The following is a 57671-nucleotide window of genomic DNA, read 5'->3' as shown; positions in this document are numbered from 1 at the left end:
GCTTGCGAAGTTGCGGGCGCGTTTGGCGTAACGGGTGGCGATGACGCGGTAGTGCTTGAGCTTACTGAAGAAGCACTCGATACGGTCGCGTTCGGCATACAAGGCGAAGTCGGGTTCGCGCGGGTCTTTGACGCAGGAGCGCGGCGGGATGACGGCTTTCGCGCCGGTCAGTTCAACAGTGTCGACGATCTTTTTACTGTCGTATCCCTTGTCTGCGATGATGTTCTGCAAGGGAAAGCCTGCCGGCAACGGCTCGACCTGCGTATAGTCCGATGCCTGTCCCGGCGTCAGAATGAAGCGCAGGGGATTGTCCGGGCCGTCGACGGCAGCATGTAGTTTCGTGGTCAGGCCGCCTTTCGAGCGGCGATGAACTTCCGTCTCTTGAGTCCCCCTGTTGCACCAGCGGAGTGCTGGTGCGCGGACGATGGTGGAGTCGATCATTACGTATTCAAAGTCCTGGTCGCCGGACAAGGCATGGAACACTCGTTCCCACACGCCTGCCTTTGACCAGCGGTTGTATCGCTGGAACACACTGTTCCATTCACTGAACGTCTCCGGAATCTCCCGCCAGTGCTCCCCTGTCCGCCCAATCGACAGCACGGCATTCACGAACAGCCGGTTGTCCTTACCTGTCCGTCCCGATCGCTCTTTTTCTCAGGCAGCAAGTCCTTGCTTTGATCTCATTGATCGTTTCGAAGCTCGCGTCTCGCCACTTAAAACTCTCTCCCCTGGGCTTTGAACAGTGAATCACAGATCGCGGACGGGGGGGAAAGCCCCAACGTCAACAGAGCCTAGTCATGTTGCCGAAAGATGAATCGAGGAGGGACAGACCCATGTCGGACCCATTGCACGAGATGCCCTATCAAACCGTTTCAGAGCCTGCCATCGATCGCACGATGCTGGATCGAACTATCCTCTGGCCCAGCCCCGATGTACAAACCGCAAGTATGGCGGACGAGACGGTGCTGTTGAATCTCAGCAGCGGACGCTACTACACATTGAACCGATTGGGCAGTGTCATTTGGGAGCACTGTACCGGTCACAACACCATCAGCGACATTCATGCGAGCCTGTGCAACCGCTTTGAGGTTGCATCCGAGCAGGCGCTGTACGATCTTATTGCCCTGATCGATCAACTAGTTCAGGAGGGGCTTCTTCAACAAGGAAGGAAGTAAATAAACCCGGATTCCGCAGTTGAAATCGAAGGTATGTTCATAAACGACGATCAACCCGAATGAATTTCCGTACAACCACTGAGACCGTTTTCACCAAGTTCAACCGCATCGCAGTTCAAAATTGACAACTTAAGACATTGACTATCAAGATGTTTTGGGAAGGGGTTTTTAGCCTGCATCGTCTACTGCAGAATCCGGGATAAATATGAATGAAAGGAATGAGGGGCGTGTCCAGTCAGCGCTCGTTAGACACGAGTTGCTGCCGGATATCCCCTCATGTCGTTCCTGGTTTCGACGCAACGAGCTGACCAGGGCGAGGACGAGCAGTAGGGCTCCTCAGGATCAGCCTGCCTTCTCTGCCTGTGTTAGGAGGGGTAATGAATACCGACGAGGGTGAGGCTGCAGACGAGGACCGGGATGGAATCGCCTAGGACAACGTATCTGTTTTCCCTCTACGGCACGCCAATGAGATATGTTACGGAGTCGCCTCAGTTGGCTGCACCAGTGAATGAATTACTGAGGCATTTCCGGCAGGACTCGATCGAGGAGTCAGCCGCGCTCAGCTTGTATTTCCACGCAGTGCAGGCTCGATCGGAGATTCTGCTGGCACTGTCTTCATCTGCGCGTCAATTGTCCGCCGGAACGGGTGCAGGGGATGAGGATCGGTGGAAGACCGGGTTGCCCTACGAGGTCATTCAGGACGAGGGGCGCTTGATTGCAGACTTTCCTGACGTCGGGGTGCTGGTGATGGATGGTGTGCAGGGCCGGACTGACGGTTATCTGATCAAGCCTGAAACCATGCATACGAACTTGATCGAATATCTGTTTCACCGCGCCTTGAGCGAACTCCTACGATACCGGGGACTCTATACGATCCATGCGACTGCAGTGGAGAAACATGGCCATGGGGTCTTGATCCCAGGGAATAGCGGCCGCGGTAAGACGACGTGTTCTATCTCTCTGCTCCGCTCGGGCTACCGGTATCTGTCGGATGATCATCCGTGGATTCGAGATGCCGGGACGCATGTGGAAGTACTCCCGTTTCCCATCGAGATTAGCGTGACCGAAACGACGATCGCTTTTTTCCAGGAACTCCTCGATGCTCCTGATCATGTCCTTCAGTCCGGTTCGCCAAAGCGGTCTTTTCATGCCGAGAATCTGTATCCGAACTCGTTGGGCGACTGCTGTCAGCCTGCCGTGGTGCTGTTCCCCCATATGGTCGATGCCCCGCACAGTCACCTCGAGCTTCTTCCTAAGAGTCGAGCCATGGAACTTCTCCTTCCACAGGCGCTATTGGTTTATGATCCGGAGGTCGCCAGGCGGGAGTTTAAAGTCTTAGCGAAGTTGGTTCAGCAGGTGGACTGCTACCGGTTGCATTTCGGCCAGGATATCCTCGACTTGCCGAAGCTGATCACGCCGCTGCTTGTGCAAAAAGGATCATGACGAACAGGCAGTTCTCATTACGGCAGGAATCCGAGCTCCTGGTCTGGTGCGCCCGTACGGTCGTGACAGACGAGCTCAAGACACGTATCAGGCAAAGAGTGCAAGGGCCGCTTGACTGGTCGGTTGTCCTTGATCTGGCTTGGTATCATGGCGTCGGTCCTCTGTTGCATCGAAATCTATCCGAGCTTTGTTCTGACCTCGTGCCCGCCGAATCGTTGACCGAGCTACGTCAGAGGACGCAAGCCGGTGCATTGCGCAACCGGATGCTTGCGCAGGAGCTCGTCGTCTTGTGCGAAGCGCTGGAGGCGCATGGAGTGCCGGTTATACCTATCAAAGGGGCGACTCTGGCAGCTTCGGTCTATGGTGATCTGACCCTTCGAGAGTTTAGCGACACGGATCTGCTTGTTCCAGAAGGCGCCATTACAGAAGCGCAGGCTATGTTGCTGACATTGGGTTATGAAAGGGAAGGTCCTTCATCTGATTCTGGCGAGGCGGACCACAGGGGAGGGCCTCACCATGTGTTCATCAAACAGCGGACGCACTTTCGCGTTGATCTCCAGTGGGTAATGGCACAGCAATACTTTATGTTTCGGTTGGATCGGTCAGAGTTCTGGCAGCGTCGAACAGCTGTATCGCTTGCGAACAAGACGGTACCAGGACTGGCGCCGGAAGCTCTGTTGATAATTCTGTGTGTCCATGGGTCGAAGCATGGGTGGGAAGCGCTCAAATGGGTGTGTGATGTCGCCCAGTTACTTCGAGCGCACAACCGACTGGACTGGGATTGGATTTTCTCGATTTCATCGATGTGGCGTTGCCGACGTCTGGTGTGTATGGGGTTGTCACTCGCGCACCTGTTGTTGGATGCCCCCCTGCCTAAGGCGGTTCTCGCACGGCTCTCGGCCGATTCAGCCGTGCGGATGTTGTCCGACCGCATGCCATCCACTCTGGTGGCAGATTATTATGCCGGAGTGGATGAGGGCCAGGTCGTTGCACTCTACTTCTCCTTAAAAGATTCCTGGTGGGACCGCTGGCGGTTTGGTCTGATGTTGTGTCGTGATCACCATCCTCTGGTCACCACTCCTCCACCCTGGTTTCCCTGGAGCACTTCCCTTCCACGTCTCGCTCGGATCGTTCTCCCTCTTCACCGAACTATAAGGAGTGTGTTTCCCTTCAAGATTTGGGGAGCTATCAATCGCTGGGTTGAGCATGATGGTTAGGCATCAAGATCACCGGGCCAGGTGTTCTTCGGGTTTGAGAACACAGATGCTGAATTGTCCGTGAGGTTTGCTCCACGGAAGCGACCATGATTCGACTCGTGAAAAAATATGAGATCGTGTTTCGCACAGGCTTGGTAGTGTTGTGGGTTCGTTTCTTGTTGCGGGTCAAGAGTTTGCCGCTGGTGCTAGATCGATTGACTCCTCGTTCGATGACGTGGAGGCCTGCTGCGGCCGAGATGGAGGATCTGGTCTATTACGTAGATCGCTGGCTTCAGTTGTTTCCCTATAGCAGAAAAGGGAATTGCTTCCCACGGTCCTTGGCTCTCTATTGGTTCGCCAGGCGATTGGGGTATTCAGTTCTCTTTCAATGTGGTGTGAGGAAGGACGGTTCACATCTCGATGGCCATGCGTGGCTCATGTTAAATCTCCGGCCCTTTTACGAAACAGGCCAGCATTGGCAACGTTACACGATCACCTTTTCGTATCCTCCGGATCATGTAGGCGGTGGAGAGCGGGACTCTACCATTCGGTGTCAGAGCAAGAGGACGGCAGTGTCCTGATGTGATCTTCATCACTTGCTCTGGTTGACCATGAATCTTATTCTGGATCGCATACGCCCCTTTCTCCTGACGCTTCGCCATGCCCTCCTGTTCGTTTGGCAGAGCAGTCCGAGTCTGGCTATCGGCAGTATCGTCGTACGGGTAGTCCAAGGCCTCCTCCCACTGGCGGTGCTGTATCTCACGAAACTGTTGATCGATGTCGTGACCGAAGGGAGTAAGATTCCGTCTGCCGAGGAATCGTTGAATCGGATGATCATGATTCTTATGGGGCTGGCGGGTGTTGCGATGGCCAATGCCATGCTCACCAGCATGGCCTCTCTGATTTCAACGATTCATGCGCAAGTCGTCACCGACCACATGCATGCGCTCCTTCAGGCAAAGTCCATCGAGGTCGATCTGGAGTACTATGAGGATGCGCGGTATCACGATACGCTCCATCGCGCACAGCAAGAAGCGCCTTATCAACCGACGGGGATTCTCAACGCCTTGCTTCAATTTGGACAAGACGCCATTTCATTGCTTGCCATGGCAGCCATACTCTGGTGGCTGCATTGGGCGGTGATTCCGGTCTTGCTGCTGGCAGCTTTCCCCTACTTCTTCGTCCGACTGCAACAATCTCACAGTCTGTTTGTCTGGGACTGCGAACGGACGCCGCTTGAACGGAAGGCCTGGTATGTCAATATGCTGCTGACACAAGCCACTGCAGCGAAAGAAATCCGGCTGTTCGACCTCGGTCCTCGGCTGCGGCAGTGGTTCCAGGAGGCACGATCGGTGCTGCGCCAGGAACGGATTGCGTTAGAGCGTCGCTGGGCCCTCGCGGGACTTGCCGCCCAGGTCATCGGCGTAGTTGGAGTGTTCGGGGTCTACAGTTTTGTGGCGTTCCGAACATTTCAGGGGCTGCTTACGGTGGGCGACCTCGTCATGTTTTTCCAGGCGGTGCAGCGAGCCTCCGGATTCCTGGAGAGTTTGGGATGGAGTGTGTCGAATCTCTACGAGAGCAATCTGTTCCTGACCACATTAAATGAGTTCTTGGGCATTCAGTCTCGTTTGCAGAATTCGGCATATCCCAAGCGGTTTCCCCAACCAATCACGCAGGGAATTGTGTTCGATCATGTGTCATTCCAATACTCACATGAAGAACGTGTGGCAATCCGGGACGTCACCTTTACGATCAGCCCAGGTGAGCATGTCGCATTCGTCGGAGCGAACGGGGCAGGGAAGACGACACTGGTGAAGATGCTATGTCGACTCTATGATCCATCGAGCGGTCGCATTACGATCGATGGTGAAGATCTTCGAGACTACCCGATTGCCGATGTCCGAGGCGCTGTCAGCGGGATCTTCCAGGACTTCATGAAGTTTCAGTTTTCGGTAAAAGAGAACATCGCTTTGGGGGTGAGATCTTCCGATGTCGATCTTTTCGCCGTCGTCCAGGCGGCCAAACAGGCTGGTGTTCATAAGGCCATTGAGCGCTTGCCCAAGGGGTACGAGTCAGTGCTCGGCAAGTTGTTCGACGGCGGGCATGAACTGAGCATCGGTGAATGGCAAAAGGTGGCGCTCGCGCGAGCCTTCCTCCGCGACTCGCAGATCCTCATTCTTGATGAGCCGACCAGCGCGATGGATGCCAAGGCTGAGGCGGAGCTGTTTAGCCGGTTTCATGAGTTGGCCAAAGGTCGCATCGCGATTTTGATCAGTCATCGCTTGTCCACCGTGAAAATGGTTGATCGAATTTGTGTGGTGGATGAAGGGCGGATTCTGGAAAGTGGCTCACATGAGGAGCTGATGCGTTGCCATGGCATCTATGCCGAGCTGTTCCGGATCCAATCACAGTACTACAAATAGTCGAGCGGCTCTATGTACGGCAGAGCCTTCGTCGCTAACGCGATGGTTGCATTGATTTCGGTTTGTGGTTGATTCGATTTATTTTGCAAGTGGTTACGGCGTCTCTGGGAGGGCTGGTTTTCGGATACTTTTCCGTACCTGAGATGTAATCCCAACATGATAATGTCCGCTTTGGCCAAGATAGCAATGTCCTCTTCGTTGCTAGACTGGCCGCTCTCACAAGGAGGGCGGGATGGTCGGAGAGGACAGGGTACTCATGAGTGGGAAGGAACTGCGGCGGGTCCATGTGATCCGCCAGGTGGTGGGGAAACAGATCACGCAGGTCAACGCGGGGGCGTTGTTGGGCCTGACGGCGCGGCAGGTGCGGCGCCTCCTGCGGCGGGTCGAGCAGGAGGGGGACGAGGGGCTGGTGCATCGGGTACGGGGCAAACCGTCGAACCGGCGGATTCCCGAGCAGAGAAAGGCGAAGGCATTGCAGCTGTACGAGGAGCGGTATGGCGATTTTGGGCCGACGTTGGCGGCGGAGAAACTGGCCGAGCACCACGGGATCACGCTCAGCGACGAGACCCTACGGCTGTGGCTACGGGCGCGCGGGATCGAGCATTTCCGGCGGCGGAAGCGCCCACACCGGGCCTGGCGGGCGCGGAAGACGCATGTCGGGGAGTTGGTGCAGCTGGATGGCTCCCATCATGATTGGTTGGAGGAGCGCGGCCCGCAGTGTGTCCTGATGGCGTACATCGATGATGCGAGCAGTCGCGTGTTTGCCCGGTTCTATGAGTACGAGGGTACGATCCCGGCGATGGACAGCTTTCAACGCTACGTGCGGCGCTATGGGTTGCCACTGGCACTCTATGCGGACAAGCATACGACGTATCAGTCGCCCGCCGAGCCGACGGTGAAGGAGCAACTGGCCGGCGTGGAACCGGCGAGTCAGTTTGGCCGAGCGTTGCGCGAGTTGGGCGTGGAGCTGATCGCGGCCCACTCCCCGCAAGCCAAGGGGCGAATGGAGCGGCTGTTTCAGACGTTTCAAGATCGACTGGTCAAAGAGCTGCGTTTGGCCGGGATCGCGACCGTGGAGGACACGAACCGCTTTGTGGAGCACTATCTGCCGGTCTACAACCGGCGGTTTGCCGTGCCGCCGGCTCAGGCGGCGGATCTGCATCGACCGACGCCACCGAATCGGACCTTGGACGGGAGCTTGTGCCTCAAGACCACCCGCTGCCTACGGAAGGACTTCACCATTGTGCATCAGGGGCAGCTCTATCAAATGCACGACACGGTCCGGGCTGCCCACGTCCTGGTGGAACACCGGCTCGATGGCACCCTGCGGCTCACGCACCAGGGGCGGGCGCTCGGCTTCCACGCGATCGCGGCGCGACCGGTGACGGTGGCGGAGGCCAAATCCCTGCCCCGCTCCCACCGCCCGGTCACGCCCAAACCGAACCATCCATGGCGCAAGCGGTGGCGGCAGGAACGAGGACCACACCCGGCAGCGGCCGGAACATAAACCGGACATTTCTATTTGGGCTTGACACTTTTCCGTACCTGAGATTGATATTCGAGCAAGATCAAGAGTACACTCCCCACTTAAGAGGTATGGCAATAAACGATAGTAATGATCTATAGAAGACTCTGTTTCTCATACTTGGATGGAGGGTAAAAATGAGACCTGTCAAAGAAGTGTATGTCCAGCCAGCCCTTACGAAGCATGGCCTGTTGCTTGATATCACCGCGGCCTTTTCTGGTAGGGGCGGTAGAAGAGAGCAGCGTATTATTAATCGCATCTGCCAAAGGCATCCCCATCTCCCGTTCTGCAGCTAGGGCGTGTCATCAATTAATTTTCTCGATTCACAGAGCCATCGTGTTGTGATTTACTCCGTCCCAGACCAAAGGAGGGGTCTGCGGATGGTGAGACGGTATGGATTGCGTGATGACCAATGGGAGAAGATCGAGCATCTGCTGCCTGGTCGTGAAGAGACGGTGGGCGTGACGGCGAAGGACAACCGGCTGTTTGTGGAAGCGGTGTTGTACCGGTATCGCGCGGGGATCCCGTGGCGGGATCTGCCGGAGCGGTTCGGAGATTTCCGAGTGATCCACACACGCCATACGCGCTGGAGTCGACGCGGCGTCTGGAAGCGGGTGTTTGAACGTCTTGCTGACGATCCTGACAACGAATACGCGATGATCGATTCCACCATCGTTCGTGCCCACCAGCACAGCGCTGGTGCAAAAGGGGGCACCACGCGCAGGAAGCCATCGGACGCAGCAAGGGTGGCCTGACCACCAAAATCCACGCCACCTGTGATGCGTTGGGTAACCCAACGGGGTTTCATCTCACCCCAGGGCAGGCGCATGACCTGGAGGGCGCCGATGTCTTGCTACCCGGCATTGACGCGGATACCATCATTGCCGATAAGGCCTTTGATGCCGATGAACGGGTGATCCAGCCGCTGCAACGAGCGGGCAAGGTCGTGGTCATTCCCCCCAAAGCCAACAGAACCACCCCCCGCGAATACGATCAAGACCTCTACCGAGCCCGGCATCTGATTGAGAACTTCTTCGCCAGACTCAAGCAATTCCGCGCCATCGCCACCCGCTACGACAAACGCGCCGCCAATTTCCTCGGTGCCATCTATCTCGCTGCTTCAATGACATGGCTTAATTGATGACACGCCCTAGTGCTTAATTGCGTAAGTTCACGATAGTGTTTCTGAGTTGAGAGCCTTGGACTTCTCTCGTGCGCCACACAAACGGTTTGGCGGTTGGTCCATAGGCGGCCACAAACGCTTCGATGGCCTGACGCAATTCCTCGATGTTCCGAAAGCTGGCCCCCCTGAGCGCCTTTCGCGCAAAGATCCCAACCCAGATTTCAACCTGGTTGAGCCAACTGGCTGACGTCGGTGTGAAATGGAACACGACATTGGGGTGTGCGGCCAACCACGGATCATTCCGTTTGTGAATGCAGTAATTGTCCAGGAGTACATGAATGTCTTTGCCCTCGGGCATCTCCGCCATCAGATGATCCATGAAGTCCAGAAACTCCAGGCGGCGCTTGTGCCGAGTGAGTTGCGTGTGGATCGCACCGGTCGCGACTTCCAGGGCAGCAACCAGATTCAACGTCCCGTGACGCGTGTAGGTGCGCTTGAACCCGCAGACGATTTTGCCATTGTCGGTCTCCACGTACCCGGTCGCCCGCTCCAACGCGTGGATGCTGGGCTTCTCATCGACGGATATGACCAGCGCCTTTCCCGGCGGATTCAAGTACAGCCCCACGATAGCGGCGGCCTTGGTGGAAAATTCCGGATCGGTGCTCACGCACCAACTCCGCTGCCGGCCTAGGCAGACGCCTTCCTTGCGCAGCACACGCCAGACCGCGTGCACGGAGGTTTTGAGATGCCGGGCCACTGCTGGACCGTCCCAGGCGGCTTGTCCCTTCGGCGGGGGTGCTTCCATCACCGCCAGCACCTGCTTGCGAAAGTCCGCGCCATACTGCCGCGGCTTACCCGAGCGCGGACGATCCGCCAGACCGGGCAATCCTTCGAGGTCGAACCGCCGCCGCCAATCGATCACCGTATTGGGGCGCACGCGCAAACTTCGCGCAATGTCGCTGACCGAGTGTCCTTGCACGCATTGCAGGTTGATCTTGGCTCGCTCCACCAGGCGGGCTTCCTGGGTGCGGCTCCGCGCCCACTCCTCCAACATCTTCCGGTCTGGCTCGGAACAATGCAACCTGGGTGGCGACTTGGGCATGGTCGGCCTCCTTGCCCAAGACGGTACGCCTTATCGATTACTTATGCAACTAAGCACTAGAACTGCGTAGTCGCTGGTCAGTTCAGTATGAATAGATCAGCGCAACACTATTCGGATGGCCACCGTGGCCCGGTCAACGGCGGGTACCCTTGATACCGTGGGTCCGCCAGCAGTCTGCCGCGGGGGCTTTCGGCACTGTGCTAGGCTCGGAAAAGTGGACGCCTTCAACCTACAATGAGAGGTCTGGAGGTGTGAGATGGAACAGGTGCCGCGACAGCAGTATACAAAGGAATTCAGGGAGCAGGCAGTGCGGCTGGTCCTGGAACAGCCGTTGACGATTCCGGAGGCCGCCAGACGCCTGAGCATGTCGGGCAGGACGCTCGAGGGCTGGGTGTGTCGAGCTCGGCAGGGCCAGCTCGCGACGCTGGGCGAGAGCCGACGGCCCGTGACGGAGCTGGAGGCCGAGGTGTCTCGGCTCAAGCGCGATCTCGCTGAAGCGCGGATGGAGCGGGACATCCTAAAAAAAGCCACCGCGTACGTTGCGAAGGCGCAGCTGCCCGGTACGCGCTCATGAGGACGCTGCGTCTCCACTACCCGCTGAGTCTGTTGTGTCGAGTGCTGGAGGTATCCCGAAGCGGCTACTATGCCTGGCAGCATCGGCGGCCGTCGAAACGCGCCCAGGAGAATGTGCGGCTAGAAGTGGCGATCCAAGCTGCCCATGTGCGCACCCGGCACACGTATGGCCCGGAGCGCCTCCAGGCGGAATTGCGTGCGGACGGCTTCCCCGCCGGGATTGGGCGCATCAAGCGGCTACGCAAGAAACTGAGCCTCCGTTGCAAGCAGGTGCGCCGGTTCACGACCACGACGGATTCGAAGCACGCGCTGCCGGTGGCGGAGAATGTCTTGGCCCAAACGTTTGTCGCCACGCGCCCGAACGAGACCTGGGTCACCGATATCACATATATCCCCACGGCAGAAGGGTGGTTGTATGTGGCGGGGATCAAAGATCTGTATACCTGTGAGGTAGTCGGGCATGCGATGGAGGGCCGCATGACGACGGACTTGGTAAGGCAGGCGCTGGTCATGGCACTGGGGGCGAAACGTCCGCGCCCGGGACTGATCCACCACTCCGATCGTGGCTCGCAGTATTGTGCCCAGGACTATCAGGATCAGCTGCGGCAGTTCGGCCTGATCCCGTCCATGAGTCGGAAGGGGAACTGCTATGACAACGCCCCGATGGAGAGTTTCTGGGGGACGCTGAAGAATGAACTGGTGCATCATCGTCGCTACGAAACCCGTGAGCAGGCTCGGCGCGAGATCACGGAGTATATCGAGCTATTCTCTAACCGGCAGCGGCGACATTCTCGACTCGGGAATTGCTCGCCCGCGGCATTTGCCCAGCAGTGGGCCCGTCAGCAGTCGGCGGCGTGAGGCTGCGACTCATGGCGTCCACTCTTGACAACCGGGGTCAGGGGCAGCACGAAAGCGCGGGTAAACGTCTGAGTGGCACGCCCCGCAAAGGCAACCACTGCCTGCGCAGTACGCTGACGGAAGCCGCGTTGGCCGCAATTCGGAGTCAAAGACAGTCGGCTCGCCGCGCTACCTGGGCATCATGCGGCATCGGGGACACAAGAAAGCCGTGGTGGCGGTCGCGCATACGCTCTTGGTGATCGTCTATCACACGCTCAAGGACCGAGTGCCCTACCACGAGGTGGGCGCCGCCTACCTCGATCAACGGGATCGGGAGCAGACCATTCGCCGGCACGTCAAGCAGTGGGAGCGGCTGGGGCATCGCGTCATCCTGCAACCAGCTGCGTAAGTGTGGTGGCATGTTCAGAACAGGGTATAGGGTATGATGGCGACCTTGACGGTCATCGACGAAAGGGGTAGGTTGATGAAGCGGCCAAAGTTTTCTAATGAGCAGATGTGCTTTTCCCCAGATTCAACCACGACGCACTTGACGTCCGGCTACTGAAAAGTATTTATTACCACTATGGCTAAGTATGGGCTACTGCGAAATCCAGGATTAGGGGTCGGTCGGGCCTGTTTGCTCGTCTGCTGTCTGGTGTTCCTCTCACTTGCTGGCTGTGGAGCTGATGATGAACAAACGACCCCTGCTGGAACGACAGTCAATTTGGTCTGGGACCCTGTCAATGATCCAAATCTAATAGGCTATTCCATTCATTATGGGAAACAATCTCCCAACCAGCCTGGCTCGTGCGCATACGACTACCTAACAAGCACCTCGTCTCCTCAAGGAACTGTGACTGGCTTAGATCCAGGATCGACCTACTATTTTGCGGTGAGCGCTTATAACGGGGCTGTAAGTGTTTGCTCAAACGAGGTCCAGGCTCAACTATAGAACACCGATTGAGTTCACCTCTGTCATTTCTGCTTTCCCATCTCAAGTTGCTCTTGGTCACATCATCGGTGTAATCGCAGAATGCCAGGTCCCCTTGTGTTGGGATAGCAATATCCTCTTTCCTGATAACCCATCGGTCTTCACGGAAGGCGCTGACGACCTAGGGATGTGCCATCTCTCACAATTGTTCCCGTTTATGGAGTAGGTATGGCTTCCTGCCTGGGGCAGACACTGGTGATCAGTCAATACTCTTACTCACCTCGTTGGAGGGGGTGCTCTCGCCAGCACTGTTATACGCAGTGACGGCGAAATAGTACACTCGGCCCACGGTTAAACTGTCCACGGTCGATGATGTGACAGTGCCGACGTCAATGGTCCGTGTATAGAGACGGGGTGCCTCTCCAACGTAGACTTTATACCCGCTAACCGGGGTACCAGTGACCGCGTCCCACGTGAGGGTGGCTGTGGCCTTCGTGGGTGGAGGCGGCGGGGGGGCGGGCGACAAAATCAACGTCACAGGGACGTTCTTTGTGTACCAGGTACCCACCTTGATCGTGATGGTTCCATTGTAAGTCCCTGCTCCAAGTCCGCTGGTGTTGACAGTGACCATGATTGTCGCACTTGTTGTCATGGAGGTTGTGGTCGGCGACACTGTCAGCCAAGCAGCATTGTCTGAGGCCGTGAGGGTCGCTTGTTTAGACTGGGTTCTTCTGACAGTTAATGTTTGGTTCGGTGGGTTTGTCGCACCTTGGACAGCGTAAAATGTCAGAGTTTTCGGACTCGTGGAAGCAGCCAAGCACTCAGAAGCGAGTCCCAGACAGATCAACGCCATAATCCCAACCTGCCAGAACAAAGTTACGGCCAAGGGGTTTTCGTTACTGCGAGGCCGTACCGTTCGGTGGGTATGTTCTATAAAGAGGTGCCTCATCAGTGTCCTACCTTTCCTCGGTGAGAGATGCTGCACTAAGGAGTTTCCCTCTTAGGATTCAGCCGGTGGCGTTACTGCCGTGATCTCATTCGAGCAGAGACTTTCCGACTCGTTGAACGCACGGATAGCGAACAAATATTGTGTGTTGGGTTCGAGTCCCGTGACTGTAACTGGTGGAGCCTGGGCGGTTTGGCTTTCCCCGTCAGAACATGAACTTGGTTCTTCTGAACTGGACTCTTCTGAACTCGGTTCTTCTGATGGTTGCTTTCGATAATAAATGTTGTAACCAGCCACGGTCATATCTGGAGGCTGAGCCCAGGTTACATGCGCGGTAACTCCTGTTGAGGTCGAAGTCATGGTAATCGTGGGACCTTCTTCTCCGTCAGAATCTGCAGAATCTGTCGCCTTGGAACCGGTGGCTTGATCTGAGTTCAATCCTGCTGCACCGTCAGTGGGCGCAGAAAGGCTAGAAATTATCGGTTCTCCCGCTCCATCCTTTGTGCAGCCAGCCAATGACAGAAGGAGGAGAACCAGAAGTGTCGGAAGGGCCCTCGGGATGTTCGATTGCCAAGAGACAGAGCTGGCTAAAGGTCTGAGCAGCAACAGAAGAATCACTCCTACTACTGAATAAGCATAGGATCGTAATGATAATAAGCTGCGCCTACTGGTGATCAGCGAAAGACAGAGGGAATCGCCATAAACATCGTCTTCCTAATAAAATATTACGGTCAGCAAGAGTAATGCCAGGAGAAGACTGATGAACCAGACGGATGTTTAAAGACTTAGAGAGGGTAGTCGGAACTCGAAAGTGTGGAATGCGAAGGCATCAACCTTTAAAAAGATCAAAAAGGAACAAGAAACCGCAGTAGAAGGGCCATCCTCCAAGAAAGAGGGTGGCCCTTCGTTTTTTACGAGCAGTCTGTATGGTGGTTCCCTAAAATCGAGTCACGTGGCTCGGATTGCAGGGAAGTACTTCGTGGGATCATTGAACCTAAAAACGGCAGTGGATGCTCACGTTCACGCATAGGGTACGGAATTGAGTGGTTTTTCAACTGCTCCGCAGTTCACCAATAGGGTGAATTCGTTAATGGCATCAAATGGTTGGATAATGCGGCGATCGCTCGTTTACCAGTACCTCAACTGCCGTTTATAGGTTGAATCGTCTTGCTGACCTCGTTAGATGGGGCACTCTCGCCGGCACTATTGTACGCCGTGACGGCGAAATAGTACATCCTGCCGACGGTCAAACTGTTCACGGTCGATGTTGTGGCGTTACCGACATTAATGGTTCGTGTATAGCGGTGGGGCGCTTCTCCGACGTACACTTTATAGCCGTTGACCGAAGTGCCGGTGCTCGTGTTCCACGTGAGGGTGGCTGTAGACGTCGCAGGTGGGGGTGACGAAGGGGGTGAGGAGGTGGCGGGCGAGACAATCAACGTCACAGGGACACTTTGAGTGAACCAGGTGCCCTCCTTGACCGTGATGGTTGCTCTGTATGTCCCCGCTGCACGCCCGCTGATACTGACGGCAACCGCGAGAGTCGCACGTGTGGTCTCAGATTGGCTGGTGGGTGACACTGTCAGCCACGTAGCATTGTCTGAGGCCGTGAGCGTAGCCTTGTAAGTAGGGGTTTTGGTGAAGATTAGTGTCTGCTTCGGTGGGTTTGTCGCACCCTGCACAGCATAGTAGGTCAGCGAGCTCGGACGAACAGTGTGGGACGCCAAGCACTCAGAAGAGAGCCCCAGGCAAAGGAATGCCGTGATGCCGATTACGTGCCAGAACCAGCGTGTGGCCGAAGCCGTACGATGAGACCGAGCCGTTTGTTTAATGTGCGCCATTATTAAGGAGTGTTGCATCAGTGTCATGTGGCCTTTCTTCGATGATGGACGTTTCACTACGGATGTTCGTCTGTAACAGCCCTGTATAAGTCGCAGTCGATTCAGTTGAGATGGTTTAATGGATCACCAACCCGCTGCAACGGAATGATGCATTACAGGATGCTGTGTACGATGTGGCGTGAAAAAGTTCAGTTTCTCGCATGCCTCAACCCCTTTTGTCGCTGGAGAAGGAGGCTGGATCAGGTAGTCTCCTTCACACAAGAGATGTGTACTTTTAAGATTGAGCTGAAGGCGTCATCGCCGTGATCTCATTCGAGCAGAGACTCTCCGACTCGTTGAACGCACGAATAGCGAAAGAATATCGAGTGTTGGGTTCCAGTCCGGTAATCGTTGCGGCCGGAGCCTCGACGGTCTGGCTTTCCCCGGAAGAACATGAGCTTTGTTCTTCTAAACTGGGCTCTTCTGAAACAGATGCTTCTGAACTGGACTCTTCTGAAGCGGATTCCTCTGAACTTGGTTCTACCGATGGTTGCTGTCGGTAATAAATATTGTAACCAGCCACGTTCATATTTGGGGGGGGAACCCAAGTCACATGCGCGGTCACTCCCGTTGGAGACGAGGTCATAGTGATCGTAGGGTCTTCTTCTCCGTCAGAATCTGCCAGTGCGGAATGATGAGCTTGATCAGAATCCGATTCTGCTGTAGCGTCCGTTGGCGTAGAAAGGCTAGAAACCATCGGCCCTCTTCCTCCATCATCTGCACAACCAGCCACTGACATAAGGAGGAGAACCAGAAGTGTCGTGAGGACCATCGAGATGTTCGATTGCCAAGAGACAGAGCCAGCCAAAGGTCTGAGCAGCAACATAAGAATCACTCCTAGTAGGTGAATAGGTACAAGCAAGTAATGGTGTTAAGATGCCCACACTGGTGATCAGCGGGGGACAGAGAGAATCACCACAATGCTCGTCTTTCTGTGAAAAAACTGTCAGCAAGAGTAATGCCGAGGGAAGGCTAATGAGCGAAACGGATTTTTAGAGACTTAGCAGGCTGCGGAAAAACCCTCCATTTATTCTTCGAGAGCCTCAGGACGAACCGAGTGGTCATTGAATATACTCAGGTTTTTCGTTTGTGCTGAGCTTGTCGAAGCACACAAATCGAGTTTTTCCGCAGCCTGTTAGAGAAGGTAATCGATGTTCCAAACTGTAGAAGGTGAAGGGTGCAACCTTCATAAAGACTGGGAAGGGACAAGAAAATCCAGAATGGTTACTCAGAGTTTCTTATTGCCTGATCCCAGAGACTAGGGAATTGACGAAGCGAAAATCTGTAGTGCGCTCTGGCATGAAACTCTTCGAGTTGAGTGTCGCGCCTGGAATCGAGGTTCGATCCTATACAGGTCAAGTTGGCCACTCGTGGTTATGTCATGACATCCGGTGCTGAACGATCCGGTGCGTCTCCGCGACACATCTCGCCTGCGAGAGATTGAAAAAAACCTATCTATGCTGCATCGGCTCCCGTAGGATTCATATGGTCGCAGCAACAAATTGTTTCAGCATATAAGGCTGGAGATCGATTATACAGATCGTCATTCATTGTGGAGAGATAGTGTGTTGATGGAAGTACGGCGGGTACATGCTACGGCCTGTTCATCTATGGTTCTTCTGTTGCTGATTGCTTCGCCCCCTCCGAGCTGGGGGCTAGACCCGAACCCTCAAGTACGGCCGCGCCTGGAATTGTCCATAAGACCCTGGCTGTTTACGGCGGGCGAAACACAATGGAGTCAAAATGCATCTGGGCTCGACCCTCGACTCGGTGACCCTACCTCTCAGCTGACTTACAAAGACAACGATACCCAGCTTGTCGGGCTTGGAGCGAACGTGCATGTGACTCGACGATTGTCGTTACAGGGAGAGTTCGCCTTTTCCGTGGACTTTGATCGCGGCTCGTTGATCGATGATGATTATCTCGCAGGACAGCGGTTGTTCTCGCGCACAAGCAGCGACATCACCGGGAAGGGAACCTGGTATGTTCAGGCGAATGCGGGGTACCGCGCAGTCGAATTTCCAGACGGCCGCGGACATTTCGATGTACTGGCAGGGTTTCAGTATTGGAGCACGACGTACGAGGCAACCGGGTTTAGTCGAATTGTTTGCGATTCGTCGGTCATTGGTTGCAATCCCCCTACGTCCAGCTTTCCTGCGATCAAGAATACGACCCAGTGGATTACGCCGCTCCATGTTGGGGGACAACTTGAGTATCGAGTCATGCAGCGAGTCACCGCAAATTTCAGGTTCACATTTTCGCCGGTCAGCATCGTCTTCAACGAGGATATCCATTATCAACGAAGGGATTTGCAGCAGGACCCGAGCTTTTCGATGTGGGGCCTCGGATTAGGTGCGAGTGCCGAGCCCTCAATAAGTATCAAGCTGACCCGTCGGCTTTCGCTCACAGGTGGGTATCGCGTCATGTGGAACAGGACCTATTATGGCAGATGGGAAGGTTATCCCATCGGGAGCGAGCCGGTGACCGCTCCTCTCACTGAGCTTCAAACTCTCCGCCACGGTGTCATCGTCGGACTGACCGGCTCTTTTTAAACCCTTGAAAAAGGGAGTCTATCGTCTTGGACGTCCGGTCGGTAGGGTTTCTTCTTCATACTCAAGGAAAAGGCGTTTGGTCTCTGGGTGAAGGTGGTTTGGGTGACCGTAGGGGATTCCCAAAGTCCTAAACAGCGGCGTCAATTTGCCGTTTGGATGCAGATAACCGGCTCTGAGGGGTACGGTGCGCTTGCTGTGACGCACGAGCCGGCAGACAGTGGATCGGATTGAGGTCAGCCAATCGGCGATGTCCTGCGGATTGCCGATCGAGGCAGAGAGCAACAGTAATCTGGCCTGTGAAGGACAGAAGATAATGGTTTCTTCCCACACCACCCCTCGTTCAGGGTCTGCGAGATATTGTGACTCGTCCAAAATGACAAGCCCCAGCGTGTCTAACCGCACATCGATTTCTCCGCCGGCGGCATCGTAGAGCAGGTTTCGCAGGATTTCCGTCGTCATGATGAGCAACGGCGCCTGCCCGTTTTCCTGGCGATCTCCGGTAAGAATGCCGACTGTATCGGGACCGAAGATTCGAGAAAACTCCGTATACTTCGTGTTGGACAATGCTTTGAGCGGCGACGTGTAAATGACCGTGCGATTGTCCTCCATGGCTCGGCGGGCAGCTTCAACGGCCACATACGTCTTTCCGCTGCCGGTGGGGACGCTGATGACGACGTCGGCTTCATTCAGAGCGGACAAAGCCTCGTTCTGCCATGGGTCCGGGACAAATGGTTGCGGAGAAGGAACGCCGAGGCCTTCCAGCCAGGCCGATAGTGAGATGGCGGTTTCAGCGGAGTCCGGGTCTGTTCCGCGTGGCGATGCCTTCTTGGGAGCGATCGCTGGAGCATGATGGATGTGGGCCGATTCGGACTCTAGCTGAGAGTGTCGTTCGCCGATCAAGGTCTGTAGATCGGATTCGAAGCCGGTACGATTCTGGCTTGAATGCTGAAGAAGCAGCTCGATCAGTCGCCTCTTGCCGGCACGAAAGTGCCGATGGACGCGTCCACGGGCCAGGCGATGCAAGAGTGCCACGGGTTGCTGTGCAAGCAGTTGTTCAAGCTCGTCGGTAGTCATAACTAAGCCACGTTGTCGCGAGACCGGCGGGACTCGCGCGAAACGCGAGACGGCCATGTCCCGCATTTCACGCCTGTCGCGCTTTTCTCGCGCCCTTTCACGGTAGTTCCTCCAACACCCCGCGTCGGATCAACGTGATCGCTTGCGAAGCGGATTCGGCGAGGCCGGGATGCGTAGATTTTAAGGCCTGCACCTGCGACAGAAACTCCAAGGTTCTAGCCAGTAATCTGTAGATATCGCCTTCCGCCATCGTGGTCAGTCGACAGAGTCCGATCCATGTGAGGGCGGGATCGCTGATCCAACGCTCAACCAACGCCGCCACATCGGCGCGTAGGAGGGGAGGGTCTTCGTAGGGCGATAAACTTTCCGCCAATTTTCGAACCTGTCCGAGCAGGGAACTCAGCCCAGGACTGATGCGAGGAAACGCCCCGGGACGATCATCATCGTGTGCCAAACTGGCCAAGACGCCGGCGAGGAGGGACGGGTCTGCCCCGGTAAAGGCTTCGGCGCGGATCAGTTCGGTAATCAGCAGCGAATGATCGATGCGGATCAGCCTTGCCCATTCGCCTTCGATCGTCAATTGTGTCGCCGAGGTGAGATACCCGAATTTCTGCAGCACTTCTACCAGCTCTCGAAAGCGGTGCCACAAACTGGTCCGGAGCGCTTGGATGGATTTCATATGGCGCTGTTGTTCCTGGCGAAGTCGCGATGCCGTCGCGAAGTCTTTCTGGCAGGTTGGTCGCGAAGGACAAGTCGGGCAGGGGAAGTCACCTAACGATTGAACGATGGCATCAGGCAGAGGTTCGATGCCGAGAGATACGAGTATTGGAAGCTCGGGCACATGCGACGGCAGTTCTTCTAATTGATGGCTGAGTCGATCGAACGTGTCGGTCGAACACCAGGGATAGGTCGGGGTCTCCGCGCAGTCGTACGTGCGATCGTAGACTTCTTTCACGCTGGTGACAGGGCATTCGGTGACGGCGCTGTCCGGTCGTAAGACGGTGAGCATGGAATTCTTTTGGCCCTTGCTCCGATATTGCCGGAGCACAATCCCGCGACCTCTGCCGAGTCCTACGACACGGCCCGGCGTCAGGAACGGCAACCGAGCCGAGATTTCCGGCGATTCTGATCGGTGCGTCTGATGCCGCATATGGCGGTGTCTTCGTGCATGGTCGAAGGTGTGCCATTGGGTGATCCAGTCCGTGCAGACGCGAGGACCGAACGGTTCCATCTGCACATGGAGTGCGTCTAGTTTTTGCTCGAGAAGTTCAGCGCGCTGATTCAGTTGAAATTGAGCGAAACTCTTGGCCAAGATTCCTTGAATCTGCTCATGGGGATGGGCCTTCAAGAGGTTCAAGACCATCGGGTAGCTGATTGTAAACTGACTGTTGATGGCCTCCGGCTGTCCGGTCAACCCTTTGGTCAGCACCGCTAGATCGATATACGGAGAAGGAGTCACGATCGCAAACCCCACGTGATCTTTTCCGCGGCGGCCGGCTCGACCGGCGATTTGCTGGACTTCGCCGATGGTCAGGTCGGTGAAGTCACGGGACTTGCGAATGCTCGATTGGGTAATCACGACCGTGCGGGCAGGAAAATCGACGCCCGCCGCTAAGGTTGTCGTTGCAAATACCGCATCGAGATGACCTTGTCGCATCAGTTCCTCGATCGCGATTTTCCAAGAAGGCAGATGTCCGGCATGATGGGCGGCAATCCCGATCCGCCGCACGAGAGGAATCAACGGATGCTCGGCAATGCTGGGGTGTTGAACCGTGATCCGTTCAAGAGCGACGGCGATCGCTTCTTGTCGTGCCGGCGGGAGTACGAGATCGACATGGTCAAAGGTCTCCATGGCTTCGTCGCAGGCCCGGCGTGAGGTGAGAAACACGATGACCGGCGTGAGATGTTTGTGACGGAGCGCAGTGATGAGATCAACCGGATGGATCGACGGCGGCATGCAGTTTCATTCCCTTTGAGATCACGACGAGCCCCGAGTCGGTGACGGTGAACCGTTGCACATCGGCCTCCGGGTTGTAGCCGATTTCAGTATGAGGAGGGATCGTCACATCCTTATCGATGATGGCGCGCCTGATACGGCTATGCTCCCCGATCGTCACGTTTTCCATGAGAATGGATTCCCGGACGTCGGCGTGATCCTGGACGCGCACGTTCGGGGAAAGCACGGAGTTCTGGACGCGAGCTCCCGAGACGATACATCCGCCGCAGACGATTGAGTCGAGAGCGACGCCCATCCGGCCTCCTTGATAGTCCTGCGCGAACACGAACTTAGCCGGGGGGAACTGGCCTTGGTACGTGCGAATCGGCCACTCGGAGTCGTAGAAGTTAAATTGTGGGTCGACGGCCACCAGGTCCATATTCGCTTCCCAATAGGCATCGAGCGTTCCGATGTCGCGCCAATACTGGACGGCCTTTCTATTCGCATCTTGAAATTTGAACGCATAGACACGCCCTTGCTTGATCATCCGCGGAATGATGTTTTTCCCGAAGTCATGCGCACTGTCCTCTCGTGCATCGGCGATGAGATGTTCCCGGATCGCCTTGGTACGGAATAGGTAGATACCCATTGAGCCGAAGGCATGGGCTGGGTCATTGGGTAGCGGAATGGGATGCGCCGGTTTTTCATCGAAGCGAGTAATCCGGTAGTCTTTATCCACCGCGATGACTCCGAAGCGAGTGGCTTCCTGGACGGGAATGTCGATGGCGCCGACGACCGCATCCGCGCTCTTGGCGATGAGCCAGTGGTACATCTCCGCATAGTTCATCTTGTAAATGTGATCGCCGGCGAGGATCAGCAGGAACTCCGACTGTTCGTCGTCGATCAAGAACAGGTTCTGATACACGGCGTCGGCGGTGCCACGATACCAATCTTCGTTGATGCGCTGTTGAGGCGGGACGGAAGCGATATATTCGCCGAGTTCAGCGTTGAGAATATTCCAGCCGCTCCGGATGTGGCGATCGAGGGAGTGCGACTTATATTGAATGAGAACGACGATCCTACGGAGTCCTGAGTTCAGACAATTGCTTAGAGTAAAATCGATGATACGATACTTGCCGCCGAAGGGAACCGCCGGCTTCGCACGTTGGTCCGTCAGCGGGAAGAGTCGCTCGCCTTTGCCGCCTGCTAAGACCATGGTGAAAATGTTCTTCACGCGCCGGATTGTAGCAGGACCCGTAGGAAATAGAAAGGAAGCGGAATCGTTGACTTCCAGTTTCATGCGGATAATACTAGGCCCGGACCTGGTCGACGGGTTGAAAAGAGTCTGAGGTAAAGGAGTCAGCATGAAGCGCGACGTCGTTGTCACCGGGCTACTTCGAAGCACCAACCGACGAGCGGCGAAGCTTTCGGTGAAGCCCTCCGCCGATCCCTTGAACGACATGACAGGGCGTCTGGAGAGATTGGAAGGGCAGATGCAGAAACTGTCCGAACTTGTTCGGGATCATGCTGAAGATATGGATCGGCTGGTCAGGATTGTGGCGGAAAACAGCGACATTATCCGTCGACAGTTGCTCCGCAAACATCACGAGAAAGTGCGCGTCAGGAAGCATCTCCGTGAAACGGACGCCAAGGTCGGCGTGGACCGCTGATCGCGGAACACGAGGTTCCGCTGGCTTCAGCTCCTCCTGCTGGACTTCGTCAGCCTCGTGAAATCAGGGCTGTTGCAAACACAATCCATTCCACAGCAATGAGTTGCTAGGCCCTCCAGGGAACCGCGGTTCTTTCCCGCATAATCCGCAGAGACCGCATATGGCGTGCTGGGAGAATGATTCAACGACTGTGTAGAACATTTTTCTGCCTCGCGATGGTGAGCAGCAGTAGCTTTACCGGGGAATCCCTCTCGGCTGCGCAATCGACGCCTGTCGGTCCAGATCCAGCTGCACGAATCTTTCCGGCACCGGCTCTACGATTGAGCCTCGAAGAGGCGATCGGGCTCTTTTTACGTCAGAACCTTGATCTGCTGATCGCGAAATACGGGATCGAGTTCAGCAAGGGGCAGCAGATTACCGCCCGATTGTTTCCGAACCCGGTTGCCTCTATGGGGCTGGTCAGTTCCCCGGTCCAGGGACGCACACTGGGTAGCAGCGGACAGATCACTTCTCAAATTCAGCAGCTGTTCGAATTGGCGGGCAAACGGGGTTATCGGATCGAAAGCGCCGACTTCGGACTTCACTCTGCCGAGGCCGCCTTCGAAGACGCAGTTCGGCAACTCAGCTTCGCCCTCAAGGACGCCTACTACCGCGTTCAATTAGCGCGGAGACGGCTGGCTTTGGCAGAAGAAAATCGGGACCGGTTTTCGCGGATTCTCGATGTCAATACGGTTCGATTCAAGAAAGGTTATATTGCCGAGGTCGACTTGATCCGTATCCGGCTACAGTTTATCGATTTTCACTCGCAAGTGATTCAAGCCATTCAAGAAGCGCAGTCGGCCCGATCGGATCTTCGGCAATTGTTGCGAGTATCCCCGGCGAGTGAGATGGAACTCACAACCGGACTGAACTACAAACGGTGGGATCCCGACATCGCCAAGCTCCGTGCCGTGGCCATCGACGCGCGCCCCGACGTTCGTACAAAGCGAATGACGCTCTCACAGCGCGCGGCCGAACTGAAGCTCGCCAAAGCGTACCGGATTCCCGATGTGACCGTCGGGGCTGGCTATGGCACCCAAGGCTCGCAAGGACCCGACAACCCTAATCAGATGGCTTTCAGTCTGGGTGTGCCGCTGCCGTTGTTCAATCGCAATCAAGGCGGTATCATGCAGGCGGAAGCTGCGGTGCAGGTTGCGGGGGCGGACCTCGACAAGACGCTGAATCAAGTCGAGAATCAAGTGGATGTCGCCTACCGCAACTTGATCGAAAGTCGTCGATTGGTCGAAGCGTTCCTGGAAGGGGTGCTTGATGATGCGCGGTCGGCGATTGCGATCGTGGAGCGGGCCTATGAACGCGGTGGAGTCACTCTGCTTGATTTGCTCGATGCGGCGAGGACATCGAGGACGATTCAGCAAAACTATATTGAAGCCTTGTTCACTTACCAACGGAATGTGATTCAACTGGAGAGTGCCGTCGGACAGGACATCGCATCATGAGGCGGCCGACAAGGATCGGGTTGAGGTCTCATATTCACAGATGAAAGCCCTGCTGGTGTATTCCTGCACGTGTTTCCCCAAATTGTCCTTAGCCCTCGCCTTGACCGTGATCCTCCTATTTCTTTCCACATGCGGTCAAAGCGATCAGCCTCCAAGGCTCGATGCGGCAACACACCAGCCTATCAAGAACGAGACTCTGTCGCATGTCGAGACGATGATCGTCGAGCTTGGTCCATCTCGGCAAGGCTTAACCCTCTCGGGTAAGATCGCCTATGGCGAGGACCGGTACTCCCGGATTTCCTCCCCGTTACAGGGGCGGGTTGTGGAAGTGCGAGCCCGTCTGGGGGGGAGGGTAAAAGCCGGGGATATTTTACTCATCGTGGATAGTCCGGATATCGCGCAGGCTTACTCGGAATATGTCAAAGAGGACTCTGAATTGCAGTATGCGACGAGGGCATATGAGTTGGCCAAGGATCTCTACGAGGACAAGGCGCTTTCCCTGAAAGATTTGAAACTGGCCGAAAATGAATTGATCAAAGCCAGAGCGGAGTTTCGCCGTGCAAAAGAACGGTTGCTTTCGCTCAGGATTGCGCCGGAAGAGCTGCGCAAACCTCTAGATAAACAGCAGATCACATCTCGATTTGAGCTGAAGAGTCCGTTGACCGGGGTCGTCGTCGAACGTACCGTTACGCCTGGTCAGTCGGTGACCGGGGATGCCGACCATGTGCTGTTCACTATCGCCGATCTCGACGTGCTGGAGGTTGTGGCCGATGTCTACGAGCGAGACCTCGCGCTTGTACGGGAAGGCCAGTCGGCTGTCGTGAAAGTTGAAGCGTACCCTGATGCTGATTTTCCGGCCAACGTCATAGCGGTGGGAGACGTGGTCGATCCTGTGACCAGAACGATCAAGGTTCGAGCTCTCGTCAAAAATGTGACGCACGAACTGAAACCGGAAATGTTTGCTCGGCTGCAACTCGACGTCAGTGGCACCGGACCATTTCTCACGGTGCCACGTGAAGCGGTACTGGAAATCGACGGCAAGCAGTTTGTCTATGTAGTTGAAGAAGGAAACCGGTACGTAAAGCGGGAAGTGAGGACCGCGAATATCTCGCCGAATCAGACTCGTGTCCTCGAAGGGTTGACGCAGGGAGAGCGGATCGTGACGAAGGGCGCCGTCTTGATCAAAGGGGAACAGGTCAAGGGTACATAATCGCCGAGTTTGTCCTGCCTCCGCAGCGCCGCCGCCTACGATGAATTCATGATCGTTAGAATCGTCGAGATCTCACTGGTACAGCGGTTCTTGGTCTGCACGTTCGGGGTTCTGCTCTTATTCGGTGGTCTCTACGCATTTCATCTTCTCGACATTGTGGCCTATCCTGATCCTTCCCCTCCAATGGTGGAGTTGATCACCCAACTTCCAGGATATTCAGCCGAGGAGGTTGAGCGGCAAATTACCATCCCCATCGAAGTCGCCTTGAGCGGGACCCCCGGACTCACCGATATCCGGTCGCTCTCGATTTTCGGTCTCAGCGATGTCAAGGTGTACTTCGACTTCGACACTGAGCTCTTTCAAGACCGCCAGGAAGTGTTGAATCGGCTTAACTCCGTTCAACTGCCTCAAGGTGTGCAACCCGTACTGTCTCCCTGGTGGACCATTGCCGAGATCTATCGGTATGAGTTGACCGGCCAGGACCAGAGTGTGACCGATCTCAAAACCACTCAGGACTGGCAGGTCCGGCGGGCGTTCAAACGTGTGCCGGGTGTCATCGACGTGACGACATTCGGCGGCACCACGAAAGAATATCATGTCGATATCGACCCGGGAAAACTGATCAGCTACGGCGTCAATCTTTCGCAAATCATGGCCGCCTTGGCGAACAGCAACGCCAATGTCGGGGGCAACTATTTGACGATCGGTGCGCAGAGCTACAACATTAGAGGGCTGGGCCTCATCAATGATCTCGATGACATTGAAAACGTGATGGTGGCTGAAAAGGATGGAACGCCGATCTTCGTCAAGACCTTGGGAACGGTGACCGTAGGGCATCGCGTGCGCCTCGGAAAAGTGGGGATCGATGATCGAGATGACGTGGTGGAAGGCGTTGTGCTCCAGCAACGTGGCTATAAGGCCTTAACGGTCCTCGATAAAGTACGGGCCAAGGTTGAGGAGTTAAATGGGTTGAAACTGCCCTCCGGGGTCAAGATCAAGACGTTCTACGATCGAACAGTGTTGATCAACACGACCGTGAAGACGGTCACAGACATTCTTATCAGCGGCATGGTGCTCGTGTTCATGCTCTTGATCGTATTTCTCGGCGACCTCCGTGCGGCGTTGATCGTCGCGCTGACCATCCCGCTCTCGCTGCTGTTTACCTTCACGATGATGGTGTTCGTCGGACAGTCAGCCAATTTGATATCTTTGGGAGCGATCGACTTCGGGATCATCGTGGATGCAACGTTGGTGATGGTCGAAAGCATCTTCTTCCAGTTGGCGCATCGGGAGGCACAGGGGCTCACGACTCACCACCATATCATCCGGGCCGCTCGCCAGGTCGGAAGGCCTATCGTCTTTTCCACGGCGATCATCGTGGTGGCTTTTGTGCCGCTCTTTACGATGACCGGAGTGCCTGGAAAGATCTTCGCACCCATGTCCATGACGTATGGGTTTGCTCTGTGTGGTGCGCTCTTGATCGCGTTTACGCTCGCGCCCGTGCTCTGTTCATTCCTCCTGCGGTCGCCGATCAGAGAAACCGATACGGTCGTGGTCGGAGCCCTACGCAAGGCCAATGCCAGGATTGTCGTATGGGCGTTAGAACATAGGATCATGGTGGTTGGGTTTGCGACCGGCTTGGTGCTGCTCGCGTTTATTGCGTTGCAATCGCTGGGTGGTGAATTCATGCCGGCCCTGGAGGAAGGAAATCTATGGGTTCGAGCCACGATGCCGGTGGATATTTCTTTCGATCAGGCCGATCGATTGACGAACGACATCCGTCGCATGTTCAAGGACTCGCCCGAGGTGGAAACGGTCGTTTCACAGCTGGGACGGCCGGATGATGGGACGGACCCTACCAGCTTTTTTAATGGGGAATTCTTGGCGAATCTTAAACCCGAATCGGAATGGCGTCGAGGATTGAGCAAAGATGATCTTATCGAAGAAATCGAGCATCGGCTGAAAACCATTCCCGGTGTTATTTTCAATTTTTCTCAGGTCATCGAAGATAACGTGGAAGAGGCCATGTCCGGTGTGAAGGGCGAGAACTCGATCAAACTATTCGGGTCCGATCTCAAAATCATGGATGCGAGCGCCGTCGAGATCGAAGCGGTGATGAAAACGGTTTTCGGCGTGAAGGACTTGGGCATCTTCCGGTTGATCGGTCAACCGAATGTGCTGATTCAAGTCGATCGCGAAGCGAGCGCCCGTTATGGGTTGCGGGTCTCCGATGTCAATGCGGTCGTTCAGGCCGCCGTCGGTGGTCAAGCGGTAACCCAAGTGTATGAAGGAGAGAAGCTGTTCGATCTGGTCGTCAGGTTTCTTCCGGAGTATCGTCGGGATATCGATTCCATCGGCAATATTCTGGTGAGCACGCCGGATGGGGCACGCATTCCGCTCAAACAGCTGGCGGCCATCACCATGCAGACCGGAGCCTTCATCATCTACCGCGAAAACAACCACCGGTATATCCCGATCAAGTTCAGTGTGCGCGACCGCGATCTTCAGAGTACGATTGAAGAAGCTCAGGAGAAGTTGGCGCAGCACGTCACCCTATCAGAGGGCTACCACATGGAATGGGCCGGGCAGTACGATCAACTCAAGGAGGAGCAGAAACGGCTGACCACAATCGTTCCCGTGAGCCTCGTCATCATGCTGTTCCTGCTCTATACGACATTTGACTCAGTAAAAAATGCGTTGCTGGTGTTGGCGGCTGTTCCCTTCGCGTTGGTGGGTGGTGTTCTGTCGTTGGTGATCACGCATACCCATTTCAGTATTTCGGCCGCGGTGGGGATGATTTCGACGTTGGGAGTCGCGATATTGGGCGGTGTGTTGTTGATCTCACGCATTGAAGAGTTCAGAAGGACCGGGCTCGACTTGCGGCAGGCCGTGTTACGCGGTGTCGATGTACAGATGCGCCCGATTCTGATGGCCACCTTGGGCGCGGCGATCGGACTCCTACCCGCCTCCCTCGCGACCGGGATCGGTGCTCAGGCGCAACAGCCGTTGGCCCGTGTGGTGGTCGGTGGGATGCTGACGGCGGCATTCTTAATTCTCGTGGTATTGCCGGTTCTCTACGAGATCTTGCACAAACGGGATGTGCGTGAAGAAATTGAATAGAGCCGTCAAGAATTTCCTAGCAGGATGAAAGGAGGCGCCCACATCGTGAACCATTCTTTCTTCACTCAGGATCTGGGTTATCCTGGCGATCGCACTGGCTGGTGGAACGGCACCGCATTCCGGATGGGCCGGTCCGTCCCCGGTATGGCCGGTCCAAGTGCCGTATGAGACACCGCCCACGAATCAGGATATTCCTGATGTCTCAATTCCTCCAAATAAGAATCCGCTGAGCCCCGAAGAGCTCAAGCGGGCTGAAGCCTTGCTGCCGTTGCTTGAGGGCAAGCAGGAATTCTGGGCGATGGGAGAGTTCGTGCATCTAGGAGAGCCGTCTGTTCCGGTTCTCGTGAAGGCCTTGACCATGCCGAGCCCACGCATTCGATACAATGCGATCGAAACGTTACTGATGATGAAAGGAGTTGCGGGGGTGCCAGCACTCGTCGCTACAGCCAAGGAGCCGAGCGAAATCTCCCGTGTGCGGGAACACGCCCTCCGGGTCGCCATTCGTCTGGATCCGTCGAAGGCACCCGAGGCGATCGAAGTGATGGCAAAAGATCCAAATCCGTCCGTCAGAAAGGCAGCGGCATTCGAGGCACGATATGTTCGACAGAAGGCCGTCATCCCCATCTTGATTCCCATGGTGAGCGACGACGAACGCTTCGTGGCGCTGTCGGCGCTGCAATCGCTCTGGATCTTGACCCGCCACGAGACCGAATTCCATGATTGGGATACCTCGACCAAGCAGGATCGGGCGGTGTGGTCGAACGAATGGGTTGAGTGGTGGGACGCCAACAAAGACGTTTTTGAGATTCCAGAGCCGCGGCGCCCGAAACGGAGCTTGTAGCGACAAACAGGGGAGGTTGCGGGCCGGAAGACTCCTATGTTACGAATATCCCGTCATGAAACTGAAGACAGGAACGATGCTGAAAATCGCCAAGCTGGGGAATCCTATCCTTCGCAAGATCGCCGCTCCGGTGGACCCGAGGGAGATCAAGTCCTCCGAACTGCAACGATTGATCGACGACATGTTTGAAACGATGTACGATGAGCCGGGCATTGGATTGGCTGCGCCCCAGGTTTCGCACTCGATTCAATTGGTCGTGATGGGGTGCCAGGGCGAGGGCGGATTCCCTGAGACCGTGCTCATTAATCCGTCGATCGTCTACTACGGGCCTGAACAGGTGGAAACTTGGGAAGGATGTTTGAGTGTCGACGGCTTGCGAGGGAAAGTCACGAGGCCTTCCCTGGTGCGGGTCAAAGGTCTGGATCGAAAGGGAAAACACCTGGATTTCGAGGCGACAGAATTGTACGCGGTCTGTATTCAGCACGAACTCGACCACTTGATCGGCAAAGTGTTTCTTGATCGCATGACCGATCTGTCCACCCTCACTCAGCTGCACGAGTTCTCACAGTATTGGAAAAAAGAGCCTACGAAGGTCATCTGACACCTGCCCGGCCGAGCCGACCGTGAAAGCGCTTCTTCGCGTCTTACAATACCTTCGTCCCCATCGCGCCCTTGCAATTGCGACACTGGTCTGCGCCGCTGGTGCGACGGCGATGGAGCTGGTGCCTCCCTGGGTCATCAAGATCATCATCGACGATGTGATTCAGGCGAAGCAGGCGTCATTGCTGCCATGGGCGATCGGGCTTCTGGTGAGCGCCTATGTGCTCAAAAATCTGTTTGCCTCCCTCAGAATCCGGCTGAATAATCAACTTGAGCAGACGGTGGTCCACGATCTTCGCCGGCATGTCTTCTCCGCCCTCCAACGATTGTCCATCAGCTATTTTGAGGATCGATCGACGGGGGAAATCATGTCCCGGGTGACCAACGACACGGAGCATGTCGAGCGGATCTTTATCGATGGATTGGAAGGCATGTTGACGGCGTCGCTCACCCTGATCGGGATCACGGGGCTTTTATTCATGCTCAACTGGAAACTGGCAGCGTTCTCGCTTCTGCCGATTCCATTGCTTGCCTTGTCCGCGAGTTGGTTTACCTCAAAAGTACACGGATATTATCGAGAGACCAGGCAGAGCGCCGCTGAGTTGAATGGCTACTTACAGGATGCTTTGTCCGGTATTAGAGAGACGATGGGATTCGGCCGTCAGGGACATGAACAAGCGAGGTTCGACCGGCTGAGCCAAGCCTATAGCGACAAGAACCTTCAAGCGATGGTGTTGTGGTCGGTATATTCGCCGGGAATGATTCTGGTGGCCGCCTTTGGAACCGTCTTGATCCTCTGGTACGGTGCAGGGGAGGTCATGGAAGGCCGTCTCACGCTCGGCGAGTTGGTGTTGTTTCTGTCCTACTTGGCGATGTTCTACGTGCCTATCAATCAGATTCATTCGGTCAATCATATGTTGCAACATGCGTTGGCGGCGAGTGAGCGGGTGTTTGAGGTGCTGGATACGGTTCCGGAAGTCGCCGATCGGCCTCATGCAATCGCTCCGGTCCATCGTGCCCATGGAGCAGTTCATTTCGATCAGGTGCGGTTCCATTATCGAGCCGATGTTCCGGTGCTGAAAGGATTCTCTGCGACTGTACCGGCAGGAGAACGTGTGGCACTGGTCGGGATGAGTGGGGCGGGGAAGAGCACAGTCCTGAAGCTGTTGATGCGATTTTACGACGTCACCGACGGAGCGATCTTCATCGATGGGAAGGATATCCGCGATCTGCCGATTGCCTACCTGCGGCAACAAATCGGATTCGTACAACAGGAGCCGTTCTTGTTCAACGGAACGGTGAAGGACAATCTGCTGTACGGTGATTTGAATGCGGACCAAGATCGGGTGGAAGCGGCGGCCCGTGCCGCGCGGGCACATGAATTTATCACGGCGCTTCCGGAGGGATACGATACGTGGATCGGTGAGCGGGGTGTCAAGCTGTCGGTCGGACAAAAGCAGCGAGTGTCAATCGCACGAACGTTGTTGAAAGATCCGCCCATCGTCATTTTTGATGAAGCCACGTCGAACATCGACACCGAGACCGAGGTGAAGATCCGCGAAGCATTGGCCGAACTCACAATGGGTAGGACCACATTCATCATCGCCCATCGATTATCAACGCTTCATGACGTGGACCGGATCTTGGTGCTCGATAAAGGTCGTTTAGTGGAGGAAGGCCGACATGACGAACTGCTCAGCCGAGGAGGAGTCTATGCGAGTCTCTATGAAGCTCAGTTCCAAGTGTAATGGAAGAGACATTCGTTGATTTCAACTTCAGCACGTGTTGCCTTGGGGAGTTGCGGGTCCGAAGAAAAGCTCGGTATACTCTTTGGAGCGAACTATTGGATATGGTTGGTTGATGGTGCTGGTGTACGAGAGTGATCCGCTGGACGACGAACATGCGCGAGGACGCTTCTACCACGTCTGCAGAGGGCAAATCGATCGTACTCCCTTGAATGTTCCAGAACCGGATCGGCCGTATGAATGTCGACAGTGCGGAATCGATCTCGAGGCCGAAGATTTCTTTGTAGCCCTTCAAAAAGGATCGGTGTAGCGAATGGGAAGCGGTGGAAGGAAAACAGTGGCAGTCTCTCGTGGCCTCATTATGCTGTGCGACACCTGCCATGAGCATGTGGTGGCTGAGAAACTAACGGATGCCAAGAACTTTGTGGCCGATTTTGAAGCCCTTTTCGACACCATGTGCCTTGGTTGCACCGACATCAATCGACCCCTCATCGACGACATGGCCGGCAGCGGCGAATAAACTCGATATCAGTCACTCCTTATCGGTGGACGTGATGCGGGGTTCGGAATAGTTGATCTTCTAGGTCCACCTCGTTGAAAACGACGCGTTATTTCCGAGCAACCAGGACCAGGCCGGATAGAAAACTCATTAGGAACGAATGGATCGAGTTTGTTGTGAGTCATCCGGAAAAGGAGTACATACAGGCTGATGGCCGAATCAGGCGATGGGCCAGAATTGCCGAAAGGGACAACCGGTATCTGCGAGTCATCTTGCTGCGCGATGGGGAGACCGTTCACAATGCATTTTTTGATAGAAGGTATGCGCCATGAAAATCAGTTATTTTCAAGATACCGACACATTGTATATTGAATTCCGTGCCGGTGACATCGCCGAATCTAAAGATCTGGACGAAAATACCATTCTTGATGTGGATACGAAAGGTAATGTCTGCGCAATTACTTTTGAGCATGCAAGCCAGCGCACGGACGTCAATCATTTGATCGTTGAAGGCATCGCGGCCTAGTCCTGACCGTCGGGCATCGTAGTGGTGTGTAGGAATCTTGACGGGAAAGCGGCTAAGGCATCGCCCTACCGTTATTTGCACTCCTTTCCATCAAAGTACATACAAGTCGATTCGCCTGATTTGACCTTCCAGGTTTTGATCAGCGGACGTTTATCATCTCCCCGCATCTCAACGACGAAATCCACAAGGCCGGAAATGGGAAGTTTTTCCATGTGCGGCTTGGCGGCTTCAGGCACTTCGATATAAAACACACTGGCACTCGTCGAGATGAGAATCTGATTCTGCTCCTTGTCGATGTAAATCACGGGGCTGTAAAAACTGCGATCCTCGGCGAGGACCGTCATTGGTATGAGAGCAATCCCGAACAGAGCGAGGGAAAAGCCAAAGCTGAATAGTCGTCGTCGAACATGCATGTGCACTGTTCCTCTTTCAGTCCGTAAAGGAACATTAGTACATTCTGGCGGCGATGTGAACCGTAAAATTTAGTCTAGCGGATGAGCACGTCGACGGGAGCAACGCGACCGGATTTGATCCAGTAGGTCTTCACGTCCGGTTCAAAAGTCATGAGCGAGACCAGGAGATAGGCGGGAAGGGGCAAGTTGATCTTCGGCCAGATCTCTTCATAGTCAGTGGCGATTTTGATGTCGGTGACCGAGGGACGGGCTGGATCGTGAGGGTGCGAGTGATAGACCACTTGAAGTTCGAGACCTTGGTTACGCATGTCCTTCTTGGCGGTTGAGAAATCCTGCATGTCCATGACAAAGGCGATTTCCGCTCGTTCAGCCGGCGAGAGCCGCTCGAGATGCGCAGCCTTTGCCGAATCAAACGAAGAGAGATTCTGCGCACCCTCCATCGCGACGATATTCTTGATCCGATAGAGACGGCTGACCACTCCATTGGTTCCAGCCAGGAGCCCACAACATTCGTACGGAGTGAGTTCCTTGGCATGGACGATGATCTCATCGAGAATCTGTCGAGGGATGATGAGGTCGGCCACGTTAAATCGTGCAAGTGACCGTGTAGTCACTGCTCAGATCTTTGATGGTGGGATTGGAGCCGCACAGAGGGCAAGCTGGATCCTTGGGCCGGCCCACCTTTCGGAACTTCATCTCGAGCGCATCGTAGATCAATAGCTTATCAGCGATCGTCTCTCCGATGCCGAGGATTTCTTTGATCGCTTCTGACGCCTGGAGAATTCCCATCGTGCCGGCTAGGACGCCAAGCACACCGGCCTCTTGACAATTTGGGACTAACCCGGCCGGCGGGGGCTCAGGATAGAGACAGCGGTAGCAGGGATAGCCTTGGTGCGGTTTGATCGTCGTCAGTTGTCCCTCGAACCGAAACATGCTGGCGGAGATCAATGTTTTCTTGGCAAAGAAACAGGCGTCATTGACCAGGAAACGTGTCGTAAAGTTGTCCGAGCCATCGAGCACGATATCGTACTGCGAGACGAGGGAGAGGATATTTTCTGCGTCGACCAGCTGATGATACGTCTTGATGGTGATATCAGGGTTAATGGCCGACAAGGTTTTCCGGCCTGACTCGACCTTCGGCTGGCCGAGCGTTGCGGTCGAGTGCATGATCTGTCGTTGCAAATTCGAGAGGTCAACGACATCCCCATCGACTAAGCCGATTGTCCCAATACCGGCGGCAGCGAGGTACAGCCCGGCTGGAGAGCCTAGTCCACCTGCGCCGATCAATAGTATTTTGGCCTTGTTCAACTTCAGCTGGCCTTTTCCTCCGACATCCTGAAGGATGATGTGCCGGCTGTATCGTTCGATTTGTTGTTCGGTCAGTTCCATGACTTAAACGTTATTCGTGAATCGCAAACGTGTCTATTACTCGATCAACGGTTCACGGTTAATGTTCACGTTCCTACTCCACCACGTTCAATTCAATCGGATCGACGACACAGCCTTTGGCTCGCAGCCCAGCGACGGCCCGTTCAATTTCCCCGGTATCACCGGAAAGCTCCACATCCGCCCAGGCTGTGGTGTCGCGAACATCGGCCCGCCGGACATCGGTCACGACGTTATACTCGCGCCCGATCTGATAGATAATCGGCTCTCTGATCTTGTCTTCAGGAAAACGAATATGGAAACGCAGATGTGACATGACTATCCTCCCGCAATCGCCGGAACGATGGAAACTTCATCGCCATCCTTGAGGGACGTGTCTTTCCCCTTGAGGAAACGAATGTCCTCCTCGTTGACGTAGATGTTCACGAAGCGACGGAGTTCTCCTGTTTCATCGCACAGACGATCTTTGATGCCGGGATGTGTGTTGTTCAACGCCTCGATCATCTCGACCACGCTGTCGGCGTTGGTCTCGACCTCGCCCTGGCCCTTGGTCAGGGGACGAAGCGGAGTCGGAATACGAACTTTAATCATGCGGCACCGCCATTCTTTCCCATCTTAAAGGTCTTTTCGAAGTCCACCAGGCTAGGCTGAATACGTACTGGGCGGCCGACGGAATCGATCACGGCTTCCTGTGTCTTCAATCCATTGCCGGTGACATAGGCCACCGTCACCTCATCCTTTTTGATCACCCCTTGCTTGACGAGCTTCTTGAGCACACCGATCGTGACGCCTCCGGCTGTTTCCGCGAAGATGCCCTCGGTTTGGGCCAGGAGCTGAATGCCTTCCACGACTTCCTCATCCGTCACCATATCCATGGATCCATGACTCTCGGCAGTGGCTTTGAGTGCATAGTAGCCATCGGCGGGGTTGCCGATGGCCAGGGATTTGGCGATTGTCTGTGGTTTCACAGGCTTGAAGAAGTCGCGGCCCGCCTTGAATGCTGTAGAGATCGGTGAGCAGCCTTCTGCTTGGGCGCCGTTGATCTTGGTGCCAACGCGATCGATGAGGCCCAAGGCCTTCATCTCATGCAGACCTTTCCAAATCTTGGTCAAAAGAGAACCCGATGCCATTGGAATGACGACCTGATCGGGCGTTTTCCATCCCAGTTGTTCTACCGTCTCAAAGGCAAGGGTCTTTGAGCCTTCTGCGTAATAAGGACGAATGTTGATATTCACGAATGCCCATCCATGTTCACCGGCGATCTCGCTGCAGAGCCGGTTGACATCGTCATAGTTTCCTTCTATCTCGACGACGTGCGGCTTATAAATCAGATTGCCGAGCACCTTCGCGGCCTCAAGGTCGCCGGGGATGAACACGTAACAGTGTAAATTGGCGGATGCGGCATGGGCGGCGACCGAGTTCGCCAAATTGCCGGTCGATGCGCAAGCCACTGTTTCAAAACCGAGCTCGCGCGCGCGCGTGAGGGCCACGGCGACGACACGGTCCTTAAACGACAGGGTTGGATGGTTCACCGTGTCGTTTTTGATGTAGAGCTCGTCAAGCCCGAGATAGGCGCCGAGATTTTTGGCGCGTACGAGCGGGGTGAATCCGGCATGTGGACCCACGAAGTTCGTCCCTTCGACCGGCAGCAGGTCGAGGTAGCGCCACATGCTGCGCGGACCATCCTCGATCTTTTTACGAGAAATGGTCTTCTTGATCTCGTCGTAGTTGTACTTCACCTCAAGGGGACCGAAGCACATTTCGCAGACGTGGATCGCCTTCGTCGGGTATTCCTTGCCGCACTCGCGGCAAACCAGCGCTTTCATTTTGTTCATCGTCGCACCACCTTATCAAACGCTATGCAGATGGACGTATGTCGCATCCGGCATAGGGGTCCCCATCGTCGAACAACTCGGTAATCGTCGGATGGTCCCCGCAGAGCGCACAATTCGGATTTCGTCGGACCTTGATTTCCCGGAATTGAGTTTTGCGCGCATCGAAGTCGAGCAGACGGTCCGTCAGCGGCCTCCCGATCCCGAGGACAAGCTTTAATGCCTCCGTCGCCTGAATCGTTCCGACAATGCCCGCCAGGACCCCGATAACTCCGGCCTCCTGGCAGGAAGCAACGAAACCAGGCGGCGGAGGCGTTTTGAATACACAACGATAGCAGGCTGACTTCTTGGGGATGATCGTTGTCACGCGTCCATCGAATCGCAGAATGCCGCCATGGACCAGCGGCTTCCCCGCGAAGAAACAGGCGTCGTTGATCAGAAACTTCGCCGTGAAATTATCGACACCGTCGATCACGACATCATAGTCGCCGAAGATCTTGAGGGCGTTTCCCGCCGTGAGCCGTTCTTCGTACATCGACACGGAGACGTCGGGGTTCAACGCCTGGATCTTTTCCTTGCCTGAGAGGACCTTCGGGCGGCCCACGTCTGGAGTATGGTGAAGAATTTGACGTTGGAGGTTAGTCAGATCCACCACATCACTGTCGATCAAACCAATCGTGCCGACTCCTGCTGCAGACAAATATAGTGCGGCAGGGGAGCCGAGACCACCGGCACCGACGAGAAGAATCCGGGATTTGGCGATTTTCTTCTGCCCTTTGCCGCCGACCTCAGGGAGCAGAATATGCCGGCTGTAACGATTTATTTGTTCTTCAGTGAATTCCATTTAATCAGTGGTGTCAAGAACGCTCAAAATGGGTTTCCAACGAGGCCGCAGGCAAAAGAAAACCGGAGGCGTACCCTCTGGGGTACGTTGAGGATTTTTTTGAGCCGAGAACAAAGTTGGAAGCCATTTTCAGCGTTCTTATATGTTGAAGTATTTCTCAATGCTGATGTAACGCTCACCTGTGTCGCACAGGATCGTGACGACATTCTTGCCGGGTCCCAGTTCATCGGCGATCTTTTGAGCAGCGAACACATTGGCGCCGGCGGAAATGCCCACCAGCAGGCCCTCTTTCTTCGAGAGTTGTTTCGCCGTCTGATAGGCCTCGTCATCCGTCACGGTGATCACGCGGTCGAGAATTTTTCGGTTGAGGACTTTGGGAATAAAGCCCGCGCCGATCCCTTGAATCTTATGAGGCCCTGGATCGCCGCCGGACAAGACCGGTGAGGTCGCCGGTTCGACGGCGATCACTTTGATGTGCGGGTTCTTTTCCTTGAAGACTTCACCGCATCCTGTGATGGTCCCGCCGGTTCCAACAGCCGCCACAAACGCATCGATGTTCCCTCTGAGCGCGTCCCAAATTTCCGGTGCCGTCGTCATTCGGTGCATGGCGGGGTTGGCGGCATTCGAGAATTGATCCGGCATGAAGTACGACGGATTTTGGGCCAAGATGCTTTCCGCCTCCTTGATGGACCCTTTCATACCTTCCCAGGCCGGTGTCAACACCAGCTGTGCGCCATATGAGGACAGTAAACTGGCCCGTTCCATGCTCATGCTTTCCGGCATGACGAGGATGAGTTTGTACCCACGCACTGCTGCGACCAAGGCCAGTCCGATACCGGTGTTTCCACTGGTCGGCTCAACGATAGTTCCACCCGGCTTGAGCATCCCCTGACGTTCTGCCTCGTTGATCATATTGAGGCAGATCCGATCCTTGACGCTGCCGCCGGGGTTGAAAAACTCAACTTTTCCGTAAATCGTCGCCGAGCCAGGTTTTGAAAGACGGTTCAAGCGAACAAGCGGAGTCTTGCCGATCAGCTCGGTGATATCGTTATGCAGCGCCGTACTCACCGGCCTCCTCCCATATAAAAGAGGAACTCTACATGATCACCTTCCTTGAGGTGAGTCGTGGCAAGATGGTCACGATCCAGCACCTTGTCGTTGACCTCGACGGCGACCATCTGCGGCTCGATGTTCTTTGTCTTCAGCAAATCGAGGACGGTTCCGCCGTGAATCTCTTCCGGCTTTCCATTGATCTTGACCAGCACAGATTCTCCCAAGTTGGCTTAGAGATTAAAGAATTTTGAACCTAGCAAAGGCATGCTCTGCTTGTCAAGGCGACCGTGTGGGCTGTTAGAGTCATGACCTGAAGATTTGGATTCATTCCGTCCCGCATGCAGGGGTGGATCTTGCCACATGGCAGGGCGAGGCTTGACGGAGTTCGTAGATCTGCGGAGAATGTGCCGCGCTGGTTCCGGTTCCTCCTGGAGATCGTGGGAGATGAAGGATCGATGATGCCAAACCCATGTCCTTCATCGAGGGCCGTCCGGTGTCCGCAGCCCGCTGGATGGGATGTGAACCCATGCAGGGGTGGGTGTTCTGCTGATCCGCATAAGAACCCGTGATAAATGGGCCACGAGTCGCAACTCATTGAAACAGCAACGGTTATTGAGAATTGTTTACGAACTGTCGTGGCGTGTTAGACGGACGGAAATTGACAGACCCGGCTTTTATGCGGATCGGTCTAAACATTGTTAGCCGGATGAAGTGAGCCGCAGGAGGTGAAAAGACAGTGACTCTCCCTCAGGTATTTGTTGCATCTTCCTCCGAAGGACTGGATACCGTTCGCGCGGTCCAGAAGTTATTGCAGCGAGCCCTGAACGGAGTGGCGGAGGTCAGGCCATGGCCGGAGGCGTTTCAGCTGACGAAGGTGTACATCGAGTCGCTGGAGCGGTTGCTGGATACGTCAGACTTTGCCGTCATGGTCCTCACGCCGGATGACCGGACCACGAGCCGGGAGGCCGAGACAGCGTCGCCGCGCGACAATGTGGTGTTTGAACTCGGATTGTTTTTTGGACGATTGGGTCGCGAGCGCTGTTTTCTGATCAAGCGGCGGGATCTTAATTTGAAGCTTCCGAGTGATCTGCTCGGTATCGAGCCCGCTAACTTCTCGATGTTGCCGGGTCAGCATCTCGACACCGCGCTCGACCCCGCGTGTGCCCGGATCGGAAAGGCGATCCATGATGCAACGATTGCGCTTCCCAGTCGCCCCAGAATCGGTGACGCAGGACGTGCCGCTCAAGCGGCCATGCGAAGGCTCGCTGACCGCATCACTGGTACGTGGTGGGAGCGGATTCTGTTGAAGGGAGAGGCGCCAGCCCTGAGTTTTCTCACGATCGAGATGGACGACGTCCACAGCTCTGTGCGACTCGGTGGCAAAGCCTACGGCCCCGACGGTGCCCACGTGGCGAACTGGAGGAGTGCAGCAACACGTCTCGACGGTAAGAAGATTGTTTATGTCAGAGAATGCCAGCGCCTCGATGCCAAGACGACTGCGTGGCTCCCGGGTTTGGGAGAAGTCGCCTTCGAGGATTCCACCAATGTTATTGAGCAAGGAGACGGCAAATTTTGGGAATCTGATGAATCCCGCCCAGAAGAAACAGTCATAAAACTTGTGCAACTTCGGCGCAACCTTGACGACAGTCACGCGTTGACGATGGGGAAGGGAAGCGAGGTAGAAAAAAGGCGTCTCGTTCGAGAGATGCTCGACGGCTGGTAATGGAGAAAAGCCAGTGACCGGCTAACAAGCCGCTGAAGCTAACCGTCGGAAAGCGGAGCTTGCGATACCCTCGTCGCTATCATGGTTAGGGGGTCAGGTCTTACAATATCACACGACCTCTGGTATGGTTGCCAGCTATGGCACGACCGCTCCGCCTTGAATATCCCGGTGCCGTCTACCATGTCACGAGTCGCGGGAATGCCCGGCAGGACATCGTGCTCGATGATCGAGACCGCACGCTCTTCCTCGACAGGCTGGGCCACGTCATCGATCGCTTCGGCTGGCGCTGTCACGCCTACTGTCTGATGGACAACCATTATCATCTGCTGATCGAAACCCCGCAGCCGAATCTTTCACGAGGCATGCGGCAGCTGAATGGCACATACACGCAGGCGATGAACCGTCGGCATCACCGGGTGGGGCACCTGTTCCAAGGACGGTTCACGGCGATTGTGGTGGAGAAGGAGGCGCATCTCCTCGAACTGTGTCGCTACGTCGTCCTGAACCCGGTCCGGGCCAAGATGGTCGCCCATCCGCGCCTCTGGACCTGGAGTAGTTATCTGGTGACAGCAGGGGAGCGCACCGGGCCACACTGGCTGTCGACCACCTGGATTCTTGGGCAATTTGGCACGCGGCAGCAGGAGGCGCACCTGCGCTATCGGCAGTTTGTGGCAGAAGGACGAGAAGGGCCACGGCCCTGGGAGCAACTGCGTGGACAGATCTATCTCGGCTCTGAGGTGTTCATTGCGCAACATCAGCCGGATCGAGTATTGCGAGAAATTTCGCGGCGGCAGACGCAGGCACAACGGCCCACGCTGACACATCTGTTTCGGCGTCAAGGGAAAGAGGCCGAGCTGATCGCGGCGGCCTATCGAGAGCACGGCTATCGACTGCGAGAGATTGCGGAGCACCTGGGGGTCCATTATGTTACGGTGAGTCGGCGTCTCAAGCAGGCGGAACGTGGCAGAGTGTGAATGTAAGACCTGACCCTATCATTTCCTGCTATCATTTCCCGCTGAGCTCCAACGTTAGGCCCGAACGTGATAAGGGGTTTGACCATGACGGAGGTATGACGTATCGTCATACTCGGAGGAGAGACATGGCACGATCAAAAATCGCGATATCCCTCGATGAGTCCATCTTGGAACGCCTCGATACCCTCGTGGAAAAAGCCGCCTTTCCCAGTCGGAGTCAAGCCATTCAAGAGGCGGTGGAGGAAAAACTCGCCCGACTGGACCGAGGCCGCTTGGCCAGGGAGTGCGCGAAGCTCGACCCCGTCTTCGAAAGGACGCTTGCCGAGGAAGGCCTGTCTGAGGATGCTTCGGCATGGCCCGAATACTGAGGGGTGAGGTTCGTTGGGCGGATCTCAACCCGGTCCGCGGCAAGGAACAAGCAGGGCGGCGCCCCGTGCTGGTCCTCAGCCACGACGTGTTCAATGAACGCTCTGGTACGGTGATCGCAATCGCGCTCACGAGCCAACCGCAACGAGCGGGCTTCCCTCTCACGCTTGCCCTGCAGTCGAAGCGCCTTCCAAAGAAATCATGGGTCAAGATCAGCCAGATTCGCACCTTGGCGGTTGAACGGATCGGGCAGCGACTCGGCAAAGTGAATCTTGAGGAACTGGCTCAGGTCATCGAAGGTCTGAATGAAATCATCAGCGCCTAACCAGACGCCCAGCGGACGCTCGTTCCTCGCGCCGCTGATGCTGAGCGTTAGAGCGTACCAACTAGAGCGATTACCGCAAAAAAATGCGCAATGCTACTTGTGTGTTTTGGGTGGCAGTGGCGTCGGTATCTAGAAAAAGTAGGGTTATGCCTATCCGGTTAACTCCCTTAGCGCCAACCGAATGGAAGGCCATGAGTCATGAACCCCAATGGAGTGTGGGATTACACAGGACGCTGGAGTCAACCGGATAAGCATAGGTAGAGTTCATCGAACAATTTCAGTGACCGTCAAGCCAATCATGAAGTTGGTCGCTCATCTCAGTGGTGCGAGAGGTCTCCCAACCATGGCCCGTTCTCCTTCGCCTCAAGAAGATGGCGGGCCGTTCTTGACCGTACACTTTCGCCAAACATGGGCTCGATTGCCCGGTAGGTAGCTGTTGACTTTGCCCTCGCTCGCCGCCACTATGCCGCCTGCAAGGATGGTAGGAGCCTGTCCGACATTGCCGTTCGTGACGAGGCGAAGGAGATGCGGCCAGATGCGAGGCCGAGGACGACGCAGAGGACTGCAGATCGTTCGTCGCAGTAGAAAGGTCAATGTCAGATAGGCTCCAAAGATGTGGAAAAAGAACTTCCTCTTTCGTGCTGCTGAATCGACACCGTTGACCGAGTCCGAGAACGAGCTGTTCCATGATACGGAACCGGCGCTGGACAGTGCTGGCCTGGTTCTGGACAAGTTTCTCTCGGTGTGGGTGCAAGGCGAAGGATCGGAAGAGAAGCCGTCCGCTTTTACGAATATGTATGTCCGAACTGCAATGCTGGATGTGAGGAAGCAGGTGAGCCTGCTCCAGCCGCTTCAAGGACGCGCTCATCAGATCAAGCAACTGCTCACACAGGAGCAGAAAGAGTTTCTCCGACAATGGCTTCAGGCGCATGCACCCCAGGCCTGGGAATCATCCGAGGACCACTTTCGCGACCTCTTCGAACTGGAATGATCCGGCCTTCACCGTTTCAATTACCCACGCAACTCCACCGACGGATCGTCACCTGGCTGCTTACCGCAGTTCTGCTTGGGCAAGGCTTGGAGGTCTCAGCTGCATCGGTAGAAGTCTGGTACGGCCCAGAGGATAGGCCGCTCGAACATCTCGTACGGATGTATGATCGTGCCCAACGATACATCTTTGTCGCGGTATACGGGTTAACGTCGCCGCTCACGGTGAAGGCGCTGGTCGAAGCGAAACGACGTGGTGTGGATGTGCGCATCGTGACGGATCGCGAACGCCTTGAGGATGTGAAGCAGCAGACGGCCCTGTCAACGTTGCGCGAAGCCGGGATTCCGATCAAGATCAATCGGCATGATGCTCTCATGCATTTGAAACAGGTGGTGATCGACGACGAGATCAATAGCAACGGGTCCATGAATCAGACGACCAGTGGGAACCGCTACAATGATGAGCGGCTGGATATCATCAGAGACCATGCGATTGCCGTCAAATCGCGTGAAAAGTTCCTTTCGCTCTGGAACGATCACGAGCGATTCCAGGAGTGGAAAAAGTAGGAATGTTGCGGGTAAGGTGGCAACGCATCGTCATGGCTGAGGCACGCTGAGGAACAATGGTCGAAGAAACCGACATCGCCATAGTGGGAGCGGGTGGAGGAGGGGCCGTGCTGGCACTTGCATTGGCCCAGAAGGGGATCAAGACCATCGTCTTCGAGCAGGCACCAGGACCACCGCAGGGATTGCGCGGCGAGATCCTACAGCCGAACGGACAACACGTGCTTGATCGCTTGGGGCTTCTGGGTCGATTGCCGGTCGAGTCCACCAGGACGGTGCACAAGTTTCATTTTTGCCTGGTCGGTGGCGAGCGGCTGTGCACGGTGGACTACAGCGAACTCCCTCCACCGTACAATCAAGCCGTGGTCACACTGCCGAATGTGGCGCACCATGCCATTCTGAACGCGATCGAACGTGAATCCTCCGCCTCATTGCGGTATCGATCGTCATTCACCGGTCTGCTTCGAGAGAAGGGGCGAGTCATTGGGTTGACCGCGAAGCAAGGTGAAGACAGCGTGACCGTGAAGGCGAAGGTAGTCATTGGAGCAGATGGAGCATTTTCAAAGGTTCGAGAGGCCTTGCAGATCCCGGCCGATCTTCATCTCTACCCACAGGGCTATTTGATCGCCATGTTGGAAGCAGCGCTTCCCATGGACGAAGCGAAGTATTTTGTCGGTAAGCGAACGATCCTCGGGATGTTTCCCGCTGCCGGAAACAAGGTCTATGTTTTTTACATGATCAAGGCCGGTTCATATGATCGTGTGAAAGAGCAAGGCATCGCTGCACTACAAGAATCCTGGATCGCGATCGATCCTGCCGATGGGGCCATCTTCCGTACATTGACCGACTGGAATCAAACCGCCTTCATGCCGACCGGGCGTGTTCGGACTCCAACCTGGGTGGTCGACGGCGCAGTGCTGATCGGGGATGCGGCGCATGCGATGAATCCTCATGCGTCGCAGGGGCGCATGCAGGCGATGGTGGATGCCATGACGCTGGCCGATCTCTTGCCTGAATGTCTGGCGGCGAACGACTTCTCCGCTGCAAGGCTCAAGAGATACGAAGGTTCGCGACGGCCTCAGGTCACGATGCTGCAACAGTTGGCTGATGAACAGGTGCTGTTCTGGAACACGGCGAATCCGATCATCGCCTTTCTCCGGGACCGCGTCTTCCGCACGCTGGACGGCAATGCACGGCTCCGGTATCGTGTCCTATCGACGACAGCCGGACTCCGCAAGGAGCCTCCGTTTGGCTTGATGGATCGACTGATGGCAGCCGGATTGTTACCGGATCCTTCAGCCCGAGATGTGGCGGCGAGAGGCATTCGGTAATCCCATGCAGTCGGTCGACTGGGCGATAGATGGATTGCCTGAGGAGACACAAAAAACATTAAAGTCGTACGTGAAGGATGTCACGAAAGTCTATGGAAATGAGCTGGAGGGAGTCATTCTGTATGGCAGTGCCGTGCGGGGAGAATTTTTGCCTGGCCGCTCCAATCTTAATCTACTATTGGTGATGGCATCCTATGACCTCTCGGTGCTGAAAAAGTATGACAGCATTCACAACCGCTGGAGTAAGGAGCAAGTGGTTGTCCCCTTGTTCTTGACGGCGGCCGATCTCCAATCCGCTTCGTTCGCCTTTCCTCTGGAATACCAAGACATCCTCGAATGTCATCGGCTGCTGTGGGGGCAAGATCCCTTCGTCGGCCTCAAGATCGATGCTCGGTACTTGGCTATAGAAGTTCTACAAGCGTTGCGAGGGAATCTGCTCCGTCTTCGCCAGCGACTCGTGGAAGGACGAAGTACAGAAGAGGCCATGACCATCCTCTTGTCGCTCTCCATCACCGCGCTCCTGCCGGCGCTTCGCGGTCTGCAACGATTGTTGGATCGCCCCGTGCTGGCTCATGGGGATCAGCTGCTGAACGATCTCGAATCTCATCTGGAGATCGACCTTGCCGGGCCTCGCGATGCGCTCTTGCTCAAACGTGGGCGCATCTCTCCGGGGCAGAAGGAAATCCCAAGGCTCATGGACCGATACCTTGAAAGCATGACGAAACTCGTGACTGCCGCCGAAATGCGGATCATCCGATGAAGGCTCGAGCAGAGAGACTCACCATAGGAATTGCCTTCTTCAGCCTGATACTCGTACTGTGGACTGCCGGCATACAAGCATCGCTCTATGAGAGGCCAAAAGAACGTATACCGCTTCCCAGTCCGATTGGGTATGTCAGCGATCATGCACAAGTGGTGGAGCAACAGTGGAAGGACCGCATCAGATCCGTCTGCATCGATCTTGAAAAGAAAAGCGGCGTAGAGATGGTGATTGTGACGGTCCCCAGCATCAAACCGTACCCATCGGCCAAACACTATGCAGACGCGCTGTATGAAAAATGGCAAATCGGTTCGACGCAACAGGAACATGGGTTGATGGTCTTAGTGGCAGTGCAGGAACGGCAAGCCGCGATGGCGTTGGGGCGCAAAATGTTTCCGGTCATCACGCCCACTGTCAGGAGCGAGGTCAGTCGCGACTATCTTCAGCCTGCGATCGAACAAGGACATTTCGGAGAAGGGTTGTATCGAACGGCGGTCGCCTTGGCGACACCGGCGCAAGAAGTGAGGCTTGATACACCCTTACGACCTCGAATCAAGGGACTCGGAATCTGGATTACGCTTGGCACGACCATCGCCGTCGTGTCGTTTTTTTGGTGGCTCAGCCGTCCCGATCTACGACACCCCTATCGACGCATCCAGAAAGGTGAATACTGGGGAACCGGCCAAGGAGGTTTCGGCGGCAACTGGGGTGGCTTTGGCGGCGGCACGAGTGGGGAGGGGTGGAGATAGAATGGGAAGAATACCAGCAGTCTCGCATTCTCAAACCGTACAGGAGACACATCGATGAACAGCATCCATATCTCGAATCGCGTGCCATTTTCGTTGTGTGTCCGTACTGGCCTCGCTGTACTCCTGTCTGGTTGCTCAACCACAGGCAAGGAAGCCAAGAGCGCGTCAGTCTTCTCTCAAGACCTTACCGATGCTGTGATCGAGCGCTACATCCGCGCTCATCCGGAAGTGATCGAACAATCGCTGCAGGGATTGCTGGCCAAACGCGACGCGGAACTGAAAGAGCGTCACAAAGCAGCCCTAGCGACGAAGCAAAATGAACTGCTGCACGATCCGGCATCGCCGGTCAGCGGCAATCCGAATGGCGAGGTCACCCTGGTCGAGTTCTATGATTACCGCTGCGGCTTCTGTAAGAAGGCGGCGCCGTCCGTCACGGAGCTTCAGAAGGTAGACCCACGGGTGCGAGTGGTCTACAAGGACTTCCCTATTCTGGGTGAACCGTCGGAGCTGGCGGCCAAGGCTGCGCTCGCATCCCAGGCACAAGGTAAACATCAAGCTTTCCACGAAGCGTTGCTCGCCTCCCACGCCGACATGAGCAGGGCAGCAATTTTGAAGATCGCTGTGAACGTTGGCCTCGACCCGAAACGACTGGAAGCGGACATGGCCGATCCCAAATGGCAGGCCGTCATTGACAAGAATCGGGCCCTCGCCCGCGACCTCGGCATCTCGGGGACACCCGGCTTCATCGTGGGCAACGAATTGGTGCCCGGGGCGTTGGATTTGAGGGGACTGAAAGAGTTAATTGTCCGGGCAGGGCATCAAGAATGATGAAAGTAGCAGACCATCATTGAGGAGTATCGGAAGTCTACCGGGACACTGTTTGATCGAGAAGGTGAGCAGTTTCGTGTGAGTGGGGCTGGAGCACATTTGTCTCATACAACCTTAGTTCTCCGCAGCCGGCTAGGAGCCTGTCCGACATTGACCTGAGCACAACAGAGGCGTTCCTGTGCATCCCATATCCGCACAGCTACAGACGGATTGACCTGGCGACGTTCGACTACCCCTGATTGTTCCACTCCCCCTTCCGGCTTCTGCCCAAGGTCCGCAACCCCTCGCCGGGGCGTCGGTGTCGCCGGCGCAAGACAGTCCAGAGCTTGCGCACATTGTGCGTGGTACAGATGAGCGCCCATTCGCCGCGCACCTGCCGCATTCCGCGCAGCAAGAATTGTCGATAGCCGCGACCCTGCTTGATCTGACCGAAGACCGGCTCGACAATCGCTTTGTGACGAGCATAGAGCCGGCGACCGTGCGTCGTGCGGAGGCTGCGGCGCATCCGGTCCGCCACCGACGCTCCTGCTGGCGGTCGGCCTCGGGGGGTGGCGGGTATCGCCTGGCGATGGAGCTGGCAATCCGGCGGGACGAGGGGGCGACAGCCCAACACCGTCAGGGCCGTGACGTTCGCCTCGCTGAAACACCTCGCATCTATACTCACAATCTGCGGGACCCACCGGTCTGGGCCAGCACCTGGGTCAGCATTGGCTGCGCTCGTTGTTTGTCATTGGCTTCATCGGTGACATCGGCTGCGACAATGATCTGTGCCCGTGCATCAATGGCCGCTTGGCAGTTGTACCCTTGCACGATACTCCCCTTGGCATCCGAGGCTGGCATGATCCGGCTCTCGGGATCCGTGAAGTTGCGCTGGGCCTTCGGAGAAGGCACGGAGCTGGGAGGCTGCGGCGGTCGACCTCGGCGTGGGCCGTCCGTCCGGCGTTCCTCGCGGGCCGCCTGCTCCATCAGTCGCGTGACTTCCACCGTGAGCCGTGCCGCTTCCGTCACCATCCGCCCATCGCTTATCGCTTTGTGCTTCGACGCATTCGCCTTGACCTTCGTCCGATCCGGGCGATATGCCCCAGCGAGACCAACCCCGCCAGCTCGCAGAGTTGCAGAAACTGCACAAACAGCTCGGTCAGCGCCGGCAGATGCTGCTTCCGAAAATCACTCAGCGTACGAAAATCCGACCGCTGGTTCGCCGCCGGCACTCAACATCCACATCCTCTTTCAGGTTCCGAGCAATCTGCTGCGAGGCCGGGATCCTCACGGCGTACACATACAGCAGGATCTTCACCAGCAGCGGCGGATGATATGGGGCCGTGCCATGCGTCACTCCACCATAGGGCATAAGAATCGGCTTGAGATATACTTCGTCCGCCGGATCCGACAGGAAGTACGTCAGGTGATCTTCCGGCAACCAGTCACGCGGGGACGGCGGCAACAGCCACAGCTCATCAGAGTCAGAGCGGCGAATTCTCCGGGTTGTCATCACACACCCTCCTCACTCATCACGATGCTGCATCGCTGATACACGAGTTAGAGTCTGCACACAAGGGCGTTGGAGCTAATGTGGGACAGGCTCCTAGAATTTATCATCAGGAAAAGAGCGAAAAGCAAAGAACTGTGTTAGGTTCGAAAAAGTAGACGCCTTCACCCTCCAATCAGAGGTTTGGAGGTGTCCGATGGAACGGTTATCGCGAGAGCAGTATACGAGTATACGAAGGAGTTCCGGGAGCAAGTGGTGTGGGCGGTGCTCGATCAGAAGCACCCTATTCCCGAGGCGGCGAGACGCCTGGCCATGTCAGAGAAGACGCTCGCGAAGCTGAGGGAGAGCCGACGACCCATAACGGATCTGGAGGTCGAGATGTCTCGGCTCAAGCGCGATCTCGCCGAAGCGCGGATGGAGTGCGACATCCTAAAAAAGCAACCGCGTACTTTGCCAGGCGCAGCTGCCGGATACGCGCTGTTCATGACGCGGCGTGTCCAATATCCCGTGGGACTCTTGTGTCGGGTGCTGGGGGTCTCCCGAAGCGGATGCCTTGCAGAACCGCTGCCCCTCGAAGCGCGATCAGGAGAATGCGCGGCTAGAAGTGGCGATCCAAGCTGCCCCTGTGCGCGCATGTCAGACGTACGGACCAGCGTCGGCATTCCCGGCTCGGGAATTGTTCGCTCGCTGCATTTGCCCAGCGGTGGGCCCGTCAGCAGCCGGCGACGTGAGGCTGCAATTTATGGCGTCCACTATTGATGACCCGGGTCAAGCCCCGCCCTTCCTGGCGGGGCGCTCAATGCAGGTTTTGGTACTCAACGGGTGGGTTGTTTCGCAAAAGGAGGAGGCCAATGGAAGCAAGGCCCTCGAAAATCAAGCGCGTTACTTTCTATGCCACGATGATACTCATCAGTCTTTTGGTGCTTGAGGTGGGATTTCGCACCATACTCGCCTTTTGGATTGGTCCCAGAGTTCTATTCTATGGCTCGCGTTTCCAACGACAGACCATTAGTCTTGCCGCGCCACCTAAAGCTAATCACACCGTCGGCAGGCACACAAATATTCAGCCGGGATACACGAAATATTTTCCTCATGAATCGAAGAGCGACCATGTCAAAGAGACTGGGGAAACCTTTAGGGTATCCATCAATGCACGCGGATTTCGCGGTCGAGAAATCACCGAGGCCAAGAAGCCTGGAGTCACTCGCATCGTCACGCTTGGGGCATCGTCAACGTTCGGCTTTTTTGACAAAGACGATGAAACTTACCCCTACTATCTTGAGCAGAGGTTAAACGAGAACTCTTTATCTAATGGTAAGTTTGAAGTTATCAATCTCGGTATTCCTCACCTCCACTCCGAGGAGATAGTCGCTCTCTTTCTTGCGGAAGCGATTCCTTTGCAGCCAGATGTGGTAACCTTCTACGAAGCACTAAATGACGCTGTTAGAGGAAACCCCAGGACAAATGAAAGTAACTCACCAGACACTACCTTGAGTAAGACACTGTCGCCTTTCTACCTGTTGAAGGCTACGTATGGGATTGTGCGTGACCACCTCGTCATGGTCAGATTTGTCGACAGCCTGCGATGGACCAAGATCACTGAGCTGACGTTCAACAAGAGGCAAGTTGATCATCACATTACTGGTACGAGTGAACACTTCATCGGCAATCTCGACATGCTGTACCGGGAATGCCAACGTCGTGGAATCACTTTTGTGGCTCTCAAGCAGCAAGCGAAGTCCTACATAGTCCCGGATGCTGATATCAAGGGTGTCACGTATGCACAAGAAGTTCAAATGGTCAAAGACAAGCTAGATAGAGCAGGTACAATTACGTTCTACGAACTCGTCTTTCTTACCCATAACGTTCTAACTACGAATCTAGAGAATTGGGCGACCTCCAACAGTGTGCCACTTGTGAACATTGTGAAGGTGCTCGATCAGGACAGGAATGTCTTGCTTAGCTTGGTGCACCTTGCTCCTCAAGGTAATCGCATGATTGCAGATGCGTTAGCCGAGGAGGTTAAGCGGTTGATTCGCCGCTAGGTTTGAACTCACGCCTTCGTGGTTTGCCGGCTTGCCGTGAAGCTTCGTGCTTTCAGCATCTAACCCGATTTGACCATCTTGCACCTCGGTCTGGCGGGATGTTTGTCCCGCTGGGGCTACCTCAAGAGAAATCCGTGGGCCAACCAGGCGCGCTGGATCTGAACCAATTGGTCTTGGGCACCCGTCGTTCCAGCCAAGCCCTCCAACACCGCTCGGATCTCCTGCGATCCTTCATCCCTCACAGCCCCCTCTCTTTGCGTCTCAAAATGGAAAACAGCGTCGCAAAGGCGGCGAGGTGCACGACCAACGTCATGGAGCCGGAGCGGTTTTGCATGTGAGTGGTTCGGAACCATGCATCGTGATAAGGAATCTGGCGACAAGTGACGCTGTCACTGAAGCCTGCGTTCGATCAAGCGAGCCTCTGCCGCCAGATGTTTGCTCTCCAACTGGTGTCGCTGTTGACGAAGGCTGTCCATTGCCTTCACATACTGACTGCGGTGCTGTTGCCACTGAGCGAGAACCTGGATCTTCCCCTCCCGGTTCGTCTGGACCTGTTGAAGGGTATCGCGCGTCAAGACAAGATGGTTGCGCTGCAGTATCCATTGCTGCTGCTGAAGCTGCCAGCCGGACAGGTCCAGCGCCTGCAGTTCCTGCAAGGCCGGATCGGTCCCAGCCGACGCCTGCTGAACATCGTTCATGCGCTTCGACACCGTATTGATGTTGCCGTTCAATTGCGTGATGCCTTTGTTCAGGAGGCCGAGGACCGGATCATCGGGAGGGGCAAGCTCACCCTGTATCTGACCGGTGTTGGCACAAGCTGCGACACTGATGGCAAACACACTACCGATAAGCATCCTTAGTCCACGTCTGTTCATACATCCTCCCTTATGAACGACCCATCGCCTCCGTCCGCCGGCCGGTATGATGCCCTAAGATTTATGTCGGACGTCCAGCTGGTTGCTGCTCCTCACTGCCTCCTCTTCCTCGGTGGGGCAGAGGGCCTGTGACCCTAGGTCGTTGGATGTGATGCCGCTCTGCGGGCCGGATGCGTCGGTATACCGGATTGCCGTTCCCGTGAGGATTCGCACGGTTTCATGATACTCATACGGAACCGCCATGCTACCGAACGGACCTCCGCCCCAAGGACCCCATCCCCCATATAGCCCGCCATACATGCCATACATGCCAGATCCCCAGGGACCTCCGTAGTACGGGCTGTAATAGCCCCACGGGCCATAGAGGGGCGAATAGGTTTCTCGGCGTATCGTTTGAGTTTGTGGTTGTGCAAACACCACGGCATCGGCGCCAAGGTCGGCGGCTCGACTCAAGATCTTGTGTTGCAGGCTCCCGAAACTGAGCTGGTCGTCGCTGATCCGTAACTCCGCGAGGTCGCGATGAGGCCTCGTCGGAGTCTGTCTCAACACGGCGACCTCCTCCACTGACCCCTTGGGAGGAAAGGTGTCGTTGGTGAGCAGGATGGTATCCACGCTTGCGCATGCGGAGAAACAGAGACAGAGCCCGATGATGCCCGGACCGGTCGCGATGTACCGTTTCATCAGAAACTTCGCGTCAGCCTTGAGCCACCCACATTTATCGACGGCGCGTTCGGCTGCGGCAAAGCGGCGCAGCTCGCCGCTTCTCCTTCGTCCGATAGAATACAGGGCAAGATCCTGCTCCCTCATCCGACCGCTCACCATCGGCCTAGATAACGTAATTGGATCGTGTGAAAGCTTCTCTCATTTGAACAAGCAAATGCAATCCCGATCCGAAGAGAAAAGGCAAAACGCCGTGGCTCTTCCTGCCCAGACTCTGTTTCCAAGGAAGGCATCAACAGCTGTAGGTCTCGCTGGCCAGTGCGCATGGGAATTCACCCCGACGCTGGCTGCTTCCTCGCGGCGAACGGTTTGTAATCTGTGGCGGGAGAAAGAGCCTCTGTGGCTCGACACACGAGTCTAGATCGTGCTCAATCCGGTGCAGGACAGGAACATCCGCAAACCCGACACCTATCCGTGGTCCAACTATCGGACCACGGCTGGACAGGCTCCCACGCCGCTCGTTCTGATCCTGGATTAGGAGCTGTCGCAGTTCGGCCGACACGGTGGACTTGCACTATTCGACGATCAGCCGCATCGTGAATGTCCGAGCCTAAATAGGTGCACATGCCAAGTGCTGACCTCGGAAATCTGTTTGACAAGAATCGGGCTCTCGCGAGGGAACTCGACATCTCGGGGTCACCAGGCTTCATCGTGGGAAACGAGCTGATCCCTGAGGCGTTGGATTTGGATGGACTGAAGGAGTTAATTGCGCGCGGGTCATGGAAACTGAGGTCTGTCGGCGGGCTGAAATCGACGCACATCGCAGAGTACACTATGCGACAGCCTTAATTAGTGATCGGGAGCCGAGCATGATATGGCTTGATCATCTCGGAGTGAAAAACTAGATGCCTCAAAAAATCAGGGAGCTGATAGCTGAGCTGACGAAGGCTGGATTCAAGGATCGAGGAGGTAAAGGGAGTCATCGAAACTTTGTTCATCCACGAGTGACGAAACCGGTTACCTTATCAGGAAAGCCTGGCGACGATGCCAAGCAGTACCAGCTTCGAACCGTCCGCTCAGCCATAGAGGAGGCTAAAAAATGAAAGAGAGTGCCAGATACGCGAAAATCGTTGAATGGTCTGAAGAAGATCAGTGTTACGTCGGGAGCGCGCCTGGTCTGGTGCTTGGCGGATGTCATGGTAAGGATGAGAAGGCGGTGTTCGACGAGTTGTGTCAGATCGTCGAAGAAGCGATTGTTCTGTATCGGAAAGATGGCAAACCACTGCCTCCCGCCACATCGGGACGGGACTTTGCCAACAAGATGCAATGTGTCGCCTAGCGCTCGCTTGGTGTGATGCAAAAGAGCACAACATTTGAAGCGGTCGCCAATGTGTGTGCCGTGCAGAGCCGATACGGTCGGCCGCTCGTCACATTGCTGGCCACCTCGCAGGGATCGGTCTACGCTGGGGATGGTCGTAATGCACTCCATGATCTTGCCGCTGTTTGGCGGGAGGTCCTCAATCCGCTGTCATGAGCTGAACCGATCGGCTACACCATCCCTCAAAGTAATGGAACCGACCATCGAATAGCCTCATTGACTTCTTCTGCATCGGTCTCTAGACTTCGCCGATCTTCTCCAGGAGATCATGGACCAAGAATCGCTCGCACAAATCCAGCAACTCATTACTGCAGCGACCGACACCCTGCGGGGAGAACTCGCAGACTCCAAACGGCACACTGGCGTTCTGGCGGAAGGACTCCGGCATGAACTCCAGCTCGTTGCCGAGGGATTTCAGCTGCAACTCGATCGGCGTCATGCCGAAGATCGATCCTTCCTTGAAGAACAATTCCGAGAAACACGTTCACTCATCCAACTGTCCTACGGCCAGATTCAGGAACGAGTAGAGCGGTTGGAGCAGCCGGTTCGAACCATCGAACAGCACCTCAGCCTAACAATTCAGTAGTGTTCCCTGTATAAGCGGAAGGGGCAGTCCCTGTAAGGGCTCGCATATTGTTTTGTGAAGTTGCTGGTTTTACTTCCCTGCTTCGCTGAGTGGCCAGCCTCACGTGATGTTTCGAGACCGTTGCTCGGTAGGACCTCGGTGGGTCGGTAGCCTGCCGTCATTCTTTCAGAATCTGTTCAAAATTGCCTGTATTGCACCTCTGTCCGGCGGTGCGTATGATCTCACGGTTCAATTCTTGAGGAGGTTCTATGGCGAAGATCACCGAGATCGCTCCGGATCTATTCCGCATCACGACCTTCGTTGAACCATTCAATATTCAGTTCAGTCAGTTCTTGATGCGCGACGATCAGCCGCTGCTGTTTCATACCGGCCCACGCGCACTCTTTCCCGAGATCAAAGCCGCCGTGGCGTCGCTGATCGAGCCGCAGACTTTGCGCTGGATCGGGTTCAGCCATTTTGAGTCCGACGAATGTGCGACAGTGCCGGAATGGCAGCAACTGGCTCCGCATTCGCAAGCGGTGTGCAGTGTGGTGGGCAAGATGGTCAGCGTCGATGATTGCCTGGCGCTTCGCCCAGCCAAAGGGATGGTCGACGGCGAAGTGATCGAGACCGGACGATACCGTTTCCGTTTTCTATCGACGCCGCATGTTCCACATTGCTGGGAAGCGGGGCTGCTGTTCGAAGAAACAGAACGGACGCTTCTGTGCTCGGATCTCTTTCACCAAAACGGGGACGTCGAACCGATAACGGATTCGGACGTGATCGACCGCTGTCGGAAGACGCTAGTGGACTATCAGCAAGGCCCGTTGGCGAATTATGTGCCCTATTGTTCGTTGACGGAGACGACGCTGCAGCGCCTGGCTGCACTACAACCGAAGCGGCTGGCCACCATGCACGGCTCTGTCTACATGGGCGATGGAAGCAAAGCGCTTCACGATCTGGCTACTGTTTGGCGGGAGGTTCTGAGCTCACCGTCATGATCCAAAACAGCTGATTTCTGATCAGTTAGCCAAAGTCACCAACGAATCCTGGCATCGACCTAATAAACCTACAGACCAAGTGCCGTTAGTTCGCCCACGATGTTCTCCTTGCTCTGGTTTCTCCTTGCGTTGTTGGGTGTCGTTGTTGTCATCGCGATCTGGTTTGGAATTGATACCAGACGCGCATACGCACGAATTACAGGCAACAGCGCGCTCTTTTCCTCGCCGTTGGGAGCTATTGAATTCACGCGAGGAGGATCTGGTGTTCCCGTTCTGGTGGTCCATGGAAGTGGAGGAGGCTACGACCAAGGAGCGCTGCTTGCGACGGCGATACTGGGCGATGGTTTCAACTGGATTGCGCCCTCTCGCTTCGGCTATCTCCGCTCGACTTTCCGTCAAGGCGCAACGTTTGATGACCAAGCGGATGCCTATGTCCATCTTCTCGACCGTCTAGGCCTCCCAAAGGTGGCCGTCGTTGCCTTATCACACGGCGGCCCATCTGCCCTTCTATTTGCAGCACGCTATCCAGAATGCGTATCCTCGCTGACGCTTGTGTCATGCGGGGTAGCCACTCCATCGGATGCACACCAGGCAGAGGCGAACCAAAAGGGCGACGCACTGACGACGATCTTCAAGTTCGAGATTCTCTACTGGATTGTCAGGAAGTTTCTGCGCAAGCAGCTGATTCGGTTGATGGGTGCTAGCGATAGTGTGATCACAGACTTGACCACGGAGCAGCGAACCTTGGTCAATCGGTTGATCGACTATATGGCTCCGGTATCCCCTCGCTACGCCGGCGTCTTCTTTGACAATAAGGCTGCGATGCCCAATGGGCGGGTGGCGGCCATTCGCGCCCCGACGCTCATCCTCCATGCGATGGACGACAGCCTTCAGCTCTTTCACAACGCGAAGTACGCGGCGGCTCACATTCCTGGGTCTCGCTTGATTCCTTTCAATCGGGGAGGCCACCTTCTGCTGGCGGTCGAGCAGTCAGCTATTCAAGAGGAAGTCAGAAAGTTTATCCTGACCCACGCTGGCGGTTTCAATCGGTAACCAATATGGAATGATGGCCACTTCAGCGGCGCTTGACCGGAGCCTACGAACAGGTTGAGAATGTGCGTCAAGTCGAAGGTTCGTCACTGAAGCCGGTTCGGCTAAACGTTGGTAACGTTGGTAGGGTCTGCCATCAAAGACAGGGATCATGAAGATCACCGTTATCGGAGCTTCGGCCGGTGTGGGACTCCAAGCTACGCGGCTCGCCCTTGAAAAGGGGCATGAGGTTATCAGCCTATCGCGTCGCAGCGTTCCTCTTCCAGGTCACGCTAAGCTCAAACGGGTACAGGGTAGTGCGACAAACCCAAGTGATGTGCGGGCCGCAGTGGATGAAGCAGACGCCGTTCTTGTGACCCTCGGCGTGAAAAGCCCCTTTGCCACCACGCTGTTTTCCGACTCTGCACGCCTCCTGCTACAGGTGCAACAGGAGACCGGTTCCTCCCCAACGCTAATCGTGTTAACGGGTTTCGGTGCAGGCGACAGCTGGAGCTATAACCCTCTTCCCATGAAGCTCCTCTTTACCTTGCTCCTCAAGGCAGTCTATGCGGACAAGAGTGAACAGGAACGTGTGATAGCCAGTGGTTATCCACGCTGGGAAATCGTGCGCCCGGGCCGGTTGACCAACGGCATCATGACGGGCCATTATCGAGTGCTGGACAACCTTGTGAAAGGCATGCGAGTGGGCGCCATTTCTCGTCCTGATGTGGCGCATTTCATGGTGGCACAGGCGGAGCAGCCGACATACCTCGGCAAGTCTGTTGCCCTCACCTACTGACAATGACGTGCCGGCTCTTGGCTGGGAACGACCCGTCCTTCTTCCAAATCTTGCAAATCCGACCAAGCAGTGATGTCGGTTCGTGATGGATCGATGGCGGTCAGGTATTTGTTGAACTTGGTCGCACTTTCAGGAGAACTTGGTCCGCGTGCCAACAGCTGCTGATTCCATTCTTCCACCTCGGCAGGCTGGTGTGGTTGCGCCGTTTGCTCAAGCCACTTCACGACTCCCTCATCGGTCGAATTGACCTCCACCGCAACCGTGAACTGGTCGCTGGTGATGCCCGCAAACTCCAGCAGCCGTTCGTCCATTGGACAGGGATAGATATACTCGCCTTCGGTTCCGGCAAGCACTGCCCGGCATTTGTCGATCATGCGGGCAAGGTGGGCATACCCCCCCAGCTTGAATCGCATGCTGCGGGGAAAGTCTTTGCGCAAATCCATTGTCAAAGCAACTTGTGGTTCTTGAAGGTCAGGTACTTTACGACGACCTGGCCGCCTTCGTAGGAAACAATTCGCCTGGTCGCCGGAAGATCCGATGAGCCGACACGGACATGGGTGTCGGTGAAACTTTCGACATTGGTCAGTTTGCCGTCGGTAGGCGAATAGTAATAGACCGTGTACTTGGTCGTGAGATTCTTCTGGTCCTGTGTGATCGCGCTCTCCTCGACGTTGATTGTAAATGCGATCGGGTTCATGCCGGGATGGGCCATCTTGCGGTTGATCTGTGTGATGCGGTTGTCCTTAATCCGGTAGAAGGAATGAGAGCCATGGATATTCAGTTTGGTGCCGAACGGATGGCTGTCTTGCTCCATTGTTAAGGAATACTTTCCGTCGGACTCCTCGAAGCTCCGTGGCCCCCGATGGACGGCGATCATGCCCAGTTGCTCTTGCGCCCATTTTTGGGTTTCGCCATCGCCGAGCTGAACGGATACTTCGCGGGGGCTCTTGACGATGACGGGGCCGCTGGTTTCTTTCCCGTTCACGTTCACGGTGAGGTCGGCAGTAAACCCTTTGAAATCTCTTGGCCACCGAGCGGTCCCTTCGAACGCTCGACGCAGTAACTCGCGCGCTTGAGGATCATCGGTGACAGTCGAAGATTCTGGTGTATGCTCCATGATGGATCTCCTCCTAAGAAAAACAGCCTGTTCCATACTTATACCGGGTGTGTGCGATGACACTCAATAGTGAAATCCCCAGTGAAATCATCTGGGCCGGAGGCTTCTTCTGCGAGGGCTTTCTGATCCATCGCACGGTCGCGTAACATTCGATA

General features: G+C 55.7%; 58 protein-coding genes and 2 pseudogenes (1 of these 60 running past the window's edge). 37 read left to right on the top strand and 23 right to left on the bottom strand.

Going from position 1 to position 57671, the window contains the following annotated elements:
- Window positions 1-636 (bottom strand): annotated as a pseudogene (locus P0119_05985) (IS5 family transposase) (it extends 39 nt beyond the left edge of the window).
- Between the two features lie 197 nt (window positions 637-833).
- Here P0119_05985 and P0119_05980 point away from each other — a divergent pair.
- The 7 genes from P0119_05980 (at window position 834) to P0119_05950 (ending at window position 8903) form a co-directional block, all read left to right on the top strand.
- Window positions 834-1175: a PqqD family protein gene (locus P0119_05980; GenBank protein MDF0665611.1), complete on the top strand. Its 342-nt coding sequence runs from the start codon at window positions 834-836 to the stop codon at window positions 1173-1175.
- Between the two features lie 417 nt (window positions 1176-1592).
- Entirely contained in the window at window positions 1593-2618 is a 1026-nt protein-coding gene (locus P0119_05975; protein ID MDF0665610.1) for a hypothetical protein, read from the top strand.
- Window positions 2615-3835, top strand: a complete 1221-nt coding sequence (locus P0119_05970) for a nucleotidyltransferase family protein (protein ID MDF0665609.1) — start codon at window positions 2615-2617, stop codon at window positions 3833-3835. The genes P0119_05975 and P0119_05970 overlap by 4 nt, the downstream gene beginning before the upstream one ends.
- An 86-nt stretch (window positions 3836-3921) precedes the next feature.
- A complete protein-coding gene (locus P0119_05965) occupies window positions 3922-4395 on the top strand; it encodes a lasso peptide biosynthesis B2 protein (GenBank protein MDF0665608.1) in 474 nt (157 codons plus the stop codon).
- A gap of 30 nt (window positions 4396-4425) precedes the next feature.
- Window positions 4426-6237 carry an ABC transporter ATP-binding protein gene (locus P0119_05960; protein ID MDF0665607.1) on the top strand — a complete coding sequence of 604 codons (1812 nt, stop codon included), beginning with the start codon at window positions 4426-4428 and terminating at the stop codon, window positions 6235-6237.
- A gap of 232 nt (window positions 6238-6469) precedes the next feature.
- Entirely contained in the window at window positions 6470-7744 is a 1275-nt protein-coding gene (locus P0119_05955; GenBank protein ID MDF0665606.1) for an ISNCY family transposase, read from the top strand.
- Window positions 7745-8145: 401 nt separating this feature from the next.
- A protein-coding gene (locus tag P0119_05950; GenBank protein MDF0665605.1) for an IS5 family transposase occupies window positions 8146-8903 on the top strand; the annotation gives its coding sequence in 2 pieces (ribosomal slippage) (window positions 8146-8478 and window positions 8481-8903; 756 coding nt in all).
- Between the two features lie 16 nt (window positions 8904-8919).
- Here P0119_05950 and P0119_05945 read toward each other — a convergent pair.
- Window positions 8920-9987, bottom strand: coding sequence for an IS630 family transposase (locus P0119_05945; GenBank protein ID MDF0665604.1), 1068 nt, complete (start codon window positions 9985-9987; stop codon window positions 8920-8922).
- 256 nt (window positions 9988-10243) lie between these two features.
- On the opposite strand from P0119_05945, the gene P0119_05940 reads away from it, so the two are divergent.
- Both P0119_05940 and P0119_05935 read left to right on the top strand, forming a co-directional pair.
- Window positions 10244-11418, top strand: a protein-coding gene (locus P0119_05940; protein ID MDF0665603.1) for an IS3 family transposase whose coding sequence is annotated in 2 segments (ribosomal slippage) — window positions 10244-10520 and window positions 10520-11418 — 1176 coding nt in all. Because the reading frame shifts where the segments join, the coding sequence is not laid out codon by codon here.
- A 181-nt stretch (window positions 11419-11599) separates the two neighbouring features.
- Window positions 11600-11806 (top strand): hypothetical protein, encoded by a 207-nt coding sequence (locus tag P0119_05935; GenBank protein MDF0665602.1) that lies wholly within the window; start codon window positions 11600-11602, stop codon window positions 11804-11806.
- 781 nt (window positions 11807-12587) lie between these two features.
- On the opposite strand, the gene P0119_05930 is transcribed toward P0119_05935, so the two are convergent.
- The 3 genes from P0119_05930 to P0119_05920 form a co-directional block, all read right to left on the bottom strand.
- Window positions 12588-12959 carry a fibronectin type III domain-containing protein gene (locus P0119_05930; protein MDF0665601.1) on the bottom strand — a complete coding sequence of 124 codons (372 nt, stop codon included), beginning with the start codon at window positions 12957-12959 and terminating at the stop codon, window positions 12588-12590.
- Between the two features lie 1454 nt (window positions 12960-14413).
- A complete protein-coding gene (locus P0119_05925; GenBank protein MDF0665600.1) occupies window positions 14414-14854 on the bottom strand; it encodes a fibronectin type III domain-containing protein in 441 nt (146 codons plus the stop codon).
- A gap of 535 nt (window positions 14855-15389) precedes the next feature.
- Window positions 15390-15980, bottom strand: coding sequence for a fibronectin type III domain-containing protein (locus P0119_05920; protein ID MDF0665599.1), 591 nt, complete (start codon window positions 15978-15980; stop codon window positions 15390-15392).
- Window positions 15981-16725: 745 nt separating this feature from the next.
- Between P0119_05920 and P0119_05915 the strand changes: the two genes are divergently transcribed.
- Window positions 16726-17706 (top strand): omptin family outer membrane protease, encoded by a 981-nt coding sequence (locus tag P0119_05915; GenBank protein MDF0665598.1) that lies wholly within the window; start codon window positions 16726-16728, stop codon window positions 17704-17706.
- Window positions 17707-17724: 18 nt separating this feature from the next.
- Here the strand turns inward: P0119_05915 and P0119_05910 are convergent, their stop codons facing one another.
- From P0119_05910 to glgC, 3 genes are all read right to left on the bottom strand, one after another.
- The gene (locus P0119_05910) at window positions 17725-18780 is read right to left on the bottom strand and encodes a DEAD/DEAH box helicase (GenBank protein MDF0665597.1); all 1056 of its coding nucleotides are present in this window, start codon (window positions 18778-18780) and stop codon (window positions 17725-17727) included.
- A gap of 97 nt (window positions 18781-18877) precedes the next feature.
- Window positions 18878-20737 (bottom strand): helicase-related protein, encoded by a 1860-nt coding sequence (locus tag P0119_05905; GenBank protein ID MDF0665596.1) that lies wholly within the window; start codon window positions 20735-20737, stop codon window positions 18878-18880.
- Window positions 20712-21950 carry a glucose-1-phosphate adenylyltransferase gene (gene glgC, locus P0119_05900; GenBank protein ID MDF0665595.1) on the bottom strand — a complete coding sequence of 413 codons (1239 nt, stop codon included), beginning with the start codon at window positions 21948-21950 and terminating at the stop codon, window positions 20712-20714. Before glgC ends, P0119_05905 begins: the two co-directional genes overlap by 26 nt.
- 130 nt (window positions 21951-22080) lie before the next feature.
- Between glgC and P0119_05895 the strand changes: the two genes are divergently transcribed.
- The 9 genes from P0119_05895 (at window position 22081) to P0119_05855 (ending at window position 32423) form a co-directional block, all read left to right on the top strand.
- Window positions 22081-22386: a hypothetical protein gene (locus tag P0119_05895; protein MDF0665594.1), complete on the top strand. Its 306-nt coding sequence runs from the start codon at window positions 22081-22083 to the stop codon at window positions 22384-22386.
- Between the two features lie 176 nt (window positions 22387-22562).
- Complete coding sequence (locus tag P0119_05890) at window positions 22563-23882, top strand: TolC family protein (GenBank protein ID MDF0665593.1); 1320 nt, start codon at window positions 22563-22565, stop codon at window positions 23880-23882.
- A gap of 40 nt (window positions 23883-23922) precedes the next feature.
- On the top strand, window positions 23923-25092 hold the full coding sequence (locus P0119_05885) for an efflux RND transporter periplasmic adaptor subunit (protein ID MDF0665592.1): 1170 nt from the start codon (window positions 23923-23925) through the stop codon (window positions 25090-25092).
- Between the two features lie 48 nt (window positions 25093-25140).
- On the top strand, window positions 25141-28212 hold the full coding sequence (locus P0119_05880) for a CusA/CzcA family heavy metal efflux RND transporter (GenBank protein MDF0665591.1): 3072 nt from the start codon (window positions 25141-25143) through the stop codon (window positions 28210-28212).
- Between the two features lie 157 nt (window positions 28213-28369).
- Window positions 28370-29053, top strand: coding sequence for a HEAT repeat domain-containing protein (locus tag P0119_05875; protein MDF0665590.1), 684 nt, complete (start codon window positions 28370-28372; stop codon window positions 29051-29053).
- A 55-nt stretch (window positions 29054-29108) separates the two neighbouring features.
- Complete coding sequence (gene def, locus P0119_05870) at window positions 29109-29654, top strand: peptide deformylase (protein MDF0665589.1); 546 nt, start codon at window positions 29109-29111, stop codon at window positions 29652-29654.
- Between the two features lie 22 nt (window positions 29655-29676).
- Window positions 29677-31401 carry an ABC transporter ATP-binding protein gene (locus tag P0119_05865; GenBank protein ID MDF0665588.1) on the top strand — a complete coding sequence of 575 codons (1725 nt, stop codon included), beginning with the start codon at window positions 29677-29679 and terminating at the stop codon, window positions 31399-31401.
- Window positions 31402-31735: 334 nt separating this feature from the next.
- On the top strand, window positions 31736-31918 hold the full coding sequence (locus P0119_05860) for a hypothetical protein (protein ID MDF0665587.1): 183 nt from the start codon (window positions 31736-31738) through the stop codon (window positions 31916-31918).
- Window positions 31919-32225: 307 nt separating this feature from the next.
- Entirely contained in the window at window positions 32226-32423 is a 198-nt protein-coding gene (locus tag P0119_05855; GenBank protein MDF0665586.1) for a DUF2283 domain-containing protein, read from the top strand.
- Window positions 32424-32494: 71 nt separating this feature from the next.
- Here the strand turns inward: P0119_05855 and P0119_05850 are convergent, their stop codons facing one another.
- The 9 genes from P0119_05850 to thiS form a co-directional block, all read right to left on the bottom strand.
- The gene (locus P0119_05850; GenBank protein MDF0665585.1) at window positions 32495-32836 is read right to left on the bottom strand and encodes a hypothetical protein; all 342 of its coding nucleotides are present in this window, start codon (window positions 32834-32836) and stop codon (window positions 32495-32497) included.
- A gap of 74 nt (window positions 32837-32910) precedes the next feature.
- A complete protein-coding gene (locus tag P0119_05845; GenBank protein MDF0665584.1) occupies window positions 32911-33420 on the bottom strand; it encodes a M67 family metallopeptidase in 510 nt (169 codons plus the stop codon).
- A gap of 1 nt (window position 33421) precedes the next feature.
- On the bottom strand, window positions 33422-34225 hold the full coding sequence (gene moeB, locus P0119_05840) for a molybdopterin-synthase adenylyltransferase MoeB (GenBank protein ID MDF0665583.1): 804 nt from the start codon (window positions 34223-34225) through the stop codon (window positions 33422-33424).
- A gap of 73 nt (window positions 34226-34298) precedes the next feature.
- A complete protein-coding gene (locus P0119_05835; protein ID MDF0665582.1) occupies window positions 34299-34538 on the bottom strand; it encodes an NIL domain-containing protein in 240 nt (79 codons plus the stop codon).
- A 2-nt stretch (window positions 34539-34540) separates the two neighbouring features.
- Window positions 34541-34813, bottom strand: a complete 273-nt coding sequence (locus P0119_05830) for a MoaD/ThiS family protein (protein MDF0665581.1) — start codon at window positions 34811-34813, stop codon at window positions 34541-34543.
- Window positions 34810-36057: a threonine synthase gene (gene thrC / locus P0119_05825; protein MDF0665580.1), complete on the bottom strand. Its 1248-nt coding sequence runs from the start codon at window positions 36055-36057 to the stop codon at window positions 34810-34812. Before thrC ends, P0119_05830 begins: the two co-directional genes overlap by 4 nt.
- 22 nt (window positions 36058-36079) lie before the next feature.
- The gene (gene moeB / locus P0119_05820; protein ID MDF0665579.1) at window positions 36080-36898 is read right to left on the bottom strand and encodes a molybdopterin-synthase adenylyltransferase MoeB; all 819 of its coding nucleotides are present in this window, start codon (window positions 36896-36898) and stop codon (window positions 36080-36082) included.
- A gap of 138 nt (window positions 36899-37036) precedes the next feature.
- Entirely contained in the window at window positions 37037-37966 is a 930-nt protein-coding gene (gene cysK / locus P0119_05815; protein ID MDF0665578.1) for a cysteine synthase A, read from the bottom strand.
- On the bottom strand, window positions 37963-38163 hold the full coding sequence (gene thiS, locus P0119_05810) for a sulfur carrier protein ThiS (protein ID MDF0665577.1): 201 nt from the start codon (window positions 38161-38163) through the stop codon (window positions 37963-37965). The genes cysK and thiS overlap by 4 nt, the downstream gene beginning before the upstream one ends.
- Window positions 38164-38687: 524 nt before the next feature.
- Between thiS and P0119_05805 the strand changes: the two genes are divergently transcribed.
- The 10 genes from P0119_05805 (at window position 38688) to P0119_05760 (ending at window position 46558) form a co-directional block, all read left to right on the top strand.
- Complete coding sequence (locus tag P0119_05805; protein ID MDF0665576.1) at window positions 38688-39674, top strand: nucleotide-binding protein; 987 nt, start codon at window positions 38688-38690, stop codon at window positions 39672-39674.
- A 137-nt stretch (window positions 39675-39811) separates the two neighbouring features.
- On the top strand, window positions 39812-40648 hold the full coding sequence (locus P0119_05800) for a transposase (protein ID MDF0665575.1): 837 nt from the start codon (window positions 39812-39814) through the stop codon (window positions 40646-40648).
- Window positions 40649-40773: 125 nt separating this feature from the next.
- Window positions 40774-41016, top strand: a complete 243-nt coding sequence (locus P0119_05795) for a ribbon-helix-helix domain-containing protein (protein MDF0665574.1) — start codon at window positions 40774-40776, stop codon at window positions 41014-41016.
- Complete coding sequence (locus tag P0119_05790; GenBank protein ID MDF0665573.1) at window positions 41001-41339, top strand: type II toxin-antitoxin system PemK/MazF family toxin; 339 nt, start codon at window positions 41001-41003, stop codon at window positions 41337-41339. The genes P0119_05795 and P0119_05790 overlap by 16 nt, the downstream gene beginning before the upstream one ends.
- A 613-nt stretch (window positions 41340-41952) precedes the next feature.
- Window positions 41953-42330 (top strand): hypothetical protein, encoded by a 378-nt coding sequence (locus P0119_05785; protein MDF0665572.1) that lies wholly within the window; start codon window positions 41953-41955, stop codon window positions 42328-42330.
- On the top strand, window positions 42327-42893 hold the full coding sequence (locus P0119_05780) for a phospholipase D-like domain-containing protein (protein ID MDF0665571.1): 567 nt from the start codon (window positions 42327-42329) through the stop codon (window positions 42891-42893). Before P0119_05785 ends, P0119_05780 begins: the two co-directional genes overlap by 4 nt.
- A gap of 56 nt (window positions 42894-42949) precedes the next feature.
- Window positions 42950-44221 carry an FAD-dependent monooxygenase gene (locus P0119_05775; GenBank protein MDF0665570.1) on the top strand — a complete coding sequence of 424 codons (1272 nt, stop codon included), beginning with the start codon at window positions 42950-42952 and terminating at the stop codon, window positions 44219-44221.
- Window positions 44222-44225: 4 nt separating this feature from the next.
- Window positions 44226-44981, top strand: a complete 756-nt coding sequence (locus P0119_05770; protein MDF0665569.1) for a hypothetical protein — start codon at window positions 44226-44228, stop codon at window positions 44979-44981.
- Complete coding sequence (locus P0119_05765; protein MDF0665568.1) at window positions 44978-45730, top strand: TPM domain-containing protein; 753 nt, start codon at window positions 44978-44980, stop codon at window positions 45728-45730. Before P0119_05770 ends, P0119_05765 begins: the two co-directional genes overlap by 4 nt.
- 195 nt (window positions 45731-45925) lie before the next feature.
- Window positions 45926-46558, top strand: coding sequence for a DsbA family protein (locus tag P0119_05760; GenBank protein ID MDF0665567.1), 633 nt, complete (start codon window positions 45926-45928; stop codon window positions 46556-46558).
- Window positions 46559-46877: 319 nt separating this feature from the next.
- Here the strand turns inward: P0119_05760 and P0119_05755 are convergent.
- A pseudogene (locus P0119_05755) lies at window positions 46878-48050 on the bottom strand (transposase).
- 186 nt (window positions 48051-48236) lie between these two features.
- On the opposite strand from P0119_05755, the gene P0119_05750 reads away from it, so the two are divergent.
- Together P0119_05750 and P0119_05745 are read left to right on the top strand one after the other, a co-directional pair.
- Window positions 48237-48806, top strand: a complete 570-nt coding sequence (locus P0119_05750; GenBank protein ID MDF0665566.1) for a hypothetical protein — start codon at window positions 48237-48239, stop codon at window positions 48804-48806.
- Window positions 48807-48898: 92 nt separating this feature from the next.
- Window positions 48899-50092 (top strand): SGNH/GDSL hydrolase family protein, encoded by a 1194-nt coding sequence (locus P0119_05745; protein ID MDF0665565.1) that lies wholly within the window; start codon window positions 48899-48901, stop codon window positions 50090-50092.
- 116 nt (window positions 50093-50208) lie between these two features.
- On the opposite strand, the gene P0119_05740 is transcribed toward P0119_05745, so the two are convergent.
- The 3 genes from P0119_05740 to P0119_05730 form a co-directional block, all read right to left on the bottom strand.
- Window positions 50209-50334, bottom strand: a complete 126-nt coding sequence (locus P0119_05740) for a hypothetical protein (GenBank protein ID MDF0665564.1) — start codon at window positions 50332-50334, stop codon at window positions 50209-50211.
- Window positions 50335-50481: 147 nt separating this feature from the next.
- Window positions 50482-50967, bottom strand: coding sequence for a hypothetical protein (locus P0119_05735; protein MDF0665563.1), 486 nt, complete (start codon window positions 50965-50967; stop codon window positions 50482-50484).
- A 54-nt stretch (window positions 50968-51021) separates the two neighbouring features.
- Entirely contained in the window at window positions 51022-51774 is a 753-nt protein-coding gene (locus P0119_05730) for a hypothetical protein (GenBank protein ID MDF0665562.1), read from the bottom strand.
- Between the two features lie 477 nt (window positions 51775-52251).
- Between P0119_05730 and P0119_05725 the strand changes: the two genes are divergently transcribed.
- From P0119_05725 to P0119_05700, 6 genes are all read left to right on the top strand, one after another.
- Window positions 52252-52476 carry a hypothetical protein gene (locus P0119_05725; protein MDF0665561.1) on the top strand — a complete coding sequence of 75 codons (225 nt, stop codon included), beginning with the start codon at window positions 52252-52254 and terminating at the stop codon, window positions 52474-52476.
- Between the two features lie 250 nt (window positions 52477-52726).
- Entirely contained in the window at window positions 52727-52966 is a 240-nt protein-coding gene (locus P0119_05720; protein ID MDF0665560.1) for a hypothetical protein, read from the top strand.
- 307 nt (window positions 52967-53273) lie between these two features.
- The gene (locus P0119_05715) at window positions 53274-53591 is read left to right on the top strand and encodes a hypothetical protein (GenBank protein ID MDF0665559.1); all 318 of its coding nucleotides are present in this window, start codon (window positions 53274-53276) and stop codon (window positions 53589-53591) included.
- 248 nt (window positions 53592-53839) lie between these two features.
- Complete coding sequence (locus P0119_05710; GenBank protein MDF0665558.1) at window positions 53840-54571, top strand: MBL fold metallo-hydrolase; 732 nt, start codon at window positions 53840-53842, stop codon at window positions 54569-54571.
- 108 nt (window positions 54572-54679) lie between these two features.
- Entirely contained in the window at window positions 54680-55624 is a 945-nt protein-coding gene (locus tag P0119_05705) for an alpha/beta hydrolase (GenBank protein MDF0665557.1), read from the top strand.
- A 148-nt stretch (window positions 55625-55772) separates the two neighbouring features.
- Window positions 55773-56399: an NAD(P)H-binding protein gene (locus P0119_05700; protein ID MDF0665556.1), complete on the top strand. Its 627-nt coding sequence runs from the start codon at window positions 55773-55775 to the stop codon at window positions 56397-56399.
- On the opposite strand, the gene P0119_05695 is transcribed toward P0119_05700, so the two are convergent.
- Window positions 56393-56842, bottom strand: a complete 450-nt coding sequence (locus P0119_05695) for a DUF5069 domain-containing protein (protein ID MDF0665555.1) — start codon at window positions 56840-56842, stop codon at window positions 56393-56395. The two genes, P0119_05700 and P0119_05695, sit on opposite strands and share 7 nt — an antisense overlap.
- 2 nt (window positions 56843-56844) lie before the next feature.
- Window positions 56845-57516: a DUF3386 family protein gene (locus P0119_05690; protein MDF0665554.1), complete on the bottom strand. Its 672-nt coding sequence runs from the start codon at window positions 57514-57516 to the stop codon at window positions 56845-56847.
- Between the last annotated feature and the right edge of the window lie 155 nt (window positions 57517-57671).

The organism is Nitrospira sp. (assembly GCA_029194665.1).
In the GTDB taxonomy this organism is placed as follows: Bacteria; Nitrospirota; Nitrospiria; order Nitrospirales; family Nitrospiraceae; genus Nitrospira_D.
Note: the sequence above shows the minus strand (reverse complement) of the source record. Positions and strands in the feature narration are given on the sequence as shown.

Coding starts and splice junctions, on each gene's coding strand:
- P0119_05695 (MDF0665555.1), bottom strand. CDS start 56,842: ATGGATTTGCGCAAAGACTTTCCCCGCAGCATGCGATTCAAGCTGGGG.
- P0119_05730 (MDF0665562.1), bottom strand. CDS start 51,774: ATGAGGGAGCAGGATCTTGCCCTGTATTCTATCGGACGAAGGAGAAGC.
- thrC (MDF0665580.1), bottom strand. CDS start 36,057: ATGAACAAAATGAAAGCGCTGGTTTGCCGCGAGTGCGGCAAGGAATAC.
- P0119_05745 (MDF0665565.1), top strand. CDS start 48,899: ATGGAAGCAAGGCCCTCGAAAATCAAGCGCGTTACTTTCTATGCCACG.
- def (MDF0665589.1), top strand. CDS start 29,109: ATGAAACTGAAGACAGGAACGATGCTGAAAATCGCCAAGCTGGGGAAT.
- moeB (MDF0665583.1), bottom strand. CDS start 34,225: ATGGAACTGACCGAACAACAAATCGAACGATACAGCCGGCACATCATC.
- P0119_05960 (MDF0665607.1), top strand. CDS start 4,426: ATGAATCTTATTCTGGATCGCATACGCCCCTTTCTCCTGACGCTTCGC.
- P0119_05830 (MDF0665581.1), bottom strand. CDS start 34,813: ATGATTAAAGTTCGTATTCCGACTCCGCTTCGTCCCCTGACCAAGGGC.
- P0119_05880 (MDF0665591.1), top strand. CDS start 25,141: ATGATCGTTAGAATCGTCGAGATCTCACTGGTACAGCGGTTCTTGGTC.
- P0119_05935 (MDF0665602.1), top strand. CDS start 11,600: ATGCGGCATCGGGGACACAAGAAAGCCGTGGTGGCGGTCGCGCATACG.
- P0119_05800 (MDF0665575.1), top strand. CDS start 39,812: ATGGCACGACCGCTCCGCCTTGAATATCCCGGTGCCGTCTACCATGTC.
- P0119_05690 (MDF0665554.1), bottom strand. CDS start 57,516: ATGGAGCATACACCAGAATCTTCGACTGTCACCGATGATCCTCAAGCG.
- P0119_05700 (MDF0665556.1), top strand. CDS start 55,773: ATGAAGATCACCGTTATCGGAGCTTCGGCCGGTGTGGGACTCCAAGCT.
- P0119_05890 (MDF0665593.1), top strand. CDS start 22,563: ATGATTCAACGACTGTGTAGAACATTTTTCTGCCTCGCGATGGTGAGC.
- P0119_05795 (MDF0665574.1), top strand. CDS start 40,774: ATGGCACGATCAAAAATCGCGATATCCCTCGATGAGTCCATCTTGGAA.
- P0119_05790 (MDF0665573.1), top strand. CDS start 41,001: ATGGCCCGAATACTGAGGGGTGAGGTTCGTTGGGCGGATCTCAACCCG.
- P0119_05770 (MDF0665569.1), top strand. CDS start 44,226: ATGCAGTCGGTCGACTGGGCGATAGATGGATTGCCTGAGGAGACACAA.
- P0119_05885 (MDF0665592.1), top strand. CDS start 23,923: ATGAAAGCCCTGCTGGTGTATTCCTGCACGTGTTTCCCCAAATTGTCC.
- P0119_05965 (MDF0665608.1), top strand. CDS start 3,922: ATGATTCGACTCGTGAAAAAATATGAGATCGTGTTTCGCACAGGCTTG.
- moeB (MDF0665579.1), bottom strand. CDS start 36,898: ATGGAATTCACTGAAGAACAAATAAATCGTTACAGCCGGCATATTCTG.
- P0119_05980 (MDF0665611.1), top strand. CDS start 834: ATGTCGGACCCATTGCACGAGATGCCCTATCAAACCGTTTCAGAGCCT.
- P0119_05855 (MDF0665586.1), top strand. CDS start 32,226: ATGAAAATCAGTTATTTTCAAGATACCGACACATTGTATATTGAATTC.
- P0119_05905 (MDF0665596.1), bottom strand. CDS start 20,737: ATGCCGCCGTCGATCCATCCGGTTGATCTCATCACTGCGCTCCGTCAC.
- P0119_05970 (MDF0665609.1), top strand. CDS start 2,615: ATGACGAACAGGCAGTTCTCATTACGGCAGGAATCCGAGCTCCTGGTC.
- P0119_05955 (MDF0665606.1), top strand. CDS start 6,470: ATGGTCGGAGAGGACAGGGTACTCATGAGTGGGAAGGAACTGCGGCGG.
- P0119_05915 (MDF0665598.1), top strand. CDS start 16,726: ATGGAAGTACGGCGGGTACATGCTACGGCCTGTTCATCTATGGTTCTT.
- P0119_05895 (MDF0665594.1), top strand. CDS start 22,081: ATGAAGCGCGACGTCGTTGTCACCGGGCTACTTCGAAGCACCAACCGA.
- P0119_05930 (MDF0665601.1), bottom strand. CDS start 12,959: ATGGTCACTGTCAACACCAGCGGACTTGGAGCAGGGACTTACAATGGA.
- P0119_05785 (MDF0665572.1), top strand. CDS start 41,953: ATGTGGAAAAAGAACTTCCTCTTTCGTGCTGCTGAATCGACACCGTTG.
- P0119_05835 (MDF0665582.1), bottom strand. CDS start 34,538: ATGTCACATCTGCGTTTCCATATTCGTTTTCCTGAAGACAAGATCAGA.
- P0119_05775 (MDF0665570.1), top strand. CDS start 42,950: ATGGTCGAAGAAACCGACATCGCCATAGTGGGAGCGGGTGGAGGAGGG.
- P0119_05975 (MDF0665610.1), top strand. CDS start 1,593: ATGGAATCGCCTAGGACAACGTATCTGTTTTCCCTCTACGGCACGCCA.
- P0119_05725 (MDF0665561.1), top strand. CDS start 52,252: ATGCCAAGTGCTGACCTCGGAAATCTGTTTGACAAGAATCGGGCTCTC.
- P0119_05850 (MDF0665585.1), bottom strand. CDS start 32,836: ATGCATGTTCGACGACGACTATTCAGCTTTGGCTTTTCCCTCGCTCTG.
- P0119_05720 (MDF0665560.1), top strand. CDS start 52,727: ATGAAAGAGAGTGCCAGATACGCGAAAATCGTTGAATGGTCTGAAGAA.
- P0119_05715 (MDF0665559.1), top strand. CDS start 53,274: ATGGACCAAGAATCGCTCGCACAAATCCAGCAACTCATTACTGCAGCG.
- P0119_05910 (MDF0665597.1), bottom strand. CDS start 18,780: ATGACTACCGACGAGCTTGAACAACTGCTTGCACAGCAACCCGTGGCA.
- P0119_05710 (MDF0665558.1), top strand. CDS start 53,840: ATGGCGAAGATCACCGAGATCGCTCCGGATCTATTCCGCATCACGACC.
- P0119_05945 (MDF0665604.1), bottom strand. CDS start 9,987: ATGCCCAAGTCGCCACCCAGGTTGCATTGTTCCGAGCCAGACCGGAAG.
- P0119_05780 (MDF0665571.1), top strand. CDS start 42,327: ATGATCCGGCCTTCACCGTTTCAATTACCCACGCAACTCCACCGACGG.
- P0119_05920 (MDF0665599.1), bottom strand. CDS start 15,980: ATGTTGCTGCTCAGACCTTTGGCTGGCTCTGTCTCTTGGCAATCGAAC.
- P0119_05735 (MDF0665563.1), bottom strand. CDS start 50,967: ATGAACAGACGTGGACTAAGGATGCTTATCGGTAGTGTGTTTGCCATC.
- P0119_05765 (MDF0665568.1), top strand. CDS start 44,978: ATGAAGGCTCGAGCAGAGAGACTCACCATAGGAATTGCCTTCTTCAGC.